Raw genomic sequence first — 55,914 nt, 5'->3', positions numbered from 1 at the left:
GCGGGCTTGACCTCGGCGAAGGCGATCGGGGGACTCTGCGGGAACACGATTTCGAGCCGGTTGCTCTGGGTGTCGGTGCGCTGGTTGGCCAGGCGGAAGGCGAAGGTCTCGGTGCTGCCGCCCTTGACGGAGCCGGGCACGATCGACACCTGCGCGGCGGCCGGGGCGGCCAGGCCGAGCAGCGCGCACGAGGCGAGGAACAGCGCGGACAGGGCGCGCGCGAAGGACCTGGGGGATGCGGGCATGGCGGTCTCCTGAACGGCCGTGGTCCGGAGCGGGCGGGCCGCTCCGGACCACGGTTTCCCTCACGGGGTGGGTGGATCGATCGGGCTGAGCTGCTGCGGAACCAGCTCAGCCGATCGGGTTCAGCTGCTCGGGGGTCAGCTTCTCCCGCCAGCCTGCGGGAACCTGCTGCGACCAGCCGTTGTAGGCCAACGGGATGGGCAGCACGCCCTGACCACCCATGCCGGGCTGTCCGGTCAGCGTGCCGTCCGACTTGGTGTCCGCGGTCGGGGCCAGCACCAGCTGACCGACTACGGCGGCGTCGGCGATGTTCCCGTCCATGTTCGGGTCGATGTCGATGACCTGAGCGGCGTTCGAGAACTTGTTCGACACGTAGGCGTAGTACCCGCCACCCTTCTTGGCACCGAAGTTGATGCCGTGGCAACCCGCGTTGCAGGGCAGCTCCTTGACCACCTTGTCGGTCTTCGGGTCGATGACCGAGACGGTGGCGCTGAAGGTGTTGGCGGCCAGCATGCCCTTCTCGTCCGGGCTCACCGGGAGCTGGATGGTGAGACCACCCCACGGCTTGGTGCCGTTCCGCCCGGTGACCGGGTTGTAGTTGTCCCACAGGTCGATGCTCGCGTTGTGGACCTTCTTGCCGTCCTTGACGCAGGCGTCTTCGGCGAGGGAGACGCACGAGATGCTCCCGCCGAGGAAGTCGGCCATGTAGAACTTCGACTGGTCGGACATCATGCTGGAGGCGATCGGCAGTTCGCCGGTCGGCTCCTTGCGCCACGTGCCCGTTTCGTTGTCCACCACGGACGCGTCGTACGGGTTCACGTTCGGCGTGACCGTGGTTTTGCCGTCCGAGCTGAGCCAGAACGCGTGCGGGTGTTGCGGGAAGTCACCCGGTGGACCCACGGGGATGCGGCGTTCGATCTTCTCCGCACCAGGAGAGAGCTCGACGACGTCCGTGCCACCGTTGATGGCGACCTGGACCTGGTCGGTGTCGGTGCGGGTCATGACGTGTGACGGGTCCGGACCGACTTCGATCGTGCGGACGTGCTGACCGGTGGACCGGTCGAAGACGGAGAGCTCGTCGTCGAACCACTCGGTCTGGTACAGGTACTTGTAGTTCTTGTCCGTCCACATGTTGTGCGGGTTGTTCATGTTGATGCTCGAACCGGAGATCTTGCGGTCGACCGTCCAGTTCTCCACGTTGACCTTCGTGGCGGCGCCGACGTAGTCCTTGCCCGCGTACTCCTCCATCTGGGTGTCGATCCAGACCTCACCCACGCCAGGGGTCTGCGGCGGGGTCAGCTTGTCGAGGGTCTTGGGGTACCCGAACTTCTTGTCGTAGTACGCGTCCAGGATCGGCACCAGCACCGGGTTGCCCTGTGCGTCGTACTGCAGGATCGGCGCGGGCGGGAACACCGGGTTCCACTGCGACGACTCGGTGGTGCTGTAGGTCTGCCAGTTGTCCGGCACCGTCGCGGTGAAGAAGATGCGCACCAGCTGCTGGATGACGTCCGCGTTGGACGGAACCGTCAGGTCACGCGAGTTGACCTTCAGGTTCTTGCCGAAGTCCAGGCCGATGGTGAGCGGGTCGTCGACCACGGTCGCACCCAGCATGTACGGGTGGATCGTGCAGGTCCACGCGTACAGGCCGGGCTCGGTCAGCTGCGTGGAGTCGGAGCCGGCGAACGCGCCCATCTGTTCGAAGAAGGGCGCCCCCTCCGGCCAGATGAGCGACGTGATGTCGTGCAGCGACTGGTTCTTCGGGCTGCCGATGGTGAAGTTGGCCGTGATGGCCGGGCCCTTCACCGCGAACGTCGCCAGGTCGTCCAGAGCCTTCTGCAGGTCGAGGCCGACCGGGAGGCCGTCCAGGCTGATCGGCTGGTCCGCGGGCAGGCTCGCCACCTCGGCCTGGAACCGGCTGAGCAGGCCCTCGGCCTTCGCCGCCGACGTCGCCGCGCGCGGCTCGGTGGCGGCGATGTTCTTCACCGCGGACAGCGTGCTGTCCAGGTTCAGCAGGTCGGTCAGGCCGCCGAGCTGCCCGAGGGACGGCATCGCCTTCGCCGGGTCGCTGGAGACCAGGCCGGTCAGCGAATCGACCAGGTCCAGGTTCAGCAGCCCGTTGGACTGGGCCGTGTCGAGCTGGCCCAGCGGCAGGTTCGACAGGCCGAGCGTGCCGTCCGGCAGGCTCGGGATGATGTCGCCGTCCAGCGCGGAGGTGCCGAGGCGCGGCAGCTCCGCCACGGCCAGCGACTTGCCGCCGAACAGCTGCAGGCCCGAGTCGAACCAGTTGCCGTTGCTGTCGTTCAACGTGAAGGTGATCGGCACGGGGCCGACACCCACTGGCAGCGCGGCGGCCGGCACCGCGGCCACCGTCGTCGCGCCCAGCGCGACTGCCGCCAACGGGATCACCGTTTTGAGGCGGCGGGACCGCCTCTTCCCGGCTCCCGGGGGAGCGTTTTCGGGCATGTGCTTCCTTTCTCTCCACAGCCGTCCGAACCCTTTCGGACGGAAAACCAGAGCAGGCGTGGTTCAGGTATTTGCCGGGCCGATGGCCACGTTGAATACTTCCCCGCGCATCCGCCGAACCCAGGTGCGTACCAATTGCGCGCTCACCAGCGTGAGGGCGAGAGTCGCCAGCAGAACCGGCTGGGACAATTCGTCCCGGGCCACCGGCAACGCTTCCGCCGTGCCCGTCGGCCGCTGCGTGCTCACCACATCGGTTTTCCCGGCGGCCACGGCCTGCGGTGGCGCGCCGGGTGCGCCGAAGTTGAGCGCGGGCCCGAACGGCAGGGGGTCGGCGAACCCGAAGCGCGCGGTGGCGCCGCCACCGCTGCTCTCCTGGGCCGTCAGGCGACCGCCGGACGGCGTCCCGGCACTGTTCGCGCTCGGCGAGGAGGACGGCGGGGTGGCGGACGGCGTCGCGGGTGGCTGCTGCTCGCCCGTGCCCGGTGCTTCCGGGTGGACCGGCGGCACGAGGATCTCGCAGGTCGAGCCGACCACCCCGGTCACCGTCTCGGTGAGCGGCTGCAGGACCGGCCCGAGGAGCGGGATGGACGCGAGCCCGTCGGCGAGGTCCACGCCAGGGAGCGGGGAGGCGTCCGGCGCCGGCGCCGTGCAGCCGGGGGCGGCGACCGGTTCCTCGGCACCCGCCTCGGCGGCGCCCACGATCATGCCACCGAGGCAGCCCACCGTCAGCGCGCCTGCCGCGAGATGACGTCGGAATCGCATTCTTGGCCTTCTCTCAGGAATTTCGCCGTCCGTTGTGGAAACCTTGATTCCGGGATCATCGTGACATGGCAGAACCGGCCCTGACCAGCAGCCCGAAAACGCCCGCGCGAGCCCTTTTCGCAAATGTTTCCGGATCCACAGCGCGACGCTGAACAGCCGTTTCCCCCCGCCTCCCGGAACGATTTTGCCCCGGCCATCACCCGGTCGAGCGGCCGAATCCGCGGAAATCACCTCGAAGATTTTTCGCGCACCGGACATGTTCACCGTTCCGAAACAAGGAATCGCGGGCACCCGAACGAGCCCCCGCGGCGCGAGTGCCACGGGGCTCGGGGTCGAGCGGTTCAGCCGAGGGACAACCCGGCGATCACGTTCCGGTCCGCCGAGCACCACCTCTCCAGCAGTTGCTGTTGCGCCGCAGGCCATTCCGTGACGACCGCGGTGACTTCACGAGCGAGCTGCATGCGCAGCCGGTTGCGGAAATCCACCAGTTGCGCCACGTCGAACGGCAGCCGCCCGGCGCGGAAGAACACCAGCCCGCGGTTCGTCACCGCGACCAGCGCGTGCAGCCCGCGCGGCGCGGTCCAGCGCACCACCAGGCCGTCGCCCACGTACTCCCGCGGTCCGGTCAGCCCCCAGCGGGTCAGGTAGCGGTCCGCCGTAGCCGGGCTGATCCGGATGCCGAACTCGCGCTCGACCAGCTCGGTCACCGCCCGGCGCGTCCACAGCAGGTGCGGCAGGCCGGCCGCGTCGGGCAGACCGGCGGCGACCACCGCGACGATCCGGTCCTGCTGCTCGCCGGACAGGGCAAGGCACTCGCCCATCCGGCGGCCCCGGCGCTGCGGCGGGAACGCCTGCTCGCCGGTCGCCTGGTAGGCCCGGACCCAGACGCCCGCGGTCTTGCGGCTGACCCCGAACATCGTCGGGACCCGGCCCTGCGACAGGCCGGCCGTCACGGCGGCCACCGCGCGGCGGCGCTGCCGTTCCAGTTCCGGTGCCGACAACCTCCGCGCGTCCGTGGTCATCAGCGCGCCCCCACCGGGATCCGCACGACAGCCTGGTCCACTTCGGACGTTCGCACGGTGACGGCCAGCTCCCACATCCCGGGCATGGTGACCGGCACGTTCACCGCGATGGCGTGGTCGCCGCCGATGAACTGTAACGCGACCGGCAGCGGGCCGACCGACTTCGACGGCAGGCTCAGCGACGCGGTCAGCTCGGCCACCTGCTTCGGCCGCCGCTGCGCGTCCAGCACCGCGAGGTGGACCTCGTTGCGCCCCACCGCTCCCGGGGTCACCAGCGCCGCCAGTTGCCCGGCGCCAGCCGGTCCACCGCCGGCGTCGAACGGCAGGACGACGTTCACCGGTCCGGTCCGCGCCGGGATCTCCGCCTCCGCCCGCTCCCGGGCCAGCTCGGCGGTGGCCGGTTCGGCGCTCACCAGGAACGCCGTCACCCCGAGCACCACGGCGGCCAGCACGGCCTCGGTCGCGATCATCCGCCGGAACCGGCTGACCTCGCGCTCCTCCGGGCCGCGGTAGGTCTTGCGCTTCTTGGACACCACCGGCGCGTAGGTGTAGTGCCTGCGCACCCAGTGCCGGGCCAGCACGCCCAGCAGCACGAGCACCACCACGAGCCCGACCTTCGCCAGCAGCACGGCGCCGTAGCTGGTGGCGAACAGCGCCGTCAGGCTGCCGACCTCGCGCCAGGCCTGGTAGGTGCCGGTCACCACCAGCACGGCGACGCAGACCAGCGCGGTGCGGGAGAACCGCGGGATGGCGATCCGCATGCCGAACACATCACCCGAGCGCAGCAGCACACCGAGCAGGACGGGCAGACCGCCGAGCCACACCGCCATCGCCACCAGGTGGATCGCGTCGACCGGCAGCGAGAGCGCGACCTGAGCGCCGGTGACGCTGTGGTTGGTCAGGCTCCAGGTGATCGCGAGTGCGCCCCCGGCGGTCAGCACCAGCGCGGCCCGCCGCCGGTGGTCGCGGGCCTGGTACTCGGCGAACGACGTCCGCCGGAACACGTGGACGAGCACCGCGGCGATCAGTCCCAGCAACACGACGCGCACGACGAGCAGCAGTCCCATGCGGCTACCCAGCGTCGCGCCCAGGAGCTGCGGATCGAGCAGATCGGCGGCGGTCCCAGCCGCCGAGTACGGCCCGTAGGACACGAACGCCAGCACCGTCGCGCCCAGCAGCGTGCCCCACCCGGTCCAGAGCATCCGCCGCACCGCGGGCATCGCCTCGCCGCCCGGCCAGCACGCGGCGACGAAGAACGCGGTGCCCAGCAACAGGGCCACGCCCGCGTAGCCGAGCCACCGCGCCACCGCGTACAGCGCCGACACCACGCCGTCCGCGGTCTGCTCGCCCGCGTTCGCCGCCACGCCGCCGGTGACCGAGCCGATGCTGAACGCGAAGGCGCCCGGCACCGGGTGGGCGTCGGCCGACACCACGCGGTAGCTGACCGTGTAGGTGCCCTCGGTGAGGCCGGACGGCAGCATCACGACCACGACGTCCGCCTTGCCCGGTGGGTGCGCCGGCGCGGACACCCCGCCCACGGCCCCGCCACCCGGGCCGATCACGGTCACCTTGGCCGCCTCGACGGGCTCGTTGAACTGCAACGTCACTTCGCGTGGCGCGGACTCCAGCACCTCGAAGCCGCCCGGCGTCGTGCCGATCAGCACCGCGTGCGCGGACGCCTGGCCCGCCCCGCCGAGCGCCGCGGCCACGAGCGCGCCGAGCACGACGACCAGGCGCGCCGCCCACCGGGGCATGCTCCCGTCCCTGTTCATACCGCGGCCCCTACAGCCTGGCCTTTTCACGCTCACCGACCGCGAGGAACGGCGCCGGCTTGCGGCGCACGGCGGCCCAGCCGAGCGCGACCAGTCCGGCGGCCAGGCCCGCCCCGCCGAGCACCCGCGCGGTGGTGTCCGAAGTGGACCCCGGCGCGGCCGGTGGCGCCACGGACAGCGCCGGCGCCGGGTGCTCCGGCTCCGCCTGCCCGGCCTGCGGCACGTCGATCCACCGCACGACCTGCCCGTCGGAGTAGGTCTGCAGGGTCTTCATGACCAGCGTTCCCGCGGGCGGCGAGGCGATGCCGACCGGGAAGTCCTGGTAGGTGCCGACGGGGATCTGCCCGCCCTCCCAGACGATCGCGGTGACCGCTTCGCTGATGGTGCCGTGCTCGGTGGCGACCGGTTGCGGGAGTTCGGTCGTGGTGACGGACACGCTCCAGCCCGCCACGGTCTGCGGGGTGACCGAAGCCAGCGGCTTGTCCTCGGGGAAGCGGACCTCGAGGCGGACGGTGGTGGCGTCGTCGCGTTCGTTGGGCACGCGAAAGGCGACGGTGGCCCGCTCGCCGGTTTCGGCGGTGTCCGGCGAGACCGGGACGTGCGCCCACGCGGCCGGTGGCAGCAGGAACATCGCCGCGATGCCGACCGCGGTGGCAGCGACAATGCGACGCAAATGCGGTGCGCGCAATGCGGATCCTTTCGGTTGTCACCGCGACGGCGGAAGTCGCGGCGTGGCCCAATACTGCCGGTGCTCGTGTCGCACATGTGGCACCACTGTTAACGTCACGTCACAAACCGCTCCGGACGGATGTCGAATGCTACCGGGAAGGCAAATTCCGGCCACTTGCCTTGCCTGGTTTCCGCAGGTCAAAGCCCTATGTTGACCGGAACCTCTTTTTCCGCACCCGATTGCCGGGAGTCGGCTGAGGCAATATCATCCCAACTCGCCGGCCACTCCTCCGTCGAAGAAATCTTCCGCACAGCCCGCCTCGCGCGAACCGGGGCCAGAACTAACATTTCCGAAATACCGGGCTGTTAGCGTTCTGCGGGCAACACGCCGCCGGAGAGGAGAGGTGGGAGCAGCGTCATGCCCAAGATCACTTATGTTCAGCAGGACGGCTCGGCCGAGTCGTTCGACGTGCAGGCAGGCATGTCGGTCATGGAGGCCGCGATCGAAGCGGGGGTCGGCGGGATCGTCGCCGAGTGCGGCGGGAACGCCATCTGCGCGACCTGCCACGTGTACGTCGACCCCGGCCAGATCGAGAAACTGCCGCTGCCGCAGGCGGACGAGGACGCGATGCTCGACAACACCGCGTGCCCCCGCGCCGAGAACAGCAGGCTGTCCTGCCAGATCGAGGTCACCGAGGAACTCGACAGCCTGACCGTGACCGTGCCGGAGGAACAGTGACCGACGTGGTGATCGTGGGCGCGGGGCAGGCGGGTTTCCAGGTCGCCGCCTCGCTCCGCGAGAAGGGGCACCAGGGCCGGGTGGTGCTCGTCGGGGACGAGCCGGGCGTGCCGTACCAGCGCCCGCCGTTGTCGAAGGCCTACCTCTCGGGCGCCCTGCCGGGCGAGCGTCTCGCGCTGCGACCGCAGACGTTCTACGACAAGCACGGCATCGAGCTCGTGTGCGGGCGGGCGGTGGGGATCGACCGGGACCGTTGCCGCGTCGCACTCGCCGACGAGCGTGAACTGGAGTACGGGCACCTCGTGCTCACCACCGGGACCCGCAACCGCGAACTGCCGGTGCCGGGCGCGAAACTCGACGGCGTGCTGGGCCTGCGCACCCGCGCGGACGCCGACGCGCTGCGCGAGCGGATCGACGGGGCGCGAAACGTGGTGGTGATCGGGGGCGGGTTCATCGGCCTGGAGTTCGCCGCGTCGGTGGCCAAGCTCGGGTTGTCGGTCACCGTGCTGGAGGCGTCGGACCGGTTGATGCGCCGGGCCGTGTCGCCCGCGGTGTCGGCGCACTACCGGGAGCTGCACGAGCGGCGGGGCACGCGGGTGCTGTTCGGCGCGTCGGTGGTCGCCCTGCACGGCGGCCACGAGGTGACCGGGGTGGAGCTGGCGGACGGCTCGGTGCTGCCCGCCGACCTGGTGGTCGTCGGCATCGGCGTGGTGCCCAACACGGAGCTGGCGGCCGACGCCGGACTGGCCGTGGACGACGGCATCGTGGTCGACGAGCAGATGTCCACATCGGACCTGCGCGTCTCCGCGGTCGGCGACTGCGCGGTCTACCCGAGCCGGCACGCGCGCGGCCCGCTGCGGCTGGAGTCGGTGCAGAACGCGGTGGACCACGCCCGCTGCCTGGCCACGCGGCTGACCGGCACCGCGGAGCCGTACGCGTCGGTGCCGTGGTTCTGGAGCAACCAGTTCGACGCGCGGCTGCAGATCGCGGGGCTGGGCACGGACCACGACGAGGCGATCGTGCACGGCGACCCGGACGCGGGCTCGTTCTCGGTGTTCTGCTTCCGCGCGGGGCGGCTCGTGTGCGTCGAGTCGGTGAACCGGACACCCGACCACATGGCGGCGCGCAAGCTGTTCACCGCGGGCGGGTCGCTGGACCGCGAGCTGCTGGCCCCGGGCTTCGACTTCCGGCAGCACGTGGCCGCCGTGGCCTGACTCGCGTCACCCGAGTGGCCCAGCACCCGGGTCGCCGGCGTATACGCTGTCGGCGTGGTGAACCGGGTTGTCGTCATCGGTGGCGGAATCATCGGCCTCGCGACCGCGTGGGAACTGACCCGGCGCGGCTCGGCGGTGACCGTGCTGGAGAAGGAGGACCGGTGGGCCGCGCACCAGACCGGTCACAACTCCAACGTCGTGCACGCCGGGCTGTACTACAAGCCGGGCTCGGCGAAGGCGCGGATGTCCGTCGCGGGCAACCGGTCCATTGTGGACTTCGCCCGCGAGCACGGGGTGCCCGTCGAGGTGTGCGGCAAGCTCGTGGTCGCCACCAGCGAGGCCGAACTGCCCGCACTGGGCGTGCTCGCGCAGCGGGCCGAGGCGAACGGCGTCCCGGCGAAGCTGATCAGCGCCGCGGAGGCCCGCGAGTACGAGCCCGAGGTGTCGTGCGTGCGGGCGTTGCGGGTCGAGTCGACGGGCGTCATCGACTTCCCCCGCGTCTGCACCGCGCTGGTCCGGCTGCTCACCGAACACGGCGCCGACCTGCGGCTGAACACCGTGGCGCGCGGAATCCGGCCCGGCCGGGCCGGTGGTGTGGAGATCGCCACCGGCGACGAGGTGCTGCGCGCCGACGCGCTGGTCAACTGCGCCGGCCTGCAGTCCGACCGGATCGCCGAGCTCGCCGGGCTGCGGCCGAGCGCACGGATCGTCCCGTTCCGCGGCGAGTACTACGAACTCCGGCCGGAGCGGCGGCACCTGGTGCGCGGGCTCATCTACCCGGTGCCCGACCCCGCGCTGCCGTTCCTCGGCGTGCACCTGACCCGGATGCTCGACGGCAGCGTCCACGCCGGGCCGAACGCGGTGCTGGCGCTGCGGCGGGAGGGCTACCGGTGGCGCGACGTGTCGCCCGCGGACCTCGTCGACGTCGCCCGCTTCCCCGGCTCGTGGCGGCTCGCGCGGAAGTGGGCGTACCCGACCGGGCTGGAGGAGGTGCGGCGGTCGCTGTCGAAGCGCCGGTTCGCGGCCAGCCTGGCGCGGCTGGTGCCCGCGGTCGGCCCGGACGACATCGTCCGCCACGGCTCCGGCGTGCGGGCCCAGGCGCTGCGCCCGGATGGCTCGCTGGTGGACGACTTCCTCATCGAGACCGCGCCGCACCAGGTGCACGTGCTGAACGCCCCCTCCCCCGCGGCGACGAGCGCGCTGGAGATCGCCAAGCACGTGGCCGACCAGGTCGGCTGACGCCGCCCCAGCCAACACGACGCGCGCAGCAGCAAACACGACGCCGACAACGGCAAACACGACGCGCCAGCCAGCCAACACGCGCGTGTTTGCCGCTCCGGGCGGCGTGTTGGTCGCTCCGGGCGGCGAGTTTGCCGCTCCGGGCGGCGTGTTTGCCGCTCCGGGGGGGGCGAGTTGGTCGCTCGGGGCGGTGGGCGAGGTGGTCGCGTGGCCGGGTTTGAGGTCCCCTGCGCGCCCTAGCGCTGCGGCAGGTGCGCGGCCACGATCGGCGCCGCGCGTTCGGCCACCACGCACGACTTGCTCGGGTCCAGCAGGTTCTGCCCGCTGAGCACCACGAACTCCATCTCGCCGAGCTTGACGGCCAGGTTGCACAGCCAGTCGCCCATGATCGAGCTGTAGTGCTGCCACGTGATGCCGCCGATCTGCTTCTCCCCGAGCGGCTGCGCGGCGAAGTACTCCTCCATCGTCTGGTCGGTGCCGTAGTAGGCCTGCAGCGAGTCGTCGAGGCTGGCGTCCGGGTCGAGTGAGCGCCATTCGCAGCCCGGCGGCACCCGGTAGGAGGGCTGGGCCGGCTTCGGCGTGCCCGGGCCGAGCCCCAGCTCGGCGGCCTCGTCGGTGGTGAGCAGCGTGCACGGGTCGGTCGAGCTGACCGGCGCCACCGTGATCCGCCCCGGCGCGGGCTGCGGTGTCCCGCTGACCGTGGTCGTGCACGCGCTGACCAGGCCGGCCGCTGCCACCACCGCGGCGATCCGCCACCTCACTGAATGCCTCCCCAGACCAGGTTTAACCGCTCGGTAACTCGCGGCGTGATCGGTTGTCCCACGCCGAACCTAGCCTGGCTGGCGCTGCCGGGAGAGGGAGACGCCGCGATGACAGCTGATCCGTTCGAGATCGCCCTGCCGGTCCAGACCGGGATCGGCGTGGTCGCGCCGTTCGACTTCGCCCTCGACCGCGAGCTGTGGCGCTGGGTGCCCGACCACGCGTGCCTGCACACAACGCGCCTGCCCTACCTGCCCGAGCCGGTCACCGTGCAGCTCGCCGAGGCGCTGGCCGACCCGCACGGCGTCCGCCGCGCCACCCACGACCTGCTCGTCCCCGAACCCGAGGTCGTCGCCTACTCGTGCACGTCCGGCAGCTTCATCGGCGGCGCGGCGGGCGAGGCCGCCCTGGTCGCGGCGATGCTCGACGCCGGGGCGTCACGCGCGGTCACCACCTCCGGCGCGATGGTCAGCGCGCTGGAGTCGCTCGGCGTGCGCCGGGTCGCGGTGGTCACGCCGTACGTGGACGCGGTCACCGACCGGCTGGTGTCGTTCCTCGCCGAGTACGGCATCACCACGACCGCGAGCGTCGGGCTCGGCATGCTCGGCGACATCTGGAAGATGACCTACGCGCGCGTGCTGGCCGCGGTCGCCGAGCTGGACACCACCGGCGCCGACGCGTTGTTCGTGAGCTGCACGAACGTGCCCACCTACGACGTGATCGAGCCGCTGTGGCGGCGGCTGGGCATCCCGGTGCTCACGGCCAACCAGGTGACCATGTGGTCGGCCCTGCGCGCCGCCGGCGTGCCCCTGGGCTGGGACCTGGGCGCGCCCGCGCGGCGGGAGTTCGGGCTGGCGACCGGGTAGCGCGAAACCCGCTGGTCGGGCTCGTTACGCTGGAGCGCATCCGTACCGGCTCGCACCAGGAGTACTGATGCACGACCCCCGCCAGCTGCTCGACCCCGAGGTGGACGCGGCCGCCAAGCTGCGCCGCCGCGGGTACGTGCTCGACACCGACCACCTGAGCAAGCTGGTGAGCAGGCGGTCCTCCGTCATCAGCGAGGGCGACCAGGCGCGGGCCGAGTCGAAGAAGGCCGCGGCCGAGGTCGGCGCCGCCGCCAAGCGCGGTGAGGACGTCACCGAGCTTCGCGAGCGGGCCCGCGAGCTGAAGAACCGGATCACCCGGCTCGAGGAGGAGCAGCGGGAGGTCGAGGCGGAGCTGCACGAGTTCCTGCTCGGCATCCCGAACATCCCGCTCGACGAGATCCCGGACGGCGCCACCGAGGAGTTCGCCGAGGAGGTGCGCCGCGTCGGCACGCCGCCGGAGTTCGACTTCGAGCCGCTCGACCACGTCGACCTCGGCGAGCGCGCCGGGATCCTCGACCTGGGCCGCGCGACCAAGCTGTCCGGCCCGCGGTTCGCGGTGTTCAAGGGCGCCGGGTCGCGACTGCAGCGGGCGCTGGCGCAGTTCTTCCTCGACGTGCACACGGGCGAGCACGGCTACACCGAGTTCAGCCTGCCCGCGCTGGTCACCCGGCAGACCATGACCGGCACCGGCCAGCTGCCGAAGTTCGAAGAGGACCTGTTCCGCACCGGGGTGGCGGACCGGGAGCTGTTCCTCATCCCGACCGCCGAGGTGCCGCTGGTCAACCTGCACGCGGGCGAGATCCTGCAGCTGGAGGACCTGCCGCTGCGCTACACCGCGCACACGCCGTGCTTCCGCTCGGAGGCCGGCTCGTACGGCAAGGACACCCGCGGCCTGATCCGGCAGCACGAGTTCTCCAAGGTCGAGCTGGTGCAGTTCGTCGAGGAGGAGCGCTCGCGCGAGGCGCTGGACGAGATCCTGTCGCACGCCGAGGCGCCGCTGCGCAAGCTCGGGCTGCCGTACCGGGTCATCAAGCTCGCGGCAGGCGACACCGGGTTCTCCGCGCAGATCACCTTCGACGTCGAGGTGTGGCTGCCCAGCCAGGGCACCTACCGGGAGATCTCCAGCGCGTCGGACACCGGCACGTTCCAGGCGCGCCGGGCGAACATCCGTGGCAAGGGCAAGGACGGCAAGCGGGCGCAGATCGCCACGCTGAACGCGTCCGGCCTGCCGATCGGGCGCACGCTGGTGGCGGTGCTGGAGAACAACCAGCAGGCCGACGGCTCGATCCGGATCCCCGAGGCGCTGGTGCCCTACACCGGGTTCGCGGTCATCAACCCGGACGGCAGCACCGCGTAACCGGTCGCCTGTCCAACTTGGACAACCTTCCCGGAGGCCGGGGGACGCTCACGTGAGTGATCCCCGATGGTGTCAGTTTCGCACCCCCACCCATCCGTCTACACCCATGGCGGAACGGAAACGGGGAAGGAGTGAGCAATGACTGGCACCATGCGTCCCGAGGAGCTCATGGAGAACGCGGTGGTGGACACCCACGGCCGCAAGATCGGGAAGGTCGGCACGGTCTACGTCGCCGACGACACGCAGCAGCCGGAGTGGGTCACGGTCCGCACCGGGATGTTCGGGCACAAGGAAAGTTTCGTGCCGCTCAAGGGCGCCACGATGGACCGTGACGGCCTGCACGTGCAGGTGACCAAGGAGAAGGTGTCCGAGGCGCCGCAGACCGACGGCGACCGGCACCTGTCCGAACAGGAATCCGCCGAGCTGTACCGGTTCTACGACATGCCTGCGCCGCGGGCCAGCCAGGAGAACCGGGGCGGCCGCACCACGCCGCAGCCCGGCAAGCGCGGCACCACCGGCGAGTCGATGACCCGCTCGGAGGAACGGCTGAACGTCGGCACCGAGCGCGTCGAGACCGGCCGGGTGAAGCTGCGCAAGTACACCGTCACCGAGGAACAGCAGGTCAAGGTGCCGGTGACGCACGAGGAGGTGCGGCTGGAGCGCGAGCCGATCACCGATGGTGAGCGGGGCAATGCGCGGATCGCCGACGAGGAGCAGGAGATCACCCTGCACGAGGAGCGCCCGAAGGTCGAGAAGGAGACCGTGCCGGTCGAAAAGGTGCGGCTGGCGAAGGAAACCGTACGCGACGAGGAGACCGTGTCCGGCCAGGTGCGCAAGGAGCGCGTCGAGCTGGAGGACGACACCAAGCAGCGCCGCAACCGCTGACGCGGGGACGCCACGGTGGTGGCGCCACCGTGGCGTCCGCGGCGGTCAGCCGGTGACGAACCGGGCGACGATCCGGCCCAGCTCCTCGCCCTGGTCCTCCTGCAGGAAGTGGCCCGCGTTCGCCAGCGTCCGGTGGTCCTGGCCTGCCGCGCCCTTCATGGCGCGCTGCAGGACGGGGGCCGCCGGACCGGTGATCGGGTCGCTGTCGCCGAAGGCGCAGAGGAACGGGATGTCCAGTTCGGACAGTACGGACCAGGCGCGGCGGTTCGCCTCACTCGCCGGATCGTCCGGAGTGGTCGGGACCAGCCCGGGCATGGCGCGCGGGCCTGCCTTGTACATCTCGTTGGGGAACGGGGCGTCGTAGGCGGCGCGCTCTTCGTCGCTGAGCCTGGTGCGGCAGCCGGACTGCACGAACCGTCCGATGTCGAGCACCGGCGCCTTCTGCACGGCGGCGCGGAACGCGAGCCATTCGTCCGGCATGGACTGATCACCGGTGGGCAGGACGGTGTTGGCCGCGACCACGCGCGCGAACCGGTCCGGGTTCTCGGCGACGACGCGCAGGCCGATCAGACCGCCCCAGTCCTGCCCGACCAGCGTGACGTCACGCAGGTCGAGCGCATCGAACGCGAACGAGCGGATCCACTCGACATGCCGCGCGTAGGTGTGGTCGGCGACGTCGACGGGCTTGTCGGAGCGGCCGAAGCCGATCAGGTCGGGCGCGATCGCTCTGATCCCGGCGTCGGCCAGCACCGGCAGCACCTTGCGGTAGAGGAAGGACCAGCTCGGCTCGCCGTGCAGGAGCAGCACGACGGGACCGTCGAACGGGCCTGCCTCCACGTAGGAGATCCGGACGATGCCGTCGTGCTCGCTCTCCAGGTCGCAGTAGAGCGGCGGGTAGTCGAAGTCGGGGAGATCGGTGAACCGGTCTTCGGGAGTCCTCAGCAGGCGCACACACCCACCCTAGGGGCTCCGGGTCAGCTGATCGAGACCGCGACGACGAGACCCAGCGCCAGGTGCGCGGCCGCGACGACGATGCTGGCCGGCGCGAACACCTCGCTCTCGATGGTGCCGCGCACGTCGATCCGCGTCGACCACTCCAACAGCCGCACCGCCAGGACCTGCACGATGATGCCGAGCAGGCCGTAGACCAGCGAGGTGATCAGGCCCTCGGTGAGGTCGCTGGCCGAGTTGAAGATCGCGACGACCACGATGAACGCCATCGACAGCATCCCGGAGGCCGTGACGATCACCGCGTTCGGCAGGCCGCGGCGCACCAGGTCGGACAGCTTGCCGGGGGTGGTCCAGTCGATCGCGTAGAACCCGACCAGCATCAGCAGCAGACCGATGACGCCGTACAGCAGGATCGCACCGATCCCGCGCACGAGATCGGAACCGAACGTCTCGGCCAGCGCGAGGGTGTGGGTCACGGATTCTCCCAGTTAGGTGGTGTGAATGATCGCGGGTGGTTTATCACGATTGCGGGATGCGGTGTGGGACGAACGCGGCACCGTCGTCGGTGACCAGGCCCGCCGTCTCCCGGATGCCCAGGCCGGCTGACGAGTCGCCGACGATCCACGCGCCCAGCGCCGGGCGGAACCCGTCGAACTCGGGCAGCGGGTCGAACGCCTGGTAGACGTACCCCTCGGCGCCGTAGACGCCGCCGGTTTCGGTCTCGTAGCCGGGCGCGACGATCTGCACGTTGGCGCCCTCGCGGCCCAGTTTCGGCTTGCGCACGTACTCGGTGAGGACGCCGGGCTGGTCCACGAACGCGGGCAGCAGGTTCGGGTGGCCCGGGTAGTTCTCCCACAGGATCGCCAGCAGCGTCTTGTTGGAGAGCAGCATCTTCCACAGCGGCTCGATCCACAGGGTGCGCGGCAGCGATTCGGCGGCGTAGCGGCCGAACTCCTCCTCGACCACCCACTCCCACGGGTACAGCTTGACCACGGTGTTCATCGGCGCCTCTTCGAGGTCGACGAACCGCTTGAGCACCGGGTCCCAGCCGATCTCCTCGATCGCCAGCCCGACGGTGTCCAGGCCGGCCTCGGCCGCGGTCTCCTGCAGGTAGGAGGTGGTGATGTGGTCTTCGCCCGTCGGGTCGGCGCTGGACCAGGTGAAGTACAGCTCGTTGCTGGGCAGCTGGCCGCGGATCTCCTGCCAGCGCTCGACGAGCCGCTCGTGCACCGAGTTCCACTGGTCGTCGTCCGGGAAGACCTCGGTCTTCCAGTGCCACTGCAGCACCGACGCCTCCAGCAGCGACGTCGGCGTGTCGGCGTTGTACTCCAGCAGCTTCGCCGGGCCGTTGCCGTCGTAGCGCAGGTCGAAGCGGCCGTAGACGTGCGGGTCGCGGCGCTTCCACGACTCCGCGATGTGCGGCCACACCCACTCCGGGATGCCGAACTCGCGGTAGCGCTCGGTCAGCACGACGTTGTCGACGGCCTCCAGGCACATCGAATGCAGCAGCTCGACGTCGGCTTCGAGGCTGAGCACCTCGTCCATCTCCAGGACGTAGTGCACCGACTCGTCCCAGTACGGCCGCTCCTGACCCGATCCGTAGCGGGCGGGCGTGCCGAACACGAGGCCCTGCTCTTCGACGATGCGCTGCCAGTCCCGCCGCGGCTGGGCGGTCCCCCTTCGCACCCTAGGATCCCCCGCTCTTCCCGTCGCCGCCGCTGGACTTGCCGCTGATGCCGAAGCCACCGCGCTGCACGGTCTTGCCCGACTGGGTCTTGACCGTGGTGTTGCCGGACGGCTTCGTGTAGGTGCCGCCGGACACGGGCTGGCCGACCGTGCCGGTGCCGCCGTAGTTGTAGCGGTACTGGCTGTACTGGCCGCCGCCGATCGGGATGAACCAGAACCCGGTGGCCGAGTTGTAGTACCCGCCGTGGCTGGTGGCGTAGTTGTCGTCGCAGTACTCGTCCGGCTGAACGGTGCCGTTGCTGTCGGTGCAGACCGCGTTGACCGTCTCCCCGGTGCCCGCGAGGTACCAGGTCGCCACGACGGCGACGAGGCCGACCGTGACCCCGCTGCCGATCAGCACCTTCCGCCGGGTGGCGGCCTTCTGCTCCGCCTGGGCGCGTGCCTGCTCCGCGGCGGCCTCCTGGCGGGCCTGGTCTTCCAGCGCCTGCCGCCGAGCGCGCTGCTCGGCCAACGTGGGCTCCCGTCGCTCGGCCGTCGACGGGTCCTGGAACCGCATCGAGCCGCGCGGGGGCTGTTCTTCCGGGGGCTGCTGGCCGCCCGGCGCACCGTCGTCTGTCATCGCGCTCACCCTAACCACCCGCGGGGTGTCCCGTCCCGCTGACGCAGGCATTATGGGACGCGATGCTCGGAGATGGAGTGGAGAAGACCACGCTGCGTACCCGCCTGGTCATGGCGGGTGTGTTTTTGGGCGCCATCCTGGCGTTGTCGCTGAGCGTCACGTTCTCGTGGGGAGGCGCCGTCAGCGGCGGCGGCAAGGTGGAGGAGTCCCCCGAGGCGAAGGCCGCGTTCACCGCGCCGCCCGGCAGTTGTGTCACGTGGACCATGCCGGACGTGTCGGACATCCACGTCGTGCCTTGCACCCAGCCGCACCTGTACGAGGTGACCGGCGTGGTCAACATCGGCGACAAGTACCCGCCGAACGCGCCCGCGCCGACGGTCGACCAGTGGCGGGACATCGCGCTGGAACGCTGCACGGCCGGTGTGGAGACGTACCTGAACGAGCAGCTCGACCCGTTCGGCCGGTTCACGGTGAGCGCGCTGCGCCCCGGAAACGACGAGTGGGCCGACGGCGACCGGGACATGCGGTGCGTGCTGCAGTGGGCCGCTCCCGGCGGCAAGCTGGAGCCGATCATCGGCAACGCGGCGGGCCAGTCGCAGTCGGCGGTGTGGGAGCCCGGCACGTGCCTGGCGCTGGTCGACAAGACGGTCGGCAACCCGATCGACTGCGCGCAGCCGCACTCCTACGAGATCGTCGCCACGCTGGACCTGAAGACGAAGTTCCAGGACGGCTACCCGTCGCAGAACGACCAGAAGATCTGGCTGGACACCGAGTGCAACCGGGCGGTCCAGGATTACGCGGGCGAGGTCGACCTGGCGGCGCAGAAGCTGATCCTGACGTGGGACATCAGGGAGCAGGAGAGCTGGGACGCCGGTTCGACGCTGGTGAACTGCAAGGTCGGCGCCAAGCTGCCGGACAACAGCGGCCTCGCGCCGGTGACGGGCAGCATCCGCAAGGCCGGGACGCCGGCTCCGCCCGCGAGCCCGGGCAGGTAGTGGCCTGTGCCCGTGGAGATGTCGAAGACCCGGTTCGAGGAACTGGTGGCCGACGCGCTGGACGAGGTGCCGGAGGAACTGGCCGGCGCGATGGACAACGTGGTCGTGCTGGTGGAGGACCACAACGACGAGGCGCCGGACATCCTCGGCCTCTACCACGGCGTGGCGCTGACCGAGCGAACGAGCGACTACGGCGGCGTGCTGCCCGACCGGATCTCGATCTACCGCACACCGATCCTCGCCATGTGCGATTCGGAGGAGCAGGTGGTCGAGGAGGTGCTGATCACGGTGGTGCACGAAATCGCACACCACTTCGGCATCGACGACAGCCGCCTACACGAACTCGGCTGGGGCTAGGCCCGCAGTAAAGACGACCACCAACGTCTTCAGAGGCAACCCACCAGGGTGGGCCAACGCAACGGGCAAGCCCAAAACGACCACCCACACGACCCAGCCCATCCTCCCCGGAGCTTGCCCGCCGGCGAGGCATCTTTTGTCTTTCCCCGCCCCCATTTCGGGTTCATCAACTCGCATCCCGAACCCCTCGCATGGCAGCATTCAAAGCACTGGGGAACCAGCACGCTACCGAGGGTGATCATGAAGGACGCATGCCGGACCGGCGGCTGAGCTGGCTGCTGGCGGCCAACGGGGTGGGCAACCTCGCCGACGGGATCGGCAAGGTCGCCTTTCCGCTGCTGGCCACCACCCTCACCCGGGACCCGGTGCAGATCGGCGCCCTGTCCGCGACCCAGTTCCTGCCGTGGCTGCTGCTCGGCGTGTTCGCGGGGACGCTGGCGGACCGGGTGGACCGCAAGCGCGCCGTGCTGCTGGCCAACGTGATGCGCGCGGTGGTCGTTGGGCTGACCGCCCTACTCGTGTACACCGGCGCGTTGTCGATCTGGCTCGTCTACGTCGCCGCGCTCCTGCTGGGCGCGGCCGAGACGGTGGCGGAGAGCGCGGGCAACGCGATGATCCCGGCGCTGGCCAGGCCGGATCAGCTGGAGAGCGCGAACAGCAAGTTCCAGGCCGCCGAGATCCTCGGCCAGACCTTCCTGGGCGGGCCGGTCGGCAGCCTCACGTTCGCGTTGTTCGCCGCGTTCCCGTTCCTGCTGAACTCGGCCGGATTCGCGATCGCCGCGGCGTTGCTCGTCGGGCTGACGGGCAGTTTCCGGCCGAAGACCCGGGCCGAGCCGACGCGGTTGCGCACCGACCTGGTCGACGGGCTGAAGTGGCTGGTCCACCACCCGCTGCTGTGCCGTCTGGTGGTGATCGCCGGGCTGATCAGCTTCGTCAGCGAGATGGCCCAGGCCCAGCTGGTGCTGTACGCGCTGGAGGAACTCGGGCTGAGCGAGGCCGCGTTCGGGCTGTTCACGTTCGTCGGCGGCATCGGCGGGCTGGCCGGCGCGGCGGTCGCGCCGCGGCTGGTGCGGCGGGCGGGGCGGCGGCCGGTGCTGGTGGCCGGGATCTTCGCCGGTGGCGTCGGGTTCGGCGCGATGGGCTTCGTCCACCAGCCGGTCGCCTCCGCCGCCCTGTTCGGCCTGTTCGCGGCGGCCGTCGTCGCGGTGAACGTGGTGCTGGCGACCGCCCGCCACGCCCTGGTGCCGAGCGAGCTGCTCGGCCGCGTGCTCGGGGTGTGGCGGACGGTCGTGTGGGGCGCGATCCCGCTCGGCGCGCTGGTCGGCGGCGCGCTGACGGAGGTGCTCGGCAGCGCGAGCGCCACCTTCGCGGTGTCCGGCGGCGCCCAGATCGCGCTGGCCGCGCTCGCCGCGCTGCTGCTGTGGCGGTTCTCGATGGACCGCGAGCCGGTCAGCTCTTCCTGAGCAGGAACCGCTGCAACTTGCCGCTCGGGGTCTTCGGCAGCTCGGACACGAAGTGCACCTGGCGCGGGTAGGCGTGCGCCGCGAACTTCGTCTTCACCAGCTGCTGCAGCTCCGCCACCAGCTCCTCGCCCGGCTCGGCGCCCTGGCGGAGCACGACGAACGCGGCCAGCACCTCGCCACGCAACTCGTCCGGCAGGCCGACCACGGCCGCCTCCGCGACGGCGTCGTGCTGCAGCAGCACGCTTTCCACCTCGAACGGCCCGATCCGGTACCCGGCCATGAGGATGACGTCGTCGTCCCGCGAGGCGAAGGTGAAGTAGCCGTCCGCGGACTTGGTGGCCACGTCACCGGTCAGGTACCAGCGGCCGTCGGCGGAGAACCGCTCCGCCGTGCGCTCCGGCGCGTCGCGGTAGCCAGTGAACCACATCAGCGGGCTGTGCTCCAGGTCGACGGCCACCCGGCCCTGCACGCCGGGCGGCGCGATCTCGTCGGAGTCGGGGCGCAACACCTCGGCCCGCCAGCCGGGCAGCGCGCGTCCCATCGACCCCGGCCGCAGCTCGCCGCGAACGTCCGGGTGCCAGCTGTTCGCGATCACCATGCCCAGCTCGGTCTGTCCGTAGTGGTCCAGGATCGGCACGCCGAACGCCTTCTCCGCCCACTCGATGACGTCCGGGTTCAGCGGCTCGCCCGCGGACGAGCAGTGCCTCAGCCGCAACCCGTCCGGCACGGGCACATCGGCGTTGCGCAGCGCGCGGTAGACCGTCGGCCCCGCGGTGAAGTTGGTGACGCCGAACCGCTCCAGCACCGAGTAGGTCAGCTCCGGGGAGAACCCGGCGTGCAGCAGCAGGCTGCGCTGCCCGAGCGCGAGCGGGCCGATCACGGCGTAGTACAGGCCGTAGGCCCAGCCCGGGTCGGCGGCGTTCCAGAACACGTCGTCGGGCCGGTGGTCCAGGCCGAACTCCTGGTACATCCGGAACGCGGCGATCCCCCGCGCCGGGATAGGCACGCCCTTCGGCGCACCGGTCGTGCCGGACGTGAACAGCTCGACGATCGTCCCGTCGCCGCCCACGGCGACCGGCTCCGGCTGCGGTTCCGCACGCAGCAGGTCGGCGAACGCGAGGTCGTCGCCGCTCGCCGCACCGGTGACGATCACCCGCCGCTTACCGGGGACCTCGTCGAGCTTGGCGCGCTGCGACGGGTCCGCGACGACCACCTTGACGCCGCCGACCCGGGTTTCGATCGCAGGCGGCGCGAAGGCGGTGAACAGCGGCACCTGCACCGCGCCGAGCCGCCAGATCCCCAGCACGGCGACGACGAACTCGGCCGACTTCGTCATCAGCGTCGCGACCCGGTCGCCGCGCCCGACCCCCAGATCCGCCAGCGCGGTGGCGAAGCGCGCGGAGGCGTCCCGCAGCTCGCCGAAGGTGAGGTCGCGGCTGGTCAGGTCGGGTTCGACGACGGTGAAGGCCACGTCGCCGTCCGGGTGGTCATCGCACAGCAGCCGGGCGACGCAGGCGTCCGGCCGGTCGTAGGGGGACGTCGGTGTCATGGACCCGATGGTCGTCGCCGGGGCCCGCGCGTGCCACCCCCGGATGGGGGCCGGTCAGCGTATGGTGCGGGCGTCCGGTCGGTGCTGGAATGTCCTATGCGGATCAGTGAGTCCGAGGAGCCGGTGGCGGCGCGGCGCCGGCTGGTGCTGGCGGGTGTCGCCGGCTTCGCGGTGGGTGCGGGGATGATCGGCGTGCTGTGGGCGTCGACCACCGCGGTGAGCGGCCCGACCGCGGACGCGAAGGCGGCGTGCGCCGCGCTGGCCAGGGCCGAGCCACTGCCCGAGGGCCGCGTCGGCCGCGGCACACTCGAACCCGGCGTGCTGCAGCACATCATGGCGGCGGACGCGCTCGCGGCGGCGGCCGCCGAGGTCAGTTCGACCTACGACGACCTGGCCGACCACATCGACGGCGTGCGGCGGATGGCGCTGAGCCTCAACTTCGCCGACCCCAACGGGCGGCGGCACCTCGCCCAGGCTCGCGAAATCTGCGGCACGGTCTAGCTACTCGCCGTTGCCCTTCTCGATCGTCTTGACGGTGAGCTGGTCACCGGGGATCTTCTCGCTCGCGCAGCCCGTGGTGGGCAGCTCGACGAACATCGACGCCGTCTCCTGCGGCGGGTAGACCCGCAGGCCACGCACCGGCTGCGGCTGGCAGGTCACGGTGTCGTAGTTCTGCACGTTGACGAACCCGACCTCGGCGTAGGCGGTGTCGCCGTTGTTCAGCGTGAACGCGCCGCCCTTCTCGCCCTGCCGGACCGCCGCCGGGCCCACTTGGTGGCCGTCCTCCCCGGCGACGTACGAGACGCCAGGGAAACCCTGGATCACACACGGATGGTCACTCACGTTGGTGAAGATCAGCGGCCGGTAGACGGTGCCCGCGCCGGCGTCGCCGCGGCCGAGGCTCAGCTTGAGGTCGCCGGACTTGCACAGCGTCTCGCCGGCCTTCGTGCTGGTCGCCGCGTCCGGTTCGGATGTCGGCTGGGACGTGGACGGGCTGCTGGAGGTGGTGGCCCCTGGCGTCGTCGGCGCCCCCGACTGCGGCTGGGCGTTCTCTGTGCCCGCGGTGCCACAACCGGCCAGGACGGCCGCCACCGCCGCCACACCCAGCCCGATGCGCGGGAAATGTCCTCGAACCACGATCTTTCCCCTCCCTGTGCCGATCGGAGCACTACCCGGGAGACGTGCGGTCCACACGCCGGGTTGCGTGGTGTCACGCGATTTTCCGACGACCCATCGTGACATGCGGTGAAACTACAACAAGACACTCTGCGTCACCGCCCGACGGGTCGCCTACATGGGCAAACCGGCCCAGTTCAGGCATTGCCAGCCACCATCCGCGGCGATCTCCAGCTCGACGATGCCGGTGTTCGGGATCAGGCCCTGATCGGCCAGCTCGGGCCGCACATTCGGGGCCAGCCACTCCGCGCCGATGCGGATCAGCCCACCGTGCGAGACCAGCACCACGACACCGTCCGATCGGGTGAGGTCGTGACGCTCGGCCAGACCGGCGATCGCACCGGTGAACCGCGCCCTGGCCTGCTCGCCGGTCTCCCCGCCGGGCATCGGGACGTGCAGCTCGCCCCGCGTCCAGTGGCTGAGCACCGTCAGGTAGTGCTCGATCGCCTCCCGGTCGTGGCGGCCCTCCAGGTCGCCGACGACGATCTCGTGCACACCCTCGACCCGCTTCACCGTCATGCCCAGCGCCTGGGCGAGCGGGGCGGCCGTCTGCTGGGCACGGGTCGCGTGCGACGCGTAGACCGCCTCCACCGGCTCGGTCGCGAGCTTCTCGGCCAGCTGCCGCGCCTGCTCGTGGCCCAGCTCGGTGAGCGGCGGGCCGGGCAGCGCGGTGTCCAGCTTCTTCGCGACGTTGGACGCGGTCTGCCCGTGCCGGACCAGGTACAGCTTCACGCCTGCTCCCCTCTCTGCACCGCGGCGACCCAGTCCGCGGCGTCGGTGAAGTCTTCGTTGCGGGCGGCCGGTTCGATGGTCGCCGCCACGCCGTCGGCCCGGGCGAACGAACCGAGGAACCGGACATCCCGGCAACGGCGGCGCAGCGCGGCGAGCGCGTCGGCGATGCGCGGCTCGGCGACGTGTCCCTCGAAGTCGATGAAGAACCGGTACTCGCCGAAGTTCTGCTTGTGCGGGCGGGCGTCCAGGCGGGTCAGGTTGATGCCGCGGGTCGCGAGTTCGGTGAGCAGTTCGGCGAGCGTGCCGGTGCGGTTGGCGGCCGCGGCGACGATCGAGGTGCGGTCGGCGCCGGTCGGCTCCGGCAGCACCACCGGGGGCCGCCGCATCAGCAGGAACCGGGTGCGGGCGTCGCGGACGTCGGCGACCTCCGTCGCCAGTACCTTGAGCGGGTAGTGCTCGACGGCGACCGGCGCGGTCACGGCGGCGTCGAACTCCCCCGCCTGCACGGCGACCGCGGCCGCCGCGGTCGAGCCGGCCGCCACCACGCGGGCGCCGGGCAGGTTGTCCTCCAGCCACTTCCGGACCTGCGCGAGCGCGTGCGGATGGCTCGCCACAGTACGGATTTCGCCGACGTCGTCCCGCGTGAGAACGCTGAAATGCACTGGCAGCAAGGCTTCCGCAACACCGATCAACGGCTCGCCGACGGCGAGGCTGTCCAGCGTCGCGGGAACCGCGCCCTCGACGGAGTTTTCGACCGGCACGCACGCCGCGTCCGCTTCGCCGCGCCGCACGGCGTCCAGCGCCTTCGGAATCGTCTCGGCGGCGACGAGTTCGTCCCCCGCCGCCATGAAAGTGCGCGCCGCCTGCTCGGTGAACGTCCCGACCGGCCCGAAATATGCGATCCGTGACACGCGGACAGGCTACGCACCGCGCCGCGTCTTGGTGTGGTCAGGCATTCGAGTGCGCCGCATGGTTACGCGGGGTCGCGTTTTTTGGCATGGTGTAGGGGTGACTGCCGAATCGGGCACCCAACCCACCGGCAACCGAACGGAGGACCAGGTCGCACCCTCGACTCCCGTCCTGGTGCTGTGTGCCGTCGACGAACCACTCGCCAGCGCGTGGCGCTCCGTTGTGGACACCATGACCGGATCGGTGCTCGTGCACCGGGGTTCGGTGCTGGACGTGGTCGCCGACGCCGTGGTGAGCCCGGCGAACTCGTTCGGCTGGATGCGCGGCGGGATCGACGCCGTGTACGCGCGTGCCTTCCCGAACGTCGAGCAGAACGTCCGCAGCACGATCCTCGCCTACCACGGCGGCGAGCTGCCGGTGGGCAGCGCGGTCGTGGTCCCAACCGGCGAGCCCGCCCCCGCGTGGCTGATCAGCGCGCCGACGATGCGCGAACCCGGCGAGCGCCTGCCCGCCGACACGGTCCACCCGTACCTGGCGGCGCGGGCGGTGTTCCTGCAGTGGCGCGACGGCGTGCTGGAGCAGGGCGTGGCGGTACGCGCGGTCGTCGGGACCATCGCGATGCCCGGTCTCGGCACCGGCGTCGGCGGGGTCAGCCCGGAAACCTGCGCGCGCCAGGTGGCGGCGGCCTGGGACGAGGTCTTCCGGCGCCGCTAGCACTCCCGCGCTGGTCAGCGACGGTTTCCGGGGTGCGTGTAGAAGGTCACAGCGCATTTACGCGCCGTAAGACCTACCGTTGAACCTGCGTTACCGGAGATGTCGACGCCAGCCCAGCCCACCGACGGGCAAGGAGTGTGGGAATGCCACGGGTACGTGAGCTCAGCCCGTACGTCGAGCTCCACCGGGAGCAGTGGCGGGAGCTGCGTCGCAGCACCCCGTTGCCGCTGACTGCCGAGGAGCTGCGCGGTCTGCGGGGGCTCGGGGAGCAGATCGATCTGACCGAGGTCGCCGAGGTCTACCTGCCGCTGTCGCGGATGATCAACCTGCAGGTCGCGGCGCGTCAACGCCTCTACGAAGCCACCACGACCTTCCTCGGCGAGGACTGCCGCGGCACGAAGGTGCCGTTCGTCATCGGCATCGCGGGCAGCGTCGCGGTCGGCAAGTCGACCACCGCGCGGATCCTGCGCACCCTGCTCGCGCGCTGGCCCGACCACCCGCGCGTCGACCTGGTGACCACCGACGGCTTCCTCTACCCGAAGGCCGAGCTGGTCCGCCGCGGCATCATGCACCGCAAGGGCTTCCCGGAGAGCTACGACCGCCGCGCGCTGCTGCGGTTCGTCTCCGACGTCAAGTCCGGCGCCGAGTCGGTCAGCGCGCCGGTGTACTCGCACCTCGCCTACGACATCCTGCCCGGCGAGGAGCAGGTCGTGAACCGGCCGGACATCCTCATCATCGAGGGCCTGAACGTGCTGCAGCCCGGTCCGAGCCTGACGGTGTCGGACCTGTTCGACTTCTCCATCTACGTGGACGCGCACATCGAGGACATCGAGCGCTGGTACGTGGAGCGGTTCCTGAAGCTGCGCAGCACGGCGTTCGCGGACCCGGCCTCGCACTTCCACCACTTCGCGACGCTGGACGACGTGGAGGCCCGCGCCGAGGCGCGGCACCTGTGGCGCACGATCAACGAGCCGAACCTGGTGGAGAACATCCTGCCGACCCGCCCGCGCGCGACGCTGGTGCTCCGGAAGGACCCGGACCACAGCATCAACCGCGTCCGCCTGCGCAAACTGTAGGCGCGCCCTCGGCCGAACGGCTGACCCCGGCGACCGAGCGGTAACCGGTTGGCCGATACCGCCGGCACCTCGCAAAGCTCACCCTGGAGTGCAGAAAATGCGCCCTGACCAGGGAGGAGGCACGCCGATGTTCGCGATCATCATCACGTGGATCGGCGCCGTGCTCGGTATCACGGTGCTGCTGGTGATGGCCTTCGGTGCGTTCGTCCTCGATTTCGAAGACGCTCTCGCCGACCGCCGCCGCAAGCGCCCGCTCGACCCCGTGGCCGCGGAGACCCCGACGACCGCCGTGCCCTAGTCCTCCGCGCCCGGGTCCAGCTCGTCGAGGGCGGCGACGTAGTCGTCGAGGTCGAACTCCAGCTCGCCGTCCTCGTCCTGGGTGAGGTGCTCCTCGAGGACCGCCGTCAGCTCGGCCAGCACCTCGTCGCGCTCCAGGCCGGACTCGGTGAGGCGCTGGGCGGCGATCCAGGTCTCGGCGGGCTCGCCGTCCCACAGCTGGTCGACCACCGTCGTCAGCGCCACCGCCCGCAGCTCCGACTCGTCGTCGTCCTCGAACTCGGCCGCGAACTCGCTCAGCACCAGCATCCGGCGCTGCTCGGGGTCGGACGGGTCGAGCTCGACCTCGTCGTCCTCGGTCTCGACCGTCAGCGACGGCAGCGCGAACTGGCGGCGTTCCAGCAGGTCCTGCACGTCCTCCGGGGTCAGGTCCTCCGAGCCGGCCAGGTAGGCGTCCAATGCGGACTCCTCCTCCGGCTCGCGGTCGTCCAGCCGGTCCTCGACCGCCTCGACCAGCGCGGTCAGCGCGTCCTCCGGCAGGCCCTGGCGCTCGCCGAACACGCGCGCCCACACCGGCAGCAGCGCGGCCATCGCCGCGTCCTGCTCCTCGGTCAGCTCGACCTGCCCGTCGTCCACGAAGTCCACAAAGGACTCCAGCTTGGCTGGGCCGACCCGCAGCGGGCGCCGCGCGTCGTGCTCCAGGCCGAACTCGATCAGCCGCAGCGCGACCACGCGGGCGTTCTCGGTGTCGCCGACCTCGTTCCCGGCCGCGGCGAAGAACGAGTCGATGACCTCGGCCTGCTCCTCGACCGACAACGGCTCCGGCTCCGCGACCTCCGCCGGCTCCGGCAACGCGCGCAGCCGGGCGAGCGCGAGCGCGCGGAACCGGACGAAGTCCTCGCCCACCTCGGGCTCGGCCTGCCACTCGGTGCCCGCGAAGGCGTCCGCGATCACCTCGTGGGCCTGCTCGGGGCTGATCTCCGCGGACTCGCCGACCGCCCGCAGCTCGGCCAGCACGTCCTGCGGCGACTCGACGATCGCGGCGTCGGTGACCCAGCCGCCGAAGCTGCCGTAGTTGATCGACACGACCAGCCCGTGGTCGCCGAACGACACCAGCACCGAGCTCTCGTCGCCGTAGACGTCGGTGGCGCGCCAGCAGGCGCCGGGCGTGACCTGGTTCAGCTTCGCGGCCCAGGCCGGCTCGGGCAGCCCGAACTTCTCCAGCGCCAGGCCCGCGGCCTCGCGCTGATCCTCGTCCGTGGCCAGGACCCGCAGCGCGGCGAGCGGCGCCACCAGGCGCTCCGGCTCGGCGGTGCTCGCGGCGAGGTCGATCAGGCCTGCCGCGAGGTCGTCGTCGGCCTCCCACCACTCGCCGAGGATCTCCGAGGTGACCAGCTCGACGCGGGTCGGATCGGCGTCGTTCCCCAGTTCGGCGAAGGCGTTCAGAACCTCGTCGAAGGCGGTCTCCGGCTGCGGCACCTCGGTCATGCGCTCATGTTCGCACCAGCGGCGGCCGGGCCGACGCGCGGGATCGGCGTTTCAGTCCTTGGGCAGCGCGATCCGGGCGTTCCGGATCTCGGTGATCAACCGGGCCTTCCGCTTGTGCCTGCCGACCAGTTCGGCCAGGTAGGGCGCGAAGTCCGCCGGGCGGCCGACCGTGCGGTACAGCGTGCGCAGCCGGCGCAGGGCGCGGGCGGCCTCGCGGTACTGCTCGACGGTCCGGCCGCCGATCAGCTCCTCCACGTGGCCCCGGTGGACCTCCAGCAGCTCCGCCGCCTCGTCCTCGCGGCCTGCCCCGACCAGTGCCTCGATCAGCGCGTCCGCGTTGGCGACGGTCGGCTCGCGGTCGAACTCCGCCCGCCGCAGGCCCAGCACGTCGTCGGCGAGCTCGGTGGCCGCCGGGTCCTGCTTGAGGGCCCGCGCCGCGTAGGTGATCGCCTCGCTCGTGCGACCGGCGGCGCGCAGCACGCGCACGATCCGCAGGCTCGCCTCCATGCTCGGCAGCTGCTTGGACAGGATCGCGACCAGGCCGTCGACGTCGCCGGAGATCTCCACGAGCTGCTCGTGCAGCCGCTCGGCGACCGGCCGCTTCGCCCGGTCGCGGCCTGCCCGGTCGACGTGGGACCGCAGCTGGGCCAGCCCGGTCTCGCCGAGCGGACCGGCGAACTGGGCCAGGTCGATCTCGGTCCGCCCGTCGAACGCGATGCCGGCGAGCCAGTCGGCCAGCTCGACGGGGTCCGGCGGCCGGGCCGCGCAGGCCCGCGCGTAGAGGGCGAGGGCGCGCCGCAGTTCGGTGCCGTCGCCCTCGTCGCGGCAGATGCGCTCGACGGTGCGCCGGGCCAGCGGGGCGACGTCGGCGCGGGTGCCGGAGTCGAGCAGCCGCTGCACGGTGTCCAGCACCGGGCCGATCTTCGCGACCTCCGCCTGCGGCTCGGTCGCCGCGGCCCGCAGTTCGAGCGACCGACGCAGTTCCGGATCGCGTTCGGCCTGTTCGTGGAGCAATCCGGCCAGCGTCTCGGTGTCGAGGGAGGACAGGTAGGCGCGGAGATCCGTCACCCCGCACATCCTGGCCTACTCGCGTCGCAGCGCGATCGGCGCGGCACCACCCGTTTCATGATCGAAATCCGCGTCTTCCTCGGCGAGCAGGTCGCGGAACTCCTCGATGATCTCGTCCAGCTCCGCCAGCAGCCGGTCGATCGCCGCCGGCCGCAGCCCGGAGCGCTCGCCCGCCCAGCGTCCCCACGGCGGCAGGACCTCCGGCAGGGTCGCCAGGAACTCCTTGGGGACGCCCTCGGTGTTGAGGACGTCCTCGATGAGGAGGTCGAACTTGCCGGGGCCCACCCGCAGCGGGCGGCCGAAGTCGTCGTCGCAGCCGTAGTCCACGACGAACCGGACGCAGTCGGTGAACCAGCGGTCGTCGCGGACGCCGTCGGCCTCGGCGAGGAAGGCGCGCACCAGCTCCTCCCGCTCCTCCTCGGTGAACGTCGGCGGCTCCGCGGGCGGCTCGGCGGGCGGCATGGCCCGCAGCCGGGCGGCGACCAGCGCGCGCAGCGGGGTGAGCGGGTCCTCGGCGATCACGTCCGGGAGCAGGGCCGCGGCGCTGTCGTTGACCGCCACCGCGTCCTCCAGGATCCGGCGCGCCCTCGCCAGGGGGATCTGCTCGGTCACCAGGACCTCGCTGGCCTCCTCGCCCGCGCGCATGCTGTCCACCAGGTCGTCCACGTGGTCGGTGAGGTAGACGTCGCCGAGGCCGCCGCCACTGAGCTCGACGTCGGCGACGAGCCCGTGCGCGTGGCCCGCCCGCTCGGCGCACAGCAGCAGGGTGGCCCCGTCGCCGTACACGTCGGCCTGCTGCCAGCACCCGGTGACCGTGAGGTCGCCCAGGTCCCAGGGCGGTTCGGGCATCGCGGAGAACGCGTCCGCCGCCGCTTCGGCCCTGCCGCGCTGCTCCTCGGTGAGGGCCAGGTGCTGCAGCATCCGCAGCAGCGCGCGGGCGGCCGGGCTCGGACGGCGGGCGGCGTCGTCGATCAGCGGCAGCACGACGTCGCGGCCTTCGTCGGAGGGGCGCCAGAAGTCGCCGAGGATCGCCGACGCCACCAGCTCCACCTCGACCGGGTCGCGCTCGGCCAGCGCGTCCTGCGCGTCGGCGAGCACCGTCTTGAGCAGCTGCCGTCGCTCGTCGGAGACGCCGGACTTCTTCTTAGCGGGCTTTCGCTTCCGGCTGACCGGGCTCATGCGCCCATGGTGGCAGCTCCGCGGCCGGCGACCACCCTGGGCAGGGCGATGCGGGCGTTGCGGACCTCGACGAGGAGGCGGGTCTTGCGCTTGTGCGTCTCGACCAGGCCGGCCAGGTACTCGCCGAACTCCGGCACCCGGTCCGCGCGTTTGTGCAGGGCCCGCAGCTCACGCAGCCGCTGGGCCGCCTCGCGGTAGCCGCCGGGGTCCTTGAGCTGGATCAGCTCGTCGACGTGCAGGCGGTAGACGGGGATCGCCTGGGCCGGGTCGTGTTCAGCGAGGCGGGCGAGCGCCTGCTCGCGCTCCTCGGGCCAGCGGCCGAGCTCCTCGGCGGCGGCGCGCAACGCGCGGTAGGTGTCCGGCGACGGGTGGCGGCGGAACTCGGCGCGGCGCAGGGCGAGCACGCCCTCGCGTGGGTGCACGACGGTGCGGGCGGCGTGGGCGATGGCCTCGCCGTGGCGGCCTGCGGAGCGCAGCATGCGGACGATGCGCAGCGTGGTGGCCGGGGTGGGCGGCTGGGCGGACAGGATCGCGAGGAGGGTGTCGACGTCGCCGGTGACCTCGGCGAGCTGCTCGGTCAGGCGGCGGGTGGCGTCGTTCTCCGGGGCCTCGGCGAGCGCGGCCTTCAGGTGCGCGAGCCCTTCGTCGCCGAGCGCGGCGGCGAAGTCGGCGAGGTTGATCTCTGGCCAGCCGGGCCGGTCGAGCTGCGTGTCCAGGATCCAGTCGGCGAGCTCGCGCGGGTCGGGGCGGTGGACGGCGCAGGCGCGGGCGTAGAGACCGATCGCGCGGCGCAGCTCGGCGCCGGAGGCTTCGGTGTCGGCCATGCGGCGGGCCAGCGGGGTCAGGTCGGCCTGGGTGCCGGCGTCGAGGAGTCGTTGCAGAGTGTCGAGAACCGGACCGACGGTGCCGTACGCGACGGCGCGCAACTCCAGCTCGTGTCGCAACCGTGGGTCACGGTCCGCCTGTTCGAGGAGGAGTTCGGCCAGCGTCTCCGCGTCGAGAGTGCGCAGGTAGGCACGCAGATCCGGGGCCGAGGTCATGCGGACAATCCTGCCGCACCCGATGGAAGGAGACCGTCACCCAACAGAGTCGTCTTCTCTGACGCTGCGTGAGCGTCAGCAGGGGCTGAGCCACTGGAAGAAGTAGCCGGTCTCCGCGCCACGATCGAGGTCGTCCAGGAGGGGGACGGGCGAGATCTCCGGGACGCTGCGCGGGTAGGGGCGCCAGCGTCCCGCGTCGGCGAGGTAGTAGAGCGACCACATCTCGTCGAGGCCGTAGCGGAGCTGCGCGAACGGCCGTTCGGCGGCGCCACCGCTGGCCCATGCGGCACGCCGCTCGACGAGGGTCACGATGCGCCCGCGCCAGCGGGACATCACGCTGTACTCACCGCGCTGACCAGCCGGAACCCGCCGCTCACACCAGCGATCGATCTGGCGTTGCTGGAGCTCGGGGATCGGCGACATACCCACAGTGATACCGCAACCCGATCGGGTCGTGCGGCACCGGATACTGCGCCCTGTGACGCTCGACGATCTGCAACGGCGGCTGGCCGGGTTCGCCACCGCCCGGGACTGGCAACGGTTCCACACGCCGAAGAACCTGGTGATGGCCCTGTCCGGCGAGGTGGGCGAGCTGACAGCGCTGTTCCAGTGGCTGACGCCCGCGGAGTCCGCCTCGGTGCTCGAGGACCCGGCCACGCGCGCCGCGGTGCTCGACGAACTGGCCGACGTGACCATCTACCTCGCCCGGCTGGCCGACGTGCTCGGCGTGGACCTCCTGGAAGCCGCCGAAGCAAAGGTGAACCGCAACGAGTCGCGCTTCCCGGTTGATCGTTTCGACTAACCTGGCACCCGCGGCCCGACGGGCACCGAAGTAGCCACTTCGTCGCTGGCCCCACCCGCACGTGGATGACGCGTGCCCAGTGGGGGAACGAAGTGGCTCTTGTTCGGCACAGCGCCGATCACCTTCTCGCGGAGGCGAAAGCCGGTCAGTTGCCCGGAACGTTGACGGAGCAGGCCAGACACCAGTGGGGACGCCGCCCCGGCCAGAGCGAGATCGACTCCTGGGCACGCAGCCTCGGACCGTTCCTGGCCGATCTCGTGGACGCGGGGCTCGGCGAGGTCGAGGTGATGCTGGAGCACAAGCTGCCGCACAGCCCGAAGCGCGTCGACGCGGTGCTCTGCGGCGTGCACCCGCGCACCGGCGAGGCCAGCTACGTCCTGGTCGAGCTGAAGCAGTGGTCGAAGGCCGAACTGCTGGCGGCGGACCTCGTGCGGATCGCCTCGCGCCGCGATCCGGTGCTGCACCCGGTCGAGCAGGTCCGGCGGTACTGCGAATACCTGGTCGGCTCGACCCCGCCGCCGACCGGGACGCGGAACGGCGCTCGGCCGACGAGTTCCTCGGTTTCGAGCACGCGCCGACCAAACCGCTGCTGGACCTCGCCGCGCGGGAGATCCAGGAGCGGGAGCAGTTCGTGCTCCTGGACGAGCAGCAGGTCGCGGTCGAGGTGGTGATGCAGGCCGTCGAGCGGGCCAAGGCGGCGGCGCGGCGTGTAGCGCTTCACGCCGGTCTCGCGGATGCGGTGCGCCTCGTCGCAGATCAGCACGTCCAGCTCGCGCGCTTCGGACTCCATGTAGTCGTTGAAGTACTTGAACAGGGTCTGCACGCGCCGGTTCCGCCGTCCCGCGATTGCGGGAGAAGGCCGGACGGCAGATCGACGAGCTGATCAACGTGGCGTCGGTGCCGGTGTTCCTGCTCGACGAGAACCAGACCGTGCGGCCGGGCGAGATGGGGTCGCTCGCGGAGATCGCCGCCGCGGCCGAGTCGCGGGGCTGCCGCCTGGAGGTCGTGCGCCGGTCCGGCCAGTTCCGGTGCGGCGGGTCCGACGCGTTCGACACCTGGGGGGCCCGGCTGCTCGGCCTCGACCGGTTGCCGCCCGTGCCGTGGAGCAAGCTGGGCGACGACTTCGTGGTGGCCAGCGCCGCCACGCCCGCCGCGCTGGACGCCTGGTTGCGGCAGCGGATGGACAGCCACGGCGGCACCGGGCGGCTGTCGGCGGGCTACTGCTGGCGGTGGAGCGACCCGGAGTTCACTCCGGAGGGCAGGCGGCTCGTGGAGGACGTGGTGATCGGGGGGCGCCGCCCGTGGAACGCCAAACCCGGCCAGCGGGTCCCGAGTCGTACTACTGGGCCTCCGACGAGCGCGGCTTCGGGCAGGTCGGCTGCATCTACACGGCACAGGGCTTCGAGTACGACCGGTCCGGCGTGATCGTCGGCCCGGACCTCGTCCGCCGCGGCGGACGCTGGATCGCCCGCCGCGAGCACTCCCACGACTCGGCCGCGAAGAAGGCCGACGACCTGGAGTTCGGACGGCTCGTGCGGAACACGTACAAGGTCCTGCTGATCCGCGGGATGCGGGGGACCTGCGTGTACTCGACGGATCCGGAGACTCAGGCCTTCCTCGAGGAGATGGCCGGGTAACCACACATACTCACTGACATGCTCGCTAGCGTGCGAGGTAGCAAGTCAGTGAGTATGCGGAGGTGCGGTGCTCGACCCCGCCAAGGTCAGCGCCGACCTCGCCGCCGTGTGCGCGGAAGAAATGGAGCCGCCGCTGCGCCCGGTCATCAAGGTGCACCGGTTCGAAGAGGCCGACCTGGTCGTCGCCGAGGTGCCCGCTCTGGACCGGTCCCGCAAACCTTGTTTCTACAAGGGCGCGGGAGTGAACCAAGGCAGCTTCGTCCGGGTCGGGGACGACGATCGGCGCCTCAGCAGCTACGAGGTCCACCTCCTCGTGGCCAATCGCGGACAGCCCAAGGACGACGAAGAAGTGCTGCCCGACGCAGGGGTCGAGACGCTGGACGGCAAACTCGTCGATGCCTTCGTCGGACGGCTCCGCGAAAGGAGACCGCATGCCTTCGCCGATCTGGACCGGCACGCCGTACTGCGGCGGGCGAAGGTCTTGAGCGGCGACCGCGTCACCTTGGCCGGCCTGCTCGCTCTGGGGCGTTACCCACAGGACTTCTTCCCGCAGCTGATGGTCACGTTCGTGCACTATCCGACCGTCTCCGGAGCGGATGTGAGCACCGGCGAACGGTTCATCGACAACGTCGCGGTGGAAGGACCTGTGCCGATCATGGTCCGGGACACGCTCGCCGCCCTGCGCCGCAACATGAGCCGCCGCGCCACCGTTCGCGGGGCAGGCCGCATCGACACGTGGGAGTACCCGGAGGCCGCGTTGCGCGAGGCGATCGTCAACGCTCTCGCGCACCGGGACTACTCGCCGGACTCCAGGGGCACCCAGGTCCAGGTCGAGATGTACCCCGACCGCCTGGTGATCCGCAACCCCGGCGGCCTGTTCGGACCAGTCACCGAGGACAACCTCGGCGAGGAAGGCATCTCCTCCGCCCGCAACGCGACTCTTCTCAGGCTGCTGGAAGACGTCCCCATCCCCGGAAGCACGCGGACGGTCTGCGAAAACCGCGGTTCGGGCATCCGGACCATGCTCGACGCGCTGCGGAACGCGTCGATGAGCCCACCCCGATTCGCCGACAAAATCTCGTTCTTCCGCGTCACATTCCCCAATCACGCTCTCATCGGTCCGGAAGTGGTCGACTTGATTCGCCGACTGGGAGAGCGGGGCCTCACCGGCAGCCAGTGCCTGGGACTGGCGCTGCTCAAGAACCAGCAGGCTCTGGACAACAAGACCTACCGGAGCGCCACCGGCGTCGACTCACGGCGTGCCACCGCCGAGCTCGGTGATCTCGTCGCGCGCGGTCTCGTCACACAGCTCGGGGGCCGACGCTGGGCGAGGTACGAGCTCGCGCCCGGCATCGGTCCGGGCACCACCGGCTCCGCGGTGGCCCGCGCTGATCGGCGAGCCGAGGTGCTCGCGGCCCTGGACGGCCGCGAACTCACTCGCGCGGAAATCGCCGAGGTGATCGGCGTGTCGGACAAGGCCGTCGCACGCTGGCTCCGCATTCTGCGCGGGGAGGGATTGGTCGAACTCGTCGGCGGGGCGGTCCGCAGTCCGCACGTCCGCTACCGCACGACTGGTCAACGGGCCTTGGACGATCAAGCCGACGAGTGACTTCGTTCGCAGAACGTGTGATATCCACGACCGGTGGATCCCATCGTGCAGACGCGTTCCGGTGCCGTTCGTGGCGTGGCTGACGGGGTGGTCAGCTCCTTCAAGGGCATTCCGTTCGCCGGGCCGTTGACCGGTCCCGCGCGGTTCCAGGCGCCCACCGAGCCGGAGTCGTGGGACGGGACGCGTGATGCGGTCCGCTTTTCGGCCTCGCCGCCGCAGGGGTCGCTCTTTCCCGGCATGCCCTCGGCTTGGCGGCCGGACGAAGGGGACGACTTCCTGAGCGTCAACGTGTGGACCCCGGATTCCGGTGGCAACGGTCTGCCCGTCATGGTCTGGATCTACGGCGGCGCCTACCTGGTCGGCACCGCGCGGCAGCCCGAGTACGACGGCGCCAACCTGGCCCGCGCCGGGGTCGTCGTCGTGACCTTCAACTACCGCGTCGGGCTGGAGGGGTTCGGCTGGCTGCCCGGGGCGCCCGCCAACCGGGCCTTCCTGGACCAGCTCGCGGCCCTGCGCTGGGTGCAGGAGAACATCGCCGGCTTCGGTGGCGACCCGGACAACGTGACGATCTTCGGCGAATCCGCCGGTGGCACGTCGGTCGCGGCGCTGACCGCCTCCGACGCCGGGCGCGGCCTGTTCCGCCGCGCCATCGGGCAGAGCATCGCGCACGGGTTCCTCTCCGAGAACCGCGTGCGGCGCACCACCGAGCGCATCGCGGCGGCCCTCGGCGTCCCGGCCACGCTCGACGGCTTCGCGCAGGTGCCGTCCGAGGCCGTCCACGCCGTGCAGATGGCGCCCGGCGAGATCACGCCGTTCGGGCCGGTCGTCGACGGCGACCTGCTCACCGGCCTGCCCTGGCACAACCTGCGCGCCGAAGTCGACCTGGTCGCCGGCTTCAACCACGACGAGTTCACCCTCTTCGTCGCGGGCCAAGACCTCTCCGGCGCCGACCCGGCCGCGACCGCCGACGCCGTCGGCCTGCCCGCGGGCGCCGTCGCCGAGTACCGGGCCGCCCACCCGGGCATCACCGACGCCGACCTGCACGTCCTCATCCTGTCCGACCGCGCCTTCCGCCTGCCGTCGCTGTGGTCCGCGGAGAACCACCCCGGCCGCAGCTGGTGCTACGAGCTGACCTGGCGCTCACCCGCGTTCGGCGGGATCCTGCGGTCCTGCCACGCGCTCGACGTGCCGCTCACCTTCGGCAACTACACCGGCCCGCTGGCGGAGATGCTGCTGGGCGACCCGGCCCCGCCCGAGGCCGAGACGCTGTCCAGGGAGATCCGCAAGGCGTGGATCTCGTTCGCCACGACCGGCGACCCCGGCTGGCCGGAGTACGACAAGGACAACCGGATCACCCGGATCTGGGACGTCACGGTCTCGGTGACCAGCGACCCGATAGCCGCGTCCCGGCGAATCTGGGAGGCGGCGGCGTGAAGTTCCGCGCGACGCTCGAGCAGAGCAAGACGACCGCGACCGGGATCGAGGTCCCGCCCGACGTGCTGGAGGGCCTCGACGCGGGCAGACGGCCGGAGGTCCGGGCCCGGCTCAACGGCTACGAGTACCGGACCAGCGTCGGCGCCATGGACGGCCGCGCGATGCTGCCGGTCAGCGCCGAGGTCCGGGCAGGCGCGGGACTGACCGCGGGCGACGAGGTCGAGGTCGAGCTCGTGGTGGGCACCGAACCCCGCGTCGCGGAGGTGCCCGCGGACCTGGCCGAGGCGCTCGAAGCCGCCGGGGTGCGGGCTTCGACAAGCTCTCCTACAGCCAGCAGCGCCGGTACACGCTCTCGGTCGCCGACGCGAAGACCGACGCCACCCGGCAGCGGCGCATCGCGAAGGCGGTCGAAGAACTCTCCCGCTGACTAGGCTCGGTGGTATGGCCATCGAGGTGCTGCTCGTCGACGATCACGAGGTCGTGCGGCGCGGCCTGCGCGAAATGCTGAGCGACGAGCCGGACATCGAGGTGGTCGCCGAGGCGGGGAGCGCGGACGAGGCCCTCGCCGTCGCGATGCACGTCGAGCCGGACGTCGCCGTCGTCGACGTGCGGCTCGGGGACGGCGACGGCGTCGCGCTGTGCCGGGAGCTGCGGGCACGGCCGAACCCGCCGTACTGCCTGGTCCTCACCGCCTTCGACGACGAGGAGGCGATGGTCGGCGCGATCATGGCAGGCGCCTCCGGCTACCTGCTGAAACAGGTCCGCGGGCAGGACGTCGTCAACGCCGTCCGGGAGGTCGCCGCCGGCCGGTCGCTGCTCGACCCGGTCACCACGGCCCGCGTCCTGGACAAGCTGCGCCACCCCGCCGAGGACGAGCTGGCGAGCCTCACCGACCGGGAGCGCACGGTGCTGGAGCTGATCGGCGAGGGCCTGTCCAACCGGGAGATCGCCGAGCGCCTGTTCCTCGCCGAGAAGACCGTGAAGAACCACGTCACATCGGTGCTGTCGAAGCTGGGCATGCAGCGCCGCACCCAGGCCGTGGCGTGGGTGGCGCGGCGCGCCAAGTAGTTCAGGCCAGCTGGTAGCCGCGGCCGGGCCGGACCAGCGCGACGGCCAGTCCGATCGCCGCACCCAGCACCGTGTCCACCAGCCGGTCCGCGGTGACCGCGACCGTGTCGACCGGCGCCGACATCGAGCCGAGCAGCAGCACCAGCGGCGTCACGAACACCATCGCGAGCGCGTAGTTGCGGATGACGGTCAGCTCCGCGCCGAGCAACGCGACGACGATCACCGCGAGCTTCACCGGCTGCGGCAGGTCCAGCGTCAGCAGCAGCGCGGCCACCAGGACGCCGGCGACCGTGCCCATGACGCGCTGCACGAAGCGGTGCATCGTGTGCTGCAGGTGGGTGGCCTGCAGCACCGCGGCCGCCGCGACCGCCGCCCAGTACGGGTGCCCGAGCCCGAACGCGTGCGCGAGCAGCCCGGCCGCCAGCACCGCGGCGAACACCTTCACCGCGCGCGGCCACTCGTGCGACGACCGGTCCACCGCGGCCCGCAAACCCGCGCGCCACGAGGTCGTCCGGTCGTTGTCGTGGTCGAAGAACAGCCACCCGGACAACGCGACGACCCACGCGACGAGCGCCCCCGCGGCCGCGGCGCCGACCTGCGCGGCGACGCCCGGCCAGCTGACCGGGAACGCCGACGTGGTGCCCGCGGCGAAGACGAACATGAGTCCGCCGGGCGGCCCAGACCGGATACCGTCCGTGACCAGTTTCGCCACCGCGGCGACCGCCGCGACCAGGATCGCGATCGGCAGCGGACCCCACCCGGCGGCCGACGCCATCCCACCGAGGCCGACCGCGAGCGTCAGACCTGCGCCGATCACGGCGAGCAGCCGGGCCCTCACCGGGTACGGCTCGAACCGGGCGTGCACCGCGGTCATCCCGCCGAACGCGGCGGCGGGCGCCAGCTCGGTGTGCCCTGCGATCACAACCGCGACCAGGACTATGTTCGCCCCGGTCATGGCCCGTAACGCGGACACCAGTGCCCGGTCGACCGGGCGCAGGTGCCACCAGCCGCGCGGGGAAAGCGCGCGGAGCAGGTCGTGGCGGCCGAAATCATTCACGAGTAAAATACTATCGAACGATTCGTGTACGAAGGAGCTCAGCGGTGAGTGATCTCGTCGACAGAGTGCGGCGCCAGTGGATGGACGTGCACCCCGGCCTCGACACGACCGGGATGGCGGTCGTCGGCCGGGTGCTGCGGCTCGCGTCGCTGATCCGCCGCGCGACCGATGACCTCCTGCTGGCCAACGACCTGAACCGCGCCGAGTTCGACGTGCTGTGCGCGCTGCGGCGCAACGAGGTGCTCAACCCCGGCCAGATCAGCCGCGAGATGCTGTCCTCCGGCGCCGCGATCACGAAGCGGCTCGACCGCCTGGAGCGGCTCGGCCTGGTGTCGCGGACGGCGAGCGAACGCGACCGGCGGGTCGTGCAGGTCCGGCTGACCGAGCGGGGTGTGGCGCTGATCGACGAGCTGCTGCCCGCGCACCTCGAAGGCGAGAAGGCCGCGCTGGCGAACCTGGAGCCGGAGCAGCAGGAGGAACTGGCCCGGCTGCTGAAGGTGATGCTGGAGACCGTCGAAGGCGTCGGCTGAGGCTCAGGCCTGTTCGGCTTCCCGCAGCGCCTCGATCACGCTGCTCAGGTGCTGCCGGATCGCCGCGGCGGCCGCGGCCGGGTCGTGGGCGCAAATGGCGTCGATGATCGCCAGGTGTTCGGGCAGCGACACCGACGGGCGGCCCGGGCGCATGGCCAGCCGGAACTGGTGCCGCACGCTCTGCGCGCGCAGCCGCTCGAGCACCTGACCCGCCGTGTGCTGGCCGGAGATCTCCCGCACCCGGCGGTGCAGCTCCTGGTTCAGCCCCGAGTACCCCATGACATCACCGGACGCGACGGCCTTGCGCATCGCCTTGCCGAGGACCTTCAGTTCGCCGATCTCCTCGTCGGTGATGCGCTCGGCGGCCTTCTCCGCGCACAGGCTCTCCACGACCATGCGCACCTCGGAGATCTCGATGGCCTCCTCCAGCGACACCGCCCGGACCCGCGCGCCGCGGTTCTGCACCCGCTCGACCAGGCCCTCGTTGGCGAGTTCGAGCAGCGCGATGCGGACGTTGGCGCGGCTCGCGGCGAACTGGGCGGACAGGTCTGCCTCGACCAGCCGCTGGTTCGGCACGAACTCGCCGCGGATGATCGCCTCCCGGATGGCGTCCACCACCGGCTTCTCGATCTCGGCCCGCTCTCCCACGCCCGCTCCCCACACGCTTTGTTGACAATTTTGTCGAGCACATCGTCTACTCGGATGGTAGTCGGTGTCGAGGAGGAGTCCCCAATGTCCGGTAAGCCACCCGTCGTCGCCATTCTCGGCCTCGGGGAAGCGGGCGGCGAATTCGCCCGCGACCTGCGCGCGGCCGGCGCCGTCGTGCGCGGCTACGACCCGGTGGTGCCGTCCGCGTTCGACTCCGAGGCCGCGGCGGCCGACGGCGCGGACCTGGTGCTCAGCGTGAACAGCTCGGCCGCCGCGGTGGACGCGCTGCGGACAGGCCTGCCGAAGGTCAGCGGCGTCTGGGCGGACCTGAACACCGCATCGCCGGGCAAGAAGCGCGAGCTCGCCGCGATCGCCGCCGGGGCCGCCGTCGACTTCGCCGACGTCGCGATCATGGCACCGGTCCCCGACCGGGGACTGCGGGTGCCGATGCTCGCGAGCGGTCCGGCCGCCGGCGCGGTGTCGAAGCTGCTCGGCGCGCTGGGCGCGACGGTCGAGGTGCTGCCCGGCGACGCCGGCGTGGCCGCGGAACGGAAGCTGCTGCGGAGCGTGTTCTTCAAGGGCATGTCCGCCGCCGTGGTCGAGGCGCTGGAAGCCGCGCGCGCGGCGGGGGTCCAGGACTGGCTGCGCGGCGTGATCGTCGAGGAGCTGACCCGCGCCGACGAGTCCACTGTGGAGCGTCTGGTGACCGGCAGCGTCAAGCACGCCAAGCGCCGTACCGCCGAAATGGCCGCCGCCGCGGAGATGCTGGGCGAGCTGGGCGTCGCGCCCGACGTGGCGGCGGCGTCCCGCGATCAGCTGGCGCGCTTGTCCAGCGGCAGCTCGAACGCCACCAGCGTGCCCAGGCTCGGCGAGGAGTTGAGGTAGAACTTCCCGCCCGCGCGCTTGGCGCGTTCCTCCAGGTGACGCAGGCCGCGGGTCTGCACGTCCTGCGGCACGCCGGCGCCGTTGTCGCGGACCCGCAGCTTCACCCCGTCGTTGTCGCGCACGAGCGTCACCCTGGTCTCACTGGCCCCGGAGTGCCGGACCACATTGGACAGCGCCTCGCGCAATGCCGCGCGGATGTGGTCGGCCCGCTCGGCCGGGATGTCGGCCAGCTCGCCGGACAACTCCAGCGTGGGCGGGAATCCGAGCAGCTCCCCCGCGATCCGCACCTCGGCGCGCGCCGACTCGGCCAGGTCGGTGGCCGCGGGTTTCTCCGCTGTCTCCGGCTCCGGTGACCGCAGCTCGCGCACGGTGTGCCGGATCTCCTCGATGGTCTGATCGAGCTGGTCGATCGCCTCGCCGAGCCGGGTCGCGTCGGTCGAGGCGAACCGCTTGCGCATGCGGCGGCGCACCCGGTCCAGCTGCATGCCCGCCGCGTACAACCGTTGCACGATCACGTCGTGCAGCTCGCGGGCGATGCGCTCGCGCTCCTGGTAGAGCGTGATCCGGTGCCGGTCGTTGGCGGCCTCGGCCAGCGCCAGCACGACGCCGACCTGCGCGGCGAACGCGGTCAGCACCTCGACCGTCGCCTCGTCGAACGGCCGCCCGGACCGCTCGCGGTACACCGCCAGCGCGCCCAGCACCCGGCCCCCGGAGCCGAACGGCGCGGCCGCGAACGGGCCGAAGCGGCGCAGCTCGGATGGCACGTACGGCGCCGTGCGCGGGTCGGTGGCCATGTCGTCGGCCACCACCGTGACACCGCCGCGGGCGACCTGCCCGGCCGCGGATTCGGCGGGCAGCACGACGCCGCGCGGGTCCTCGTGGTGGCTGCCGTGGGCGGCTTCCACGGACACCTTGCCGTCGTCCGCGCGGACCATCACCAGGCACAGGTCGGCCCCGGCGAGCTCGGCGGCCTTGCGCACCACCGAATCGAGGACCGCGTCGGGGTCGCCGCCGGACAGGGCGGCGGTGGTGATCTCCGTGGCCGCGGACAACGCGCGGGCGGCGAGGGTGGGTTCCATGAGCAGGGTCAAGCGTAGCCGCCTTCCAGAGCCGGCTCCCGCACGCTGACGCGCCCGTCACCCACCTCGACCACGAGGTCGGCCTCGGCCGCCTCCTCGGGGTGGTGGGTCACGTGCACGACCGTGCGGCCGGCCAGTGCCGTGCGCAGGTTGGCGCGCAGGCGGCGCGCGGTCGGCTCGTCGAGGTGCGCGGTCGGCTCGTCGAGCAGGACGAGGTCCGCGCGCGGCGCCGCGACCAGCGCCCGCGCGACCGCGAGGCGCTGCGCCTGCCCGCCGGACAGGCCGCTGCCCGCGCCGCCGAGGACGGTGTCCAGCGGCAGGTCCAGGCAGGCCAGGCGCAGGGCTTCGCGGAGCCGGTCGTCGTGGGCGTGCGGATCGGCCAGCCGCAGGTTCTCCGCGACCGTGGTGGAGACCAGCTGCGGTTCCTGCGGCGCCCAGGCGACCTCGGCGGCGGTGGTGAGCCGCCCGCGCTGGGCGGGCAGGAACCCGAGCAGCGCGGCGAGCAGCGTCGACTTCCCGGCGCCGGACGGGCCGACGACAGCGACGTGCGTGCCCGCCGGGATGCGCAGGTCGACGTTCCGCAGCACCGGCGTGGTCCAGCCGATGTCGGCGTGCTCGAAGGCGATCGGCCCAGTTGGCGCGGGCGGCTGCGGCTGCGCCCGTTCGACGTCGGCGATCCGGGCCATCGAGGTGCGCAGCGCGTCCCAGTGCTGGGCGACCGGCGGCAGCGTCGCGAGGACCTCCGCCAGCGCCAGCGGCACCAGGGCCAGGACCGGCGCGAGCACCGGGTCGATGCCGGAGCCCGCGGCCAGCCCGACCCCGGCGACCGCGGCCCCGCCGGTGACCAGGGTGATCAGCGCGTCGGCCGCGCCCGCTCCGAAGGCCTGGCGCCGCGCCTGGTGCACCAGCCGGTCGTCGGCCTCCGCCAGCTCGGCGCGGCGCCGGCGGTGCGCGCCGGACGCGATCAGCTCGGCCGCCGACTCGAACAAGCCGAGCACCCGGGCGCTCACCGTCCGGCGCCCCTCGGCGAGCACGGTGGTCGCCCGCCGCTCCAGCCGCAGCGCGAGCGCGGGCGCGAGGAGCGCGCCGACCAGCACCGCGACGGCGAGCACGAGCCCGGCGGCCGACAGCAGGACCGTCTGCACGGCGATCGCCCCGGCCAGCACGAGCACCGCGACCAGCGGCGGCGTGACCACGCGCGGCAGCAGGTCGCGGACCGTGTCGACGTCGGCGACCAGCCGCCGCTGCCCCTCGCCGAAGCGCAGGCCAAGGGCGCGGGCGGGCCCGAGCCGGACCAGCCCGCGCCACAGCCGGACCCGCAGCTGCCCGGCGATGCGGAACGCGGCGTCGTGCGTGATCAGCCGTTCCAGGTACCGCAGTGCCGCGCGGCCGAGCCCGAAGGCACGCACCCCGACGACGGCGACGGTCAGCGTCAGGATCGGCGGCTGGAACGAGGCCTTGGCGATGAGCCAGCCCGAGGTCGCGGTCAGCGCCACACCGGCCAGCAACGCGAGCGCACCGACCGCGGCGCCGCCAAAGAACCGCTGGCTCACCACGCCTCGCAACGTCTGCGTCCGCGCCTTCACGGCGGCCGTGGTGTGCGGCGCGGGCGGCACCGCGTGGGTGACCGAAAGGTGGTTGTCCCGGTGGTGCGCGGCGAGGAGGACCGCGGTGCCCAGCGGCAGTGTCGACGCGATGGCGGCGTCGACGAGGGCGGCGTTGGCCGCGTCCTGGTGCGCGGTGGGCTCGTCGAGCAGCAGGAGCCAGGCCCCGTGCCGGACCCGCAGCAGCGCCCGCGCGACCGCGACCCGTTGCCGCTGCCCGGTGGACAGCTCGTGCACCGGCGCGTCGGCCAGGCCGGCGAGGTTGAGTTCGATGAGCAGCGCGTCGACCTCGACCGGGTCCGGCGGCTCCTCGACCGCCAGGTCCAGCTCGCCCCGCACGGTGCCGCCGGTGAACGCCGGGTTCTGCGGCACCCACGCGATGTCCCGGCGAAATGCCGACATGTCGACCTCGCTCAGCGGCAGGCCGTCGACCAGCACCGTCCCGCCGGACGGCCGCACGAAGCCCAGCAGGACGGCGATCGTGGTCGACTTGCCGGCGCCGCTGGGCGAATCGAGCCGGGTCAGCGTGCCCGGCCGCAGTCCGAACGTCTCGCCGTCCGGCGCGAAACCGCCGCGGCGCGCCACCCGCAGCCCCTCGACCCGCACCTCGCCGCGACCGGGGATCGCGGTGCCCTCCGGCGCGACCGGTTCGGCGAGCACGTCGGTGACGCGGCGGACCGCCTCGACTCCGTCCTCGCTGGCGTGGAAGGCCGCGCCGACCGCGCGCAACGGCTGGTAGCACTCCGGCGCGAGGATCAGCACGCCGAGCCCGATCGCGAGCGACAGGTCGCCGCCCACCAGCCGCACGCCGATGACCACGGCGACCAGCGCGACCGACAGCGTCGCCGCCAGCTCCAGCACGAACGCCGAGGAGAAGGCGACCTTCAAGGTCTTGAGCGTCGCCTGCCGGTGCTTCTCCGACACCCGCCGCACCGCCTCGGCCTGCGCCTCCGCGCGGCGGAACGCGGCCAGCACCGGCAGCGCGCGCACGAGTTCCAGCAGGTGGCCGGACATCCGCTGCAACGCGTCGCTCGCCGCGGCCGAGCGGTCCGCGGTGTACTTGCCGACGAGGATCGCGAACATCGGCAGCAGCGGCACGGTCAGCGCGATGATCACCGCGGACGGCCAGTCGGCGAACAACACGGCCGCGCCCGCGCCGGGCGGCACCACGGCGGCGGTGACCAGCGCGGGCAGGTAGTCGGTGAAGTAGGCGTCGAGCGCGTCCAGCCCCTTGGTGGTGAGCGCGGTCAGCTCGCCCGGCCCGCGCCGCGCGATCCACTCCGGACCGAGCCGCAGCGCGTGGTCGACGACCTTCGCGCGCAGTTCCTCTTTCGCCCCGGCCGCGGCTCGCGCGGCGACCACCCGCAGCGCCCACGCGATCAGCGCGCGGGCGACGACCGCACCGCCGAGGGCGACCAGCTGACCGGTGCCGACGCCGTGCCCGGCGACCACCGCGGCGCAGACCGAGGCGAGCAGGAAGGCCTGCGCGACCAGCGCCGCGGCGTTGCCGAGCGCGAGCAGACCGGAGAGGGCGAGCGCCCGGCGCGCGGCCGCGGACAACAGGGGCAGCGCGCCGAGCGGACCCTTTCCCGGACGCGTGGTGTCCGTTGTGGACACCGGTGCGGGAAGGACGGAGCGTCCGGGAAAGCTCATGGGGTGTGCACCGGCGGGATGTGGGCGGCGCTGATCCGCTTGCGGAACACCCAGTACGTCCAGCCCTGGTAGACCAGCACGGCCGGGGCGCCGAACGCGCCTACCCAGGTGATCACTTCGAGCGTGTACGGACTGGACGCGGTTTCCGCGACGGTGAGCGAGTTGGCCGGGTCGAGCGTCGAGGGCAGCACGTCCGGGTAGAGCGCGCCGAACAGGGTGACCACGGCCGCGGCGATCGTGACGCCGAGCGCGGCGAAGGCCTGCCCGTCCCGGTCCACCACCAGCTTGCGCCAGGCCACCAGAGCGGCCACCACCGCGACGGCGAGCGCCACGAGCGTCCACAGTGCACCATCGCGCCACTGGACGACCGCCAGCAGGGCGAACAGCGGCAGCAACGCGACCGGCAGCGCGCGGATGGCGAACAGCCGCGCCCGTTCCCGCAGGTCGCCCGCGGTCTTCAGGGCCAGGAACGCCGCGCCGTGCACCAGGGCGAACCCGACGACGGCGAGCGCGCCGAGCAGCGTGTCCCAGCGCACCGACTCGAACGCGCCGCCGATCCGGTTGCCGTGCTCGTCGAGCGGCAGCCCGAGGATCGTGGTGGTCAGCAGCAGCCCGACGCCCAGCGGCGGGACCCACGAGCCGATCATGATGACGCGGTCCCAGCTGCGCCGCCAGCGCTCCGAGTCGACCTTGCCGCGGTACTCGAACGCGACGCCGCGCCCGATGAGCGCGAGCAGCACCAGCAGCAACGGCAGGTAGGTGGCCGAGAACAACGACGCGTACCAGCCCGGGAAGGCGGCGAACATCGCGCCTGCCGCGACGATCAGCCAGACCTCGTTGCCGTCCCACACCGGGCCGATCGTGTTGATCATGACCCGCCGCTCGGTGTTGTCGCGGCCGAGGATCGGCAGCAGCATCCCGACGCCGAAGTCGAAGCCCTCCAGGAACAGGTACCCCAGCCAGAAGAGCACGATGATGCAGAACCAGATGGTTTCCAGGGTCATGGCCGTTCCCTAGTAGGCGAAGGCAAGCTCATCCTTGCCCTCCTGGTCGTGATCGGTCTTGGGCGGGATCACACCCTCGATGCCGCCGCGCACGTACTTGCGGATCAGGAACACCTCGACCACGCCGAGCACGGCGTACAAGGTGGTCAGGGCGATCAGCGAGGTCCACACCTCACCGGTGGAGATCCGCGACACGGCTTGCGCGGTGAACATCCAGACACCGTCCACACCGGACGGATTCGGCACCACGACGAACGGCTGCCGTCCCATCTCGGTGAAGATCCAGCCCGCGCTGTTCGCGATGAACGGCGTCGCGATGCTCAGCAGCGCCAGGCGCGGGAACCACTTGGTGTCCGGGATCTTGTTCTTGCGCGTCAGCCAGAGCGCCAGCAGCCCGGTGCCGGCCGAGATCGCGCCGAAGCCGATCATGATCCGGAAGCCCCAGTAGGTCACCGGGAGGTTCGGCACGTAGTCGATCGGCTTGCCGGCCAGCTCGCCGAGCGCCGGGTCGTCCGGGTAGTTCGTGCCGTAACGCGCCTGGTACTCGGTGACGAGGTCCTCGACGCCCTTGACCTCGGTGGTGAAGTCGCTGTGCGCCAGGAAGGACAGCAGCGCCGGCACGTTGAACGTCTTGACGTCCTCGCAGTTCTCCGAGGTGACGTCGCCGATCGCGATGATCGAGAAGCTGGCGGGCTGCTCGGTGTGGCAGAGCGCCTCGGCCGAGGCCATCTTCATCGGCTGCTGCTCGAACATCAGCTTGCCCTGGACGTCGCCGGTGATGGCGAGCACGGCGAATGCGACGATGCCGGTCCAGCCGCCCAGGCGGATCGACGACCGCCACACCCCGCGGTGCTCGTCGTCGGTCTTACGCTTGCGCCACAGGTGCCACGCGGCGATGCCGACGAGGAACGCGGCGGCGACCGAGAACGCGCCGGCGATGGTGTGCGGGATCGCGGCGAGCGCGGTGTTGTTGGTGAGCACCGCCCAGATCGAGTTGAGCGTCGGCTTGCCGTCGACGATCTCGGCGCCGACCGGGTGCTGCATCCACGAGTTCGCGGCGAGGATGAAGTACGCGGAGGCGATCGTGGCCAGCGAGAACGCCCAGGCGCACGCCAGGTGCACCTTCTTCGGCAGCCGCTCCCAGCCGAAGATCCACAGGCCGAGGAACGTCGACTCGACGAAGAAGGCGACCAGGCCCTCCATCGCCAGTGGCGCCCCGAACACGTCACCGACGAAGCGGGAGTAGGCGTTCCAGTTCATCCCGAACTGGAACTCCTGGACGATGCCGGTCACCACGCCCATGGCGAAGTTGACCAGCAGGAGCTTCCCCCAGAACTTGGTCATCTTGTAGTAGCGCTGCTCACCGGTGCGGACCCACGCGGTCTGCATCCCCGCGACGAGGACCGACAGTCCGATGGTGAGCGGGACCATGAGGAAGTGGTAGACGGTGGTGATCCCGAACTGCCACCGCGCCAGCTGGAGCACGTCCACGTCATTCAGACTGCTCTGTTCCCCCGCCCGGCATCAGGTCCCGGGGTCCTGATCTTGCCGGGACCTAGGTCCCGGTCACCGACACGGCTTTGACAAGCGGGGCGATCGTTCCGTATCTTCCGGGTTGGCCGACGGCTGGCGGGTGCGGGCGCTCACCCGCGACCCGGCACGAGCCCGGGACCTGGCGGCGGGCGCCTACGACGTGTTCAGCGTGCACCCCGGCCCACTCGCGCCAGGGCAGGGCGAGGTCCGCGCCGGGAAGCCGCTCATCGACGCCGCGCGGTACGGACCCCGGGTGAGGTGGCCGCGGCGATCAGCGCGGCGACCGGCATCACAGCGCCCTACGAACAGCTCCCGATCGACGAGTTGCGTCGCGTGAAGCCGCGCTTCGCCCAGGGTTACGAATACCTCAACAACAACCCAGAGCCGCCCATCGACTTCGCCGCACTACGAGCGCTCCAACCAGGGCTGATGACCTTCATCCGGTGGCTCGAGCGGACCGGTTCCGCCCAGCTCAAGGCAGGTTTCGCCGCGGCGAAGAAAAATCTGCGCTCGAGCCAGAAACAATTCTGGCGAGCCGAAAACTCCCAATTCGCGAAACCGATCTGATGGTAATCGCCGGAGCTCCCCTTTATCGTTGCAGTGAAAGGGGAGTGGAAATCACCGTGAGTACCGCACTGCTGGCACTGCTCAGCGCGTACGTCCTTGTCCTGGCCGTGGAGCTGCCGGACAAGACGATGATCGCCACCCTCGTGCTGACCACCCGCTTCCGCGCGTGGCCGGTCCTGGTCGGGGTTTCCCTGGCGTTCGCCGTCCAGTCCACGATCGCGGTGCTCTTCGGCCGCGCGCTGACGCTGCTGCCGGAGAGCCTGGTCGCTGCGGTCGTCGCCGCGCTGTTCGGGCTCGGCGCCGTCCTGCTGCTGCGCGAAGGCTTCTCGACGACGGACGAGAGCGGCGAGGACGCGGCCCGGCAGGGCGTGAAGCCGGTGACCTTCCTGCACTCGGCGGCCACCTCGTTCGGCGTACTGTTCGCCGCCGAATGGGGCGACGCGTCCCAGCTGGCGACAGCCGGGTTGAGCGCCCGCTACGGGCACCCGCTGATGGTCGGCGCCGGCTCGCTGCTCGCGCTGATCACGGTCGCCGCGATCGCGGTGTTCATCGGGCACAAGGTGCGGGGCCGCCTCAAGCCGAAGCTGCTGCAGCGGATCGCCGGGTTCGCGTTCGCGGCGTTCGCACTGCTGGCGCTCGTGCAGGCGTTCGCCTAGCCCGTCAACGCGATCGTGGCCCGGCGGGCCGCGGCCAGCACGTCTTCGGGACTCGCGTCCGTCCGCTGGGCGGCCAGCAGCGCGGCACCCACCGTGTCGAACGCCATCCGCACCAGCAGCCGGTCGGCCGGGGTGGCGTCACCAGGCACGAGCAGGTCGACGACCTGCTCGAACTCCGATCGCACGTCGGCGCCGTCGTCGAGCAATTTCCGCAGCACGGGGCCGTTGGCGTGCATCAGCCGCATGCCGTCGAGCCGCTCGGACGTCGTGCCGTCGATCCAGCGCAGCGCGGCCCTGCGCAGCAGATCAGGTGACGCCGGCTGCGCGCGGATCCACTCGACCAGCTCGGCGAGCTCCTTCCGGCGCTCGGTCAGAAGGCTCGTGACGATCGCCTCCTTGCTCGGGAAGTGGTAGTAGAGCGCCGACTTCGTGATGCCGAGCGCGGTGCTGATGTCCCTGGTCGAGGTGCCCTCGTACCCCTTCTCGATGAACAACCGCAGCGCGACGCGCAGGATCTCGGCTCGCGTCTCGGCGCCGCTGCGCCGGTCCTCCCTCGTGGCCATGTGCCCAGTCTACTTGCTGACCGACCGCCCGTTCAGCTAACCTCTCCACTGACCGACCGCCCGTTCAGTAGATAGGAGAAGTAACCATGACTGTACGAATCACGATCATCGGAGCCGGCCCCGGCGGCCTGCTCTGCGCCCGCGTCCTCCAGCGCCACGACATCGAAGTCACCGTGTACGAGGCCGACGCCGCCGTGGACGCCCGGGACGCGGGCGGCAGCCTCGACCTGCACGCCGACACCGGGCAGATCGCCCTGGCGGACGCCGGGCTGCTGGACGAGTTCCTGGCGCTGTCCCGTCCCGAGTCACAGGCCGGAAGCCGGCTCGACCACCACGGCACGGTCCTTAAGGCCTTCGTGCCCGCCGACGACGACCTCGCCGCCCCGGAGATCGACCGCGGCCAGTTGCGTGCGCTGCTGGCGTCGCACGTCCAGCCCGGCACCGTCCACTGGGGACACAAGCTGGTGCGCGCGGTCCCGCTCGGCGGCGGCAGGCACCGGCTGGAGTTCGCCGACGGCTCGGCCACCGAGACCGACCTGGTGATCGGCGCGGACGGCGCCTGGTCCCGGGTCCGGCCGCTGGTCACCGACGCGACCGCGCGGTACACCGGCGTCAGCTTCCTCGATGTCCGTTTCGACGACGTCGACACCCGCCACCCCGGGGTCGCCGCGCTGACCGGCGCCGGGCAGATGTTCGCCAACGACGGCGATGGGCACGGCATCATCCTGCAGCGCAACAACAACGGCCAGATCCGCGGCTACCTGGTGGTGCGCGGCGACCGCATAACGGTGCACGATCCCGAGGCAGTGAAGCGCTCCCTGCTCGACGAGTTCGCCCACTGGGCCGACGTCTTCCGGCCTGCGCTGACCGACTGGGACGCCGTCGTCGAGCGGCCGATCCACGTCCTGCCGGCGCCGCTGACCTGGCCGCACACCGCGGGCGTGACCCTGCTCGGCGACGCTGCGCACGTGATGGCCCCGTTCGGCGGGTTCGGCGCGAATCTGGCCCTGCTCGACGGCGCGGAACTGGCGCACGCGATCGCTGAAGAGCCGACGTTCGACGCCGCGATCACCCATTACGAGAAGGGAATGCTCGCGCGGGCCGGTGAACTCGCGGTGGGCGCCAACCAGGCGCTCCAGGAGTTCGTCACCTCGGCCGACCCGGACGACGCGCCGGACCACGAGGCCGAGCACCGGAAGTACGAGGCAGCGGCCGCCGAGTACCGCCGCGCCCGTTAGTCCCCGCGCAGGACCTCGGCGACCGCGGCGGCGGCCGCGACCACCTGGGGGCCGACCGCGTCCGCGTTGAGCGGCCCCAGCGCGATCACCCCGACCGCCGCGCGCAGGCCCGGCACGCCGCGCACCGGCGCGGCGACCCCCGAGGTCCCGCGCTGCGGTTCACCGGTGACCGCCGCCCAGCCGCGGCTGCCGCGACGCAGGGTCAGCGCCTTGCCCGCCGCGCCGACACCGATCGGGTGGCGCGCGCCGACCCGGTAGGACACGTGGAAGTCCGTCCACGAGGGCTCGACCGTGACGACCGGCTCGACCAGATCACCTTCGGCGATCGACAGGTAGGCGGTCGCGCCGGCCTTCTCCGCCAGCTCGCGCAGCACCGGCCGGGCGGCCTCGCGCAGTTGCGGGACGACCTGCCCGGCCAGCCGCAGCACGCCGATGCCCAGCCGGACCTTGCTGCCGTCGCGCCACACCAGGCCGCGCGCGGACAGCGGCACCAGCAGCCGGTAGACCGCGGCGCGGCTGGCGCCGATCGCGGTCGCCAGCTCCGAGATCGTCGCCGCGTCGCCGTCGGCGTCGGCCACGGCCTGCAGCAACGCCAGGCCGCGGTCGAGGGTCAGTGAGCCTTCGGCGCTCACTACAGCAGGCCGAGCGCCTCGAGGTCGGCGACCGGAGCCTCGAAGCTGTCGCAGGCGTAGGACGCGAACAGCGCGCGCACCGCCTTCGCGGCCGGCTCGGACAGCGACTTCGCCTCCGCGGCGAGCGCCTCGCCGTCGGTGGAGGCGAGCGCCTCGCGGACGTCCCCACCGGACAGGCTGCGCGCCACCGCGACGAGCAGGTTCAGGAAGCCGTGGTGCGCGATGCCGTTGTCCGGGTCGTCGTGCCGGACCGCGCGGTGCAGGCTGTTGGTGGCCTTGAAGGAGGCGCCGGGCGAGCCGGACAAGACGGCGAGGAAGTCGGCGACCTCGTCGACGCTGGGGAAGTTCTCACTGGACTGGCCGCCGCAGCGGATCTTGGGCCAGCTGCCGTGCTCGATCACGCGCCGCACGCCGTTCAGCCAGCCTACCCCGCGCCGCGGCTCGACCACGCGGATCACGTCCTCGGGCACGAACTCCGAGACGCGCTCCAGCCACACCTCGTCGACGTCCGAGGGCGCGGGCATCTCGACCATGCGCAGCGACAGCAGCTCACTGCGGGACTCGACGATCGAGATCGCCTTCGGCACGCCGCCGAGACCGGTGTCGATGATCAGCGACAGCGGCAGCGGCTGCTTCGGCTTGATCTTGATCAGCTCGGTGATCAGTTCCGGCAGGCGGGACGCCTGGCACAGGAACACACCGAGCAGCCCCGCGTGGTCGCCCTCGCGGCCGGCCAGGTAGTTCCGCAGCGCGTCCGGCATGGTGGCCGTTCCGGGCGGGAAGAGCGCCGAGTCGTCTACGAGCCGCGCGAAGAGGGGCGGAATTCCGCGGGGGCCGGGGGGCGTGAGTTCCACAGCGCTTGACACATGGGACACGCTAGTAGCGTACGGGAACCGGACAAACGCGTACGCCCCCCGGACAGTTCACCGGAGGTTCACCAACGCGAGAACGGGATACCCGGGAAGCCCGGCCACCACCCGGCCGCCCCGTTCCGGCACACCGAGCACCCACAGCCGCTGCGTGGCGCGCACGTTGACCAGCAGGTCGAGCGGCACCCGCTGGAACCGGACCACCGCCTCCCCGCCGGGGAGCAACACGCGGCCGGTCGCCTTGCCGGCCGCGCCCGAGGCCCCCGGCGTGATCGCGGTGTCGAGCGTCGCGTGCAGTTCCTGCCAGGGCTTCTCCCGCACGGCCGAGGACAGGGTGGCGACGCGGACCGGCATCAGCAGCCCGGCCACGGCGTAGACGACGGCGAGGATCGTCGTGAACGTGCCGGTCGCGGGCAGGTCGAAGGCAAGGTTGCCCACGGCCCAGATCGCGGCGGCGAGGAGCACGAAGAACCCGGCCATCCCCCACGACCGCAGCCGGACCTCGCGCAGGAAAGTGGTCACCACCGGGTCCCGCAGGGCCGCCACCAGCGGCCGCGGCTGCTCGGCCGATTCCACCGAACCCGGTTCGGGCGCCGTCCGGATCCGCCCGAACCGGCCGTTCACCCCGCCCGGCAGCCCGACCAGCACACGGCCGCGCGGGTCGGGGCCGATGAAGTAGAGGCGCCGCAACCCGGCCAGCAGTATCCGCTTCGAGGCGGGCAGCCGAACGACCAGCCAGCGCGGCTCAGGCCCGGGCAGCGCGACGCTGACCTTCGATCCGGACACCAGCAACTGCCCGGGGCCAGGGGTGAGCAGGACCGCCGGGTAGGCGAGCAGCTTCCGGCAGGGCAGCACCCGGAAGAACAGCAGCCACAACTGGAGGACGGTTACCGCGGCGAGGATCGCCGCGAAGCCGGCCGAAAACGGGCCGGGGTCCAGCGCCGCCACCAGAGCGCCCGCCACCACGTAGACGACCATCGAGTTGATCAGGCGGTTGCGCTGCTTGGAGACGATCTCGAGTTCGAGCGGGTCCGTCGCGGCCGGTTCGCCGTGGCGCGGCTCGTGGACGAGCACGCGTTCCTGGGTGGGTTCCACACCTCCGAGTCGATCAAGCGGCCACCGGCGTTACCTCAGTCCAGCCGGACGTGCCCGAGCACCGGGTGACCGGGCACCCCGGCCACGAGCTTGCGATCCCGCTCCGGCGCACCGAGCACCCAAAGCCGCTGCGTCTCGCGCACGTTGACCAGGAGGTCGAGCGGCTGGCGGCCGAACCGGACCCGCGCGACCCGCCCGTCGGGCAGGGTCGCCCGCCCCATCGCGTTCCCGGTGCCCGAGGCGTGTGGTTCGACCGGCGTGTCCAGGGTGACGCCGAGTTCGGTCCACGGCTGGGTGCGCACCGCCCGCGCGATGCTGCGCACCTGCAGCGGCCGTGCGACGCCGAGCAAGGCGTAGGCCGCGCAGAACACGGCCGTCACGCCGTTCGGGCGCGGGAAGCCGAACGCCTCCGCACCCGCTTCGGCGACCACCCACACGAACGCGCCGCCGGCCAGAAAAGCCGCGGACACGAGCGCCGCCCGGAGCCGGAGTTCACGGACGAACGCGATCCCCACCGCGTCCGGTGCGACCTCGCCGGGCTCCCGGGATTCGGGCGCGGGCGCGGTCCGCACGCGGCCGAACTGCCCGATGATGCTGCCCGGCACCCGCAGCACGAGGCGGCCGCGCGCGTCCGGCCCGAGCATGAACACGCGGCGCTCGCGCGCCAGCAGGAGCCGCTTCGAGCGGGGCATCCGCACGACGACCCAGCGCGGCTCGGGCCCGGGCAGGAGGATGCTCACCGTCCGGTCCGACACGAGCAGTTGCCCCGGCGCTGGCGCGAGGACGACGGCGGGCATCCGGAGCAGCCGGATCCGGCGGGCCAGCGCCCACACCGACCACGCCACCAACACGGCGAACACCGCGACCACCGTCCACACCGCGGGACCGGCGGGCCGGAACAGGACCGCCAGCGCGATCCCGAGGGCGTAGCACACGCTCGACGTGATCAGGCGACTACGCCCCTTCTCGACGATCTCGACCTCGAGCGGGTCGGCCGCCGCCGGTTCGCCGAGGTGCGGCTCGTAGACACGCTGCCGGGTGAATTCCACGGTCCGCCAGTCGGAATGGCGACGGGGAACGTTACTGATCCACTTCCCTTCCTCCGCCACTCAGGTTAGGCTCACCTAAGTAGGAGGTGGCCAGTGACCGAGATCCGACGTCCGCCCGCGCCCAGCCCCGCCGAGCGCGCGAAGACCATCGCCGTCCGGAACGGCCCCGGCGCGCTGCTGCCGACCGCGGGCGACCCGACCGGCAGCGACCGCGTGGTGCCCGAACTTCACCACGTCCATCCGAGCGGCAGCGTCAGCGTCCTGCTGCCGGACGACCACCCGCTGCCGACCCGCACCCGCGAGGCGGACCGCGGCGAACTGGCCGTCGTGTTCGAACTCGCCGACCACGCGCCCGTCGACCTGCGGGAACCCATCCGCGGGCTGCTCTGGATCACCGGCTGGCTGCGGCACCTCAGCCCGGAGTCGGCCCGCGCCAGGGCGCTGTCGATCGCAGAGACGCGGCCCGATCCGCGCCTGCTGGACCTCGGCCACGGTCTGAGCCTGCTGCGGCTCACCCCGGCCTCGCTCGTCCTCGCCGACGCCGAGGGCACCCATTCGCTGCGGCCGCACGTGTTCAACGCCGCCGCGCCGGACCCGTTCACCGGCTACGAGTCGGGCTGGCTGCGGCATCTGGAGACCGACCACGCCGACGTCGTCGGCCAGCTCGCCCGGCACATCCCCGAGGAGCTGCGCGGCGGCCGGATCCGCCCGCTCGGCCTGGACCAGTTCGGGTTGCGGCTGCGGGTCGAGTCCGGCGACGGCGACCACGACGTGCGCCTGGCCTTCGCCAAGCCGGTGCACAGCCCCGCCCAGCTCAGCACCGAGCTGCGGCGCCTGGTGGGTTGCCCGTTCTTGGCGAAGAACCAGGTGCGCGTGCAGCCCTGACCGGGACGCGAACCCAGAACTCGCGAGCGGGAGCGTGGGACTCGCGGGTCAGGCGAGTTCGGGCGGGAAGCCGCCGGTGGCGATCGGCCCCCACCGCTCGATGGTGACCCGGATGAGGGACTTGTTCTGCCTGACCATCGCCTCGCGGTACTCGTCCCAGTCCGGGTGCTCGCCCGAGATCGACCGGAAGTACTCCACCAGCGGCTCGACCGCCTCGGGCACGTCCAGCACCTCGGCCCTGCCGTCGAACTGCACCCACGGCCCGTTCCACTCGTCCGAGATCACGCACGCCGAAACCGCCGGGTTGCGGCGGGCGTTGCGCGTCTTCGCGCGCTGCGGGTAGGTCGCCACGACGAACCGGCCCTCGGGGTCGATGCCCGCGGTGACCGGCGACAGCTGGGGCGTGCCGTCGGCGCGGGTGGTCATCAGGACCGCGCGGTGCCGGGGCCGGAGGAACTCCAGCAGCTCGGCACGGTCGACGCGGTCAGCGGTCGCAATCTTGGCCATGTCTCCAGACGGTAGCGTGCGGACGTGCTCAGCTCCTGGCTC

The 55,914-nt window shown here is 71.7% G+C and carries 58 protein-coding genes and 2 pseudogenes (1 of these 60 only partly in view); 27 read left to right on the top strand and 33 right to left on the bottom strand.

The window, feature by feature from the left end; all coding sequences use genetic code 11:
* From AMETH_RS01125 to AMETH_RS01100, 6 genes are all read right to left on the bottom strand, one after another.
* Positions 1–245, bottom strand: the 5' portion of a protein-coding gene (locus AMETH_RS01125) for a DUF1775 domain-containing protein (RefSeq protein WP_017986182.1). It extends 517 nt beyond the left edge of the window; only the first 245 of its 762 coding nucleotides appear in the window; it begins with the start codon at positions 243–245; the stop codon falls past the left edge of the window.
* A 106-nt stretch (positions 246–351) separates the two neighbouring features.
* On the bottom strand, positions 352–2,649 hold the full coding sequence (locus tag AMETH_RS01120; protein WP_017986181.1) for a YncE family protein: 2,298 nt from the start codon (positions 2,647–2,649) through the stop codon (positions 352–354).
* Positions 2,650–2,769: 120 nt separating this feature from the next.
* Positions 2,770–3,468 carry a hypothetical protein gene (locus AMETH_RS01115; protein ID WP_156131584.1) on the bottom strand — a complete coding sequence of 233 codons (699 nt, stop codon included), beginning with the start codon at positions 3,466–3,468 and terminating at the stop codon, positions 2,770–2,772.
* A 341-nt stretch (positions 3,469–3,809) separates the two neighbouring features.
* Positions 3,810–4,490, bottom strand: a complete 681-nt coding sequence (locus tag AMETH_RS01110; RefSeq protein ID WP_017986179.1) for a helix-turn-helix domain-containing protein — start codon at positions 4,488–4,490, stop codon at positions 3,810–3,812.
* Positions 4,490–6,244, bottom strand: a complete 1,755-nt coding sequence (locus tag AMETH_RS01105) for a copper resistance CopC/CopD family protein (RefSeq protein WP_017986178.1) — start codon at positions 6,242–6,244, stop codon at positions 4,490–4,492. Before AMETH_RS01105 ends, AMETH_RS01110 begins: the two co-directional genes overlap by 1 nt.
* 28 nt (positions 6,245–6,272) lie before the next feature.
* Positions 6,273–6,950, bottom strand: coding sequence for a YcnI family copper-binding membrane protein (locus AMETH_RS01100; protein ID WP_223843025.1), 678 nt, complete (start codon positions 6,948–6,950; stop codon positions 6,273–6,275).
* A gap of 399 nt (positions 6,951–7,349) precedes the next feature.
* Here AMETH_RS01100 and AMETH_RS01095 point away from each other — a divergent pair, with 399 nt between their 5' ends.
* From AMETH_RS01095 to lhgO, 3 genes are read left to right on the top strand one after another with little or no spacing between them, the layout of a single operon-like run.
* Positions 7,350–7,670 (top strand): 2Fe-2S iron-sulfur cluster-binding protein, encoded by a 321-nt coding sequence (locus AMETH_RS01095; RefSeq protein WP_017986176.1) that lies wholly within the window; start codon positions 7,350–7,352, stop codon positions 7,668–7,670.
* Positions 7,667–8,884: an NAD(P)/FAD-dependent oxidoreductase gene (locus AMETH_RS01090; protein WP_017986175.1), complete on the top strand. Its 1,218-nt coding sequence runs from the start codon at positions 7,667–7,669 to the stop codon at positions 8,882–8,884. The genes AMETH_RS01095 and AMETH_RS01090 overlap by 4 nt, the downstream gene beginning before the upstream one ends.
* Positions 8,885–8,941: 57 nt before the next feature.
* Entirely contained in the window at positions 8,942–10,123 is a 1,182-nt protein-coding gene (gene lhgO / locus AMETH_RS01085; protein ID WP_038532633.1) for an L-2-hydroxyglutarate oxidase, read from the top strand.
* Positions 10,124–10,359: 236 nt separating this feature from the next.
* On the opposite strand, the gene AMETH_RS01080 is transcribed toward lhgO, so the two are convergent.
* Positions 10,360–10,884 carry a DUF3558 family protein gene (locus AMETH_RS01080; RefSeq protein WP_017986173.1) on the bottom strand — a complete coding sequence of 175 codons (525 nt, stop codon included), beginning with the start codon at positions 10,882–10,884 and terminating at the stop codon, positions 10,360–10,362.
* Between the two features lie 108 nt (positions 10,885–10,992).
* On the opposite strand from AMETH_RS01080, the gene AMETH_RS01075 reads away from it, so the two are divergent.
* The 3 genes from AMETH_RS01075 to AMETH_RS01065 all read left to right on the top strand — a co-directional run bounded on the left by AMETH_RS01075 (position 10,993) and on the right by AMETH_RS01065 (position 13,990).
* On the top strand, positions 10,993–11,748 hold the full coding sequence (locus AMETH_RS01075; RefSeq protein ID WP_017986172.1) for a maleate cis-trans isomerase family protein: 756 nt from the start codon (positions 10,993–10,995) through the stop codon (positions 11,746–11,748).
* Positions 11,749–11,815: 67 nt separating this feature from the next.
* Positions 11,816–13,105: a serine--tRNA ligase gene (gene serS, locus AMETH_RS01070; protein WP_017986171.1), complete on the top strand. Its 1,290-nt coding sequence runs from the start codon at positions 11,816–11,818 to the stop codon at positions 13,103–13,105.
* A gap of 138 nt (positions 13,106–13,243) precedes the next feature.
* Positions 13,244–13,990 carry a DUF2382 domain-containing protein gene (locus tag AMETH_RS01065; protein WP_017986170.1) on the top strand — a complete coding sequence of 249 codons (747 nt, stop codon included), beginning with the start codon at positions 13,244–13,246 and terminating at the stop codon, positions 13,988–13,990.
* A gap of 45 nt (positions 13,991–14,035) precedes the next feature.
* Here AMETH_RS01065 and AMETH_RS01060 read toward each other — a convergent pair whose 3' ends face one another.
* From AMETH_RS01060 to AMETH_RS01045, 4 genes are read right to left on the bottom strand one after another with little or no spacing between them, the layout of a single operon-like run.
* A complete protein-coding gene (locus AMETH_RS01060) occupies positions 14,036–14,941 on the bottom strand; it encodes a haloalkane dehalogenase (protein WP_017986169.1) in 906 nt (301 codons plus the stop codon).
* A gap of 23 nt (positions 14,942–14,964) precedes the next feature.
* Positions 14,965–15,417 (bottom strand): DUF350 domain-containing protein, encoded by a 453-nt coding sequence (locus AMETH_RS01055; RefSeq protein ID WP_017986168.1) that lies wholly within the window; start codon positions 15,415–15,417, stop codon positions 14,965–14,967.
* 43 nt (positions 15,418–15,460) lie between these two features.
* A complete protein-coding gene (locus tag AMETH_RS01050) occupies positions 15,461–16,627 on the bottom strand; it encodes a glutathionylspermidine synthase family protein (protein ID WP_017986167.1) in 1,167 nt (388 codons plus the stop codon).
* Between the two features lies 1 nt (position 16,628).
* On the bottom strand, positions 16,629–17,183 hold the full coding sequence (locus AMETH_RS01045) for a hypothetical protein (RefSeq protein WP_017986166.1): 555 nt from the start codon (positions 17,181–17,183) through the stop codon (positions 16,629–16,631).
* A 125-nt stretch (positions 17,184–17,308) separates the two neighbouring features.
* On the opposite strand from AMETH_RS01045, the gene AMETH_RS01040 reads away from it, so the two are divergent.
* From AMETH_RS01040 to AMETH_RS01030, 3 genes are all read left to right on the top strand, one after another.
* Positions 17,309–18,241 carry a septum formation family protein gene (locus AMETH_RS01040; protein ID WP_223843024.1) on the top strand — a complete coding sequence of 311 codons (933 nt, stop codon included), beginning with the start codon at positions 17,309–17,311 and terminating at the stop codon, positions 18,239–18,241.
* A gap of 6 nt (positions 18,242–18,247) precedes the next feature.
* Positions 18,248–18,598, top strand: coding sequence for a metallopeptidase family protein (locus AMETH_RS01035; RefSeq protein ID WP_017986164.1), 351 nt, complete (start codon positions 18,248–18,250; stop codon positions 18,596–18,598).
* A gap of 251 nt (positions 18,599–18,849) precedes the next feature.
* Positions 18,850–20,061 carry an MFS transporter gene (locus AMETH_RS01030; protein ID WP_017986163.1) on the top strand — a complete coding sequence of 404 codons (1,212 nt, stop codon included), beginning with the start codon at positions 18,850–18,852 and terminating at the stop codon, positions 20,059–20,061.
* Here AMETH_RS01030 and AMETH_RS01025 read toward each other — a convergent pair.
* Complete coding sequence (locus AMETH_RS01025) at positions 20,048–21,610, bottom strand: AMP-binding protein (RefSeq protein WP_017986162.1); 1,563 nt, start codon at positions 21,608–21,610, stop codon at positions 20,048–20,050. The genes AMETH_RS01030 and AMETH_RS01025 overlap by 14 nt on opposite strands.
* A 96-nt stretch (positions 21,611–21,706) precedes the next feature.
* Between AMETH_RS01025 and AMETH_RS01020 the strand changes: the two genes are divergently transcribed.
* Complete coding sequence (locus AMETH_RS01020) at positions 21,707–22,111, top strand: hypothetical protein (protein WP_017986161.1); 405 nt, start codon at positions 21,707–21,709, stop codon at positions 22,109–22,111.
* On the opposite strand, the gene AMETH_RS01015 is transcribed toward AMETH_RS01020, so the two are convergent.
* From AMETH_RS01015 to pheA, 3 genes are all read right to left on the bottom strand, one after another.
* Entirely contained in the window at positions 22,112–22,747 is a 636-nt protein-coding gene (locus AMETH_RS01015; protein WP_051079480.1) for a DUF4232 domain-containing protein, read from the bottom strand. It lies immediately after the preceding gene.
* A 153-nt stretch (positions 22,748–22,900) separates the two neighbouring features.
* Positions 22,901–23,518 (bottom strand): histidine phosphatase family protein, encoded by a 618-nt coding sequence (locus tag AMETH_RS01010; protein ID WP_017986159.1) that lies wholly within the window; start codon positions 23,516–23,518, stop codon positions 22,901–22,903.
* Positions 23,515–24,429, bottom strand: coding sequence for a prephenate dehydratase (gene pheA, locus AMETH_RS01005; protein ID WP_017986158.1), 915 nt, complete (start codon positions 24,427–24,429; stop codon positions 23,515–23,517). The genes AMETH_RS01010 and pheA overlap by 4 nt, the downstream gene beginning before the upstream one ends.
* A gap of 97 nt (positions 24,430–24,526) precedes the next feature.
* Here pheA and AMETH_RS01000 point away from each other — a divergent pair, with 97 nt between their 5' ends.
* The 3 genes from AMETH_RS01000 to AMETH_RS38500 all read left to right on the top strand — a co-directional run bounded on the left by AMETH_RS01000 (position 24,527) and on the right by AMETH_RS38500 (position 26,515).
* The gene (locus AMETH_RS01000; protein WP_026153693.1) at positions 24,527–25,141 is read left to right on the top strand and encodes a macro domain-containing protein; all 615 of its coding nucleotides are present in this window, start codon (positions 24,527–24,529) and stop codon (positions 25,139–25,141) included.
* A gap of 143 nt (positions 25,142–25,284) precedes the next feature.
* Positions 25,285–26,217, top strand: a complete 933-nt coding sequence (gene coaA, locus AMETH_RS00995) for a type I pantothenate kinase (protein WP_017986156.1) — start codon at positions 25,285–25,287, stop codon at positions 26,215–26,217.
* 127 nt (positions 26,218–26,344) lie between these two features.
* A complete protein-coding gene (locus tag AMETH_RS38500; RefSeq protein WP_017986155.1) occupies positions 26,345–26,515 on the top strand; it encodes a hypothetical protein in 171 nt (56 codons plus the stop codon).
* On the opposite strand, the gene AMETH_RS00990 is transcribed toward AMETH_RS38500, so the two are convergent.
* The 5 genes from AMETH_RS00990 to AMETH_RS00970 all read right to left on the bottom strand — a co-directional run bounded on the left by AMETH_RS00990 (position 26,512) and on the right by AMETH_RS00970 (position 31,691).
* Entirely contained in the window at positions 26,512–27,981 is a 1,470-nt protein-coding gene (locus AMETH_RS00990; protein ID WP_017986154.1) for a hypothetical protein, read from the bottom strand. The two genes, AMETH_RS38500 and AMETH_RS00990, sit on opposite strands and share 4 nt — an antisense overlap.
* A gap of 51 nt (positions 27,982–28,032) precedes the next feature.
* Positions 28,033–29,058 carry a hypothetical protein gene (locus AMETH_RS00985; RefSeq protein ID WP_038531788.1) on the bottom strand — a complete coding sequence of 342 codons (1,026 nt, stop codon included), beginning with the start codon at positions 29,056–29,058 and terminating at the stop codon, positions 28,033–28,035.
* Positions 29,059–29,064: 6 nt separating this feature from the next.
* Positions 29,065–30,228, bottom strand: coding sequence for a hypothetical protein (locus AMETH_RS00980; RefSeq protein WP_017986152.1), 1,164 nt, complete (start codon positions 30,226–30,228; stop codon positions 29,065–29,067).
* The gene (locus AMETH_RS00975; RefSeq protein ID WP_017986151.1) at positions 30,225–31,268 is read right to left on the bottom strand and encodes a hypothetical protein; all 1,044 of its coding nucleotides are present in this window, start codon (positions 31,266–31,268) and stop codon (positions 30,225–30,227) included. Before AMETH_RS00975 ends, AMETH_RS00980 begins: the two co-directional genes overlap by 4 nt.
* A 75-nt stretch (positions 31,269–31,343) precedes the next feature.
* Positions 31,344–31,691 (bottom strand): DUF3024 domain-containing protein, encoded by a 348-nt coding sequence (locus AMETH_RS00970; protein ID WP_017986150.1) that lies wholly within the window; start codon positions 31,689–31,691, stop codon positions 31,344–31,346.
* A gap of 55 nt (positions 31,692–31,746) precedes the next feature.
* On the opposite strand from AMETH_RS00970, the gene AMETH_RS00965 reads away from it, so the two are divergent.
* Complete coding sequence (locus AMETH_RS00965; RefSeq protein WP_017986149.1) at positions 31,747–32,070, top strand: nucleotide pyrophosphohydrolase; 324 nt, start codon at positions 31,747–31,749, stop codon at positions 32,068–32,070.
* A gap of 370 nt (positions 32,071–32,440) precedes the next feature.
* On the opposite strand, the gene AMETH_RS41950 is transcribed toward AMETH_RS00965, so the two are convergent.
* Positions 32,441–32,893, bottom strand: coding sequence for a DEAD/DEAH box helicase family protein (locus tag AMETH_RS41950; protein WP_017986148.1), 453 nt, complete (start codon positions 32,891–32,893; stop codon positions 32,441–32,443).
* A 23-nt stretch (positions 32,894–32,916) separates the two neighbouring features.
* Between AMETH_RS41950 and AMETH_RS41945 the strand changes: the two genes are divergently transcribed.
* From AMETH_RS41945 to AMETH_RS00935, 7 genes and pseudogenes are all read left to right on the top strand, one after another.
* On the top strand, positions 32,917–33,495 hold the full coding sequence (locus AMETH_RS41945; protein ID WP_026153692.1) for a DNA/RNA helicase domain-containing protein: 579 nt from the start codon (positions 32,917–32,919) through the stop codon (positions 33,493–33,495).
* Positions 33,453–33,707, top strand: a complete 255-nt coding sequence (locus AMETH_RS41940) for a DNA/RNA helicase domain-containing protein (RefSeq protein WP_323806998.1) — start codon at positions 33,453–33,455, stop codon at positions 33,705–33,707. Before AMETH_RS41945 ends, AMETH_RS41940 begins: the two co-directional genes overlap by 43 nt.
* Positions 33,708–33,774: 67 nt before the next feature.
* Entirely contained in the window at positions 33,775–35,316 is a 1,542-nt protein-coding gene (locus AMETH_RS00950) for an ATP-binding protein (protein WP_017986147.1), read from the top strand.
* A gap of 33 nt (positions 35,317–35,349) precedes the next feature.
* Positions 35,350–36,750, top strand: a complete 1,401-nt coding sequence (locus tag AMETH_RS00945; RefSeq protein ID WP_026153690.1) for a carboxylesterase/lipase family protein — start codon at positions 35,350–35,352, stop codon at positions 36,748–36,750.
* A pseudogene (locus AMETH_RS42320) lies at positions 36,747–36,923 on the top strand (DUF1905 domain-containing protein); the annotation flags it as partial. The gene AMETH_RS00945 and the pseudogene AMETH_RS42320, both read left to right, overlap by 4 nt.
* Before the next feature lie 188 nt (positions 36,924–37,111).
* Positions 37,112–37,177, top strand: a pseudogene (locus AMETH_RS42315) (YdeI/OmpD-associated family protein); the annotation flags it as partial.
* Between the two features lie 14 nt (positions 37,178–37,191).
* On the top strand, positions 37,192–37,818 hold the full coding sequence (locus tag AMETH_RS00935) for a response regulator (protein ID WP_017986145.1): 627 nt from the start codon (positions 37,192–37,194) through the stop codon (positions 37,816–37,818).
* A gap of 1 nt (position 37,819) precedes the next feature.
* Here AMETH_RS00935 and AMETH_RS00930 read toward each other — a convergent pair whose 3' ends face one another.
* Complete coding sequence (locus tag AMETH_RS00930) at positions 37,820–38,875, bottom strand: FUSC family protein (protein WP_017986144.1); 1,056 nt, start codon at positions 38,873–38,875, stop codon at positions 37,820–37,822.
* A gap of 44 nt (positions 38,876–38,919) precedes the next feature.
* Here AMETH_RS00930 and AMETH_RS00925 point away from each other — a divergent pair, with 44 nt between their 5' ends.
* Positions 38,920–39,405 (top strand): MarR family winged helix-turn-helix transcriptional regulator, encoded by a 486-nt coding sequence (locus AMETH_RS00925; protein ID WP_026153689.1) that lies wholly within the window; start codon positions 38,920–38,922, stop codon positions 39,403–39,405.
* Positions 39,406–39,408: 3 nt separating this feature from the next.
* Here the strand turns inward: AMETH_RS00925 and AMETH_RS00920 are convergent, their stop codons facing one another.
* Positions 39,409–40,053 (bottom strand): GntR family transcriptional regulator, encoded by a 645-nt coding sequence (locus AMETH_RS00920; protein WP_017986142.1) that lies wholly within the window; start codon positions 40,051–40,053, stop codon positions 39,409–39,411.
* Between the two features lie 84 nt (positions 40,054–40,137).
* Here AMETH_RS00920 and AMETH_RS00915 point away from each other — a divergent pair, with 84 nt between their 5' ends.
* On the top strand, positions 40,138–40,938 hold the full coding sequence (locus tag AMETH_RS00915) for an NAD(P)-dependent oxidoreductase (RefSeq protein WP_017986141.1): 801 nt from the start codon (positions 40,138–40,140) through the stop codon (positions 40,936–40,938).
* Here AMETH_RS00915 and AMETH_RS00910 read toward each other — a convergent pair.
* From AMETH_RS00910 to AMETH_RS00895, 4 genes are read right to left on the bottom strand one after another with little or no spacing between them, the layout of a single operon-like run.
* Positions 40,866–42,017, bottom strand: a complete 1,152-nt coding sequence (locus AMETH_RS00910; RefSeq protein ID WP_017986140.1) for a GAF domain-containing sensor histidine kinase — start codon at positions 42,015–42,017, stop codon at positions 40,866–40,868. The genes AMETH_RS00915 and AMETH_RS00910 overlap by 73 nt on opposite strands.
* An 8-nt stretch (positions 42,018–42,025) precedes the next feature.
* Entirely contained in the window at positions 42,026–45,274 is a 3,249-nt protein-coding gene (cydD, locus tag AMETH_RS00905; RefSeq protein WP_026153688.1) for a thiol reductant ABC exporter subunit CydD, read from the bottom strand.
* Positions 45,271–46,278, bottom strand: coding sequence for a cytochrome d ubiquinol oxidase subunit II (gene cydB / locus AMETH_RS00900; protein ID WP_017986138.1), 1,008 nt, complete (start codon positions 46,276–46,278; stop codon positions 45,271–45,273). The genes cydD and cydB overlap by 4 nt, the downstream gene beginning before the upstream one ends.
* Positions 46,279–46,287: 9 nt before the next feature.
* Positions 46,288–47,769, bottom strand: a complete 1,482-nt coding sequence (locus AMETH_RS00895; RefSeq protein WP_017986137.1) for a cytochrome ubiquinol oxidase subunit I — start codon at positions 47,767–47,769, stop codon at positions 46,288–46,290.
* 300 nt (positions 47,770–48,069) lie between these two features.
* Between AMETH_RS00895 and AMETH_RS00890 the strand changes: the two genes are divergently transcribed.
* Positions 48,070–48,378: a hypothetical protein gene (locus AMETH_RS00890; protein WP_017986136.1), complete on the top strand. Its 309-nt coding sequence runs from the start codon at positions 48,070–48,072 to the stop codon at positions 48,376–48,378.
* A gap of 68 nt (positions 48,379–48,446) precedes the next feature.
* Positions 48,447–49,034, top strand: coding sequence for a TMEM165/GDT1 family protein (locus AMETH_RS00885; RefSeq protein WP_026153687.1), 588 nt, complete (start codon positions 48,447–48,449; stop codon positions 49,032–49,034).
* On the opposite strand, the gene AMETH_RS00880 is transcribed toward AMETH_RS00885, so the two are convergent.
* Positions 49,031–49,597 carry a TetR/AcrR family transcriptional regulator gene (locus AMETH_RS00880; protein WP_017986134.1) on the bottom strand — a complete coding sequence of 189 codons (567 nt, stop codon included), beginning with the start codon at positions 49,595–49,597 and terminating at the stop codon, positions 49,031–49,033. The genes AMETH_RS00885 and AMETH_RS00880 overlap by 4 nt on opposite strands.
* 86 nt (positions 49,598–49,683) lie before the next feature.
* Between AMETH_RS00880 and AMETH_RS00875 the strand changes: the two genes are divergently transcribed.
* Complete coding sequence (locus tag AMETH_RS00875; RefSeq protein ID WP_017986133.1) at positions 49,684–50,835, top strand: FAD-dependent oxidoreductase; 1,152 nt, start codon at positions 49,684–49,686, stop codon at positions 50,833–50,835.
* Here the strand turns inward: AMETH_RS00875 and AMETH_RS00870 are convergent.
* The 4 genes from AMETH_RS00870 to AMETH_RS00855 form a co-directional block, all read right to left on the bottom strand.
* A complete protein-coding gene (locus AMETH_RS00870) occupies positions 50,832–51,467 on the bottom strand; it encodes a helix-turn-helix domain-containing protein (protein ID WP_017986132.1) in 636 nt (211 codons plus the stop codon). The two genes, AMETH_RS00875 and AMETH_RS00870, sit on opposite strands and share 4 nt — an antisense overlap.
* A complete protein-coding gene (locus AMETH_RS00865) occupies positions 51,467–52,321 on the bottom strand; it encodes a hypothetical protein (RefSeq protein ID WP_267283507.1) in 855 nt (284 codons plus the stop codon). The genes AMETH_RS00870 and AMETH_RS00865 overlap by 1 nt, the downstream gene beginning before the upstream one ends.
* Positions 52,322–52,390: 69 nt before the next feature.
* Positions 52,391–53,431 carry a hypothetical protein gene (locus AMETH_RS00860; RefSeq protein ID WP_017986130.1) on the bottom strand — a complete coding sequence of 347 codons (1,041 nt, stop codon included), beginning with the start codon at positions 53,429–53,431 and terminating at the stop codon, positions 52,391–52,393.
* Between the two features lie 35 nt (positions 53,432–53,466).
* Positions 53,467–54,480 (bottom strand): hypothetical protein, encoded by a 1,014-nt coding sequence (locus AMETH_RS00855; RefSeq protein ID WP_017986129.1) that lies wholly within the window; start codon positions 54,478–54,480, stop codon positions 53,467–53,469.
* Positions 54,481–54,573: 93 nt separating this feature from the next.
* Between AMETH_RS00855 and AMETH_RS00850 the strand changes: the two genes are divergently transcribed.
* Positions 54,574–55,365 carry a DUF2470 domain-containing protein gene (locus AMETH_RS00850; protein WP_017986128.1) on the top strand — a complete coding sequence of 264 codons (792 nt, stop codon included), beginning with the start codon at positions 54,574–54,576 and terminating at the stop codon, positions 55,363–55,365.
* 48 nt (positions 55,366–55,413) lie between these two features.
* Here AMETH_RS00850 and AMETH_RS00845 read toward each other — a convergent pair whose 3' ends face one another.
* Complete coding sequence (locus AMETH_RS00845; protein WP_017986127.1) at positions 55,414–55,872, bottom strand: PPOX class F420-dependent oxidoreductase; 459 nt, start codon at positions 55,870–55,872, stop codon at positions 55,414–55,416.
* Positions 55,873–55,914 lie beyond the last annotated feature (42 nt).

The sequence above is a fragment of the Amycolatopsis methanolica 239 genome (genome assembly GCF_000739085.1).
GTDB lineage: Bacteria > Actinomycetota > Actinomycetes > Mycobacteriales > Pseudonocardiaceae > Amycolatopsis_E > Amycolatopsis_E methanolica.
The sequence above is the reverse complement of the archived record's forward strand: the minus strand, read 5'-3'. Positions and strand labels throughout refer to the sequence as shown.

Excerpts from the sequence above, each read along its gene's own strand:
- AMETH_RS01115 (WP_156131584.1), bottom strand. The coding sequence starts at position 3,468 with ATGCGATTCCGACGTCATCTCGCGGCAGGCGCGCTGACGGTGGGCTGC.
- AMETH_RS01110 (WP_017986179.1), bottom strand. The coding sequence starts at position 4,490 with ATGACCACGGACGCGCGGAGGTTGTCGGCACCGGAACTGGAACGGCAG.
- AMETH_RS01105 (WP_017986178.1), bottom strand. The coding sequence starts at position 6,244 with ATGCCCCGGTGGGCGGCGCGCCTGGTCGTCGTGCTCGGCGCGCTCGTG.
- AMETH_RS01095 (WP_017986176.1), top strand. The coding sequence starts at position 7,350 with ATGCCCAAGATCACTTATGTTCAGCAGGACGGCTCGGCCGAGTCGTTC.
- AMETH_RS01075 (WP_017986172.1), top strand. The coding sequence starts at position 10,993 with ATGACAGCTGATCCGTTCGAGATCGCCCTGCCGGTCCAGACCGGGATC.
- serS (WP_017986171.1), top strand. The coding sequence starts at position 11,816 with ATGCACGACCCCCGCCAGCTGCTCGACCCCGAGGTGGACGCGGCCGCC.
- AMETH_RS01065 (WP_017986170.1), top strand. The coding sequence starts at position 13,244 with ATGACTGGCACCATGCGTCCCGAGGAGCTCATGGAGAACGCGGTGGTG.
- AMETH_RS01045 (WP_017986166.1), bottom strand. The coding sequence starts at position 17,183 with ATGCGGTTCCAGGACCCGTCGACGGCCGAGCGACGGGAGCCCACGTTG.
- AMETH_RS01040 (WP_223843024.1), top strand. The coding sequence starts at position 17,309 with ATGCTCGGAGATGGAGTGGAGAAGACCACGCTGCGTACCCGCCTGGTC.
- AMETH_RS01030 (WP_017986163.1), top strand. The coding sequence starts at position 18,850 with ATGCCGGACCGGCGGCTGAGCTGGCTGCTGGCGGCCAACGGGGTGGGC.
- AMETH_RS01025 (WP_017986162.1), bottom strand. The coding sequence starts at position 21,610 with ATGACACCGACGTCCCCCTACGACCGGCCGGACGCCTGCGTCGCCCGG.
- AMETH_RS01020 (WP_017986161.1), top strand. The coding sequence starts at position 21,707 with ATGCGGATCAGTGAGTCCGAGGAGCCGGTGGCGGCGCGGCGCCGGCTG.
- coaA (WP_017986156.1), top strand. The coding sequence starts at position 25,285 with ATGCCACGGGTACGTGAGCTCAGCCCGTACGTCGAGCTCCACCGGGAG.
- AMETH_RS38500 (WP_017986155.1), top strand. The coding sequence starts at position 26,345 with ATGTTCGCGATCATCATCACGTGGATCGGCGCCGTGCTCGGTATCACG.
- AMETH_RS00990 (WP_017986154.1), bottom strand. The coding sequence starts at position 27,981 with ATGACCGAGGTGCCGCAGCCGGAGACCGCCTTCGACGAGGTTCTGAAC.
- AMETH_RS00985 (WP_038531788.1), bottom strand. The coding sequence starts at position 29,058 with ATGTGCGGGGTGACGGATCTCCGCGCCTACCTGTCCTCCCTCGACACC.
- AMETH_RS00980 (WP_017986152.1), bottom strand. The coding sequence starts at position 30,228 with ATGAGCCCGGTCAGCCGGAAGCGAAAGCCCGCTAAGAAGAAGTCCGGC.
- AMETH_RS00975 (WP_017986151.1), bottom strand. The coding sequence starts at position 31,268 with ATGACCTCGGCCCCGGATCTGCGTGCCTACCTGCGCACTCTCGACGCG.
- AMETH_RS00970 (WP_017986150.1), bottom strand. The coding sequence starts at position 31,691 with ATGTCGCCGATCCCCGAGCTCCAGCAACGCCAGATCGATCGCTGGTGT.
- AMETH_RS00935 (WP_017986145.1), top strand. The coding sequence starts at position 37,192 with ATGGCCATCGAGGTGCTGCTCGTCGACGATCACGAGGTCGTGCGGCGC.
- AMETH_RS00915 (WP_017986141.1), top strand. The coding sequence starts at position 40,138 with ATGTCCGGTAAGCCACCCGTCGTCGCCATTCTCGGCCTCGGGGAAGCG.
- AMETH_RS00910 (WP_017986140.1), bottom strand. The coding sequence starts at position 42,017 with ATGGAACCCACCCTCGCCGCCCGCGCGTTGTCCGCGGCCACGGAGATC.
- cydD (WP_026153688.1), bottom strand. The coding sequence starts at position 45,274 with ATGAGCTTTCCCGGACGCTCCGTCCTTCCCGCACCGGTGTCCACAACG.
- cydB (WP_017986138.1), bottom strand. The coding sequence starts at position 46,278 with ATGACCCTGGAAACCATCTGGTTCTGCATCATCGTGCTCTTCTGGCTG.
- AMETH_RS00880 (WP_017986134.1), bottom strand. The coding sequence starts at position 49,597 with ATGGCCACGAGGGAGGACCGGCGCAGCGGCGCCGAGACGCGAGCCGAG.
- AMETH_RS00875 (WP_017986133.1), top strand. The coding sequence starts at position 49,684 with ATGACTGTACGAATCACGATCATCGGAGCCGGCCCCGGCGGCCTGCTC.
- AMETH_RS00845 (WP_017986127.1), bottom strand. The coding sequence starts at position 55,872 with ATGGCCAAGATTGCGACCGCTGACCGCGTCGACCGTGCCGAGCTGCTG.